This window comes from Streptomyces ureilyticus (assembly GCF_011045025.1).
Taxonomy (GTDB): Bacteria; Actinomycetota; Actinomycetes; order Streptomycetales; family Streptomycetaceae; genus Streptomyces; species Streptomyces ureilyticus.
This window is the reverse complement of record NZ_JAAKZX010000038.1, coordinates 1-56450: the sequence shown is the minus strand read 5'-3', so window position 1 is coordinate 56450 and position 56450 is coordinate 1. Positions and strand designations below refer to the sequence as shown.

Annotated in this window: 54 protein-coding genes and 2 pseudogenes (1 of these 56 running past the window's edge); 38 read left to right on the top strand and 18 right to left on the bottom strand. The window is 69.3% G+C overall.

The window, feature by feature from the left end:
• The 3 genes in view from zwf to tkt are tightly spaced (at most 34 nt apart) and all read right to left on the bottom strand, a layout consistent with a single transcriptional unit that may run on beyond the window.
• Positions 1-1006, bottom strand: the 5' portion of a protein-coding gene (gene zwf / locus G6048_RS15000; RefSeq protein WP_165340020.1) for a glucose-6-phosphate dehydrogenase. It extends 533 nt beyond the left edge of the window; only the first 1006 of its 1539 coding nucleotides appear in the window; the start codon lies at positions 1004-1006; its stop codon lies beyond the left edge, outside the window.
• A 4-nt stretch (positions 1007-1010) separates the two neighbouring features.
• On the bottom strand, positions 1011-2129 hold the full coding sequence (tal, locus tag G6048_RS14995) for a transaldolase (protein ID WP_165340019.1): 1119 nt from the start codon (positions 2127-2129) through the stop codon (positions 1011-1013).
• A gap of 34 nt (positions 2130-2163) precedes the next feature.
• Positions 2164-4251, bottom strand: coding sequence for a transketolase (gene tkt / locus G6048_RS14990; protein WP_165340018.1), 2088 nt, complete (start codon positions 4249-4251; stop codon positions 2164-2166).
• 376 nt (positions 4252-4627) lie between these two features.
• Between tkt and G6048_RS14985 the strand changes: the two genes are divergently transcribed.
• The 4 genes from G6048_RS14985 to G6048_RS14970 all read left to right on the top strand — a co-directional run bounded on the left by G6048_RS14985 (position 4628) and on the right by G6048_RS14970 (position 8089).
• Positions 4628-5581: a heme o synthase gene (locus tag G6048_RS14985; RefSeq protein ID WP_165340028.1), complete on the top strand. Its 954-nt coding sequence runs from the start codon at positions 4628-4630 to the stop codon at positions 5579-5581.
• Between the two features lie 99 nt (positions 5582-5680).
• Entirely contained in the window at positions 5681-6055 is a 375-nt protein-coding gene (locus G6048_RS14980; RefSeq protein ID WP_165340017.1) for a hypothetical protein, read from the top strand.
• 145 nt (positions 6056-6200) lie between these two features.
• Positions 6201-7307, top strand: a complete 1107-nt coding sequence (locus G6048_RS14975; RefSeq protein ID WP_165340016.1) for an amidohydrolase family protein — start codon at positions 6201-6203, stop codon at positions 7305-7307.
• 29 nt (positions 7308-7336) lie between these two features.
• Positions 7337-8089: a nucleotidyltransferase domain-containing protein gene (locus G6048_RS14970; protein WP_165340015.1), complete on the top strand. Its 753-nt coding sequence runs from the start codon at positions 7337-7339 to the stop codon at positions 8087-8089.
• Between the two features lie 58 nt (positions 8090-8147).
• On the opposite strand, the gene G6048_RS14965 is transcribed toward G6048_RS14970, so the two are convergent.
• From G6048_RS14965 to G6048_RS14955, 3 genes are all read right to left on the bottom strand, one after another.
• The gene (locus G6048_RS14965; protein WP_165340014.1) at positions 8148-9158 is read right to left on the bottom strand and encodes a COX15/CtaA family protein; all 1011 of its coding nucleotides are present in this window, start codon (positions 9156-9158) and stop codon (positions 8148-8150) included.
• 96 nt (positions 9159-9254) lie between these two features.
• Positions 9255-9971 (bottom strand): ABC transporter permease, encoded by a 717-nt coding sequence (locus G6048_RS14960; protein WP_165340027.1) that lies wholly within the window; start codon positions 9969-9971, stop codon positions 9255-9257.
• A 50-nt stretch (positions 9972-10021) separates the two neighbouring features.
• Positions 10022-10945 (bottom strand): ABC transporter ATP-binding protein, encoded by a 924-nt coding sequence (locus G6048_RS14955; RefSeq protein ID WP_165340013.1) that lies wholly within the window; start codon positions 10943-10945, stop codon positions 10022-10024.
• 507 nt (positions 10946-11452) lie between these two features.
• On the opposite strand from G6048_RS14955, the gene G6048_RS14950 reads away from it, so the two are divergent.
• Entirely contained in the window at positions 11453-12373 is a 921-nt protein-coding gene (locus G6048_RS14950; protein WP_165340012.1) for a glycoside hydrolase family 16 protein, read from the top strand.
• A gap of 30 nt (positions 12374-12403) precedes the next feature.
• Here the strand turns inward: G6048_RS14950 and G6048_RS14945 are convergent, their stop codons facing one another.
• The 5 genes from G6048_RS14945 to G6048_RS14925 are packed head-to-tail and all read right to left on the bottom strand — an operon-like array spanning position 12404 to position 17835.
• Entirely contained in the window at positions 12404-14443 is a 2040-nt protein-coding gene (locus G6048_RS14945; protein WP_165340011.1) for a HAMP domain-containing sensor histidine kinase, read from the bottom strand.
• Between the two features lie 41 nt (positions 14444-14484).
• On the bottom strand, positions 14485-15978 hold the full coding sequence (locus G6048_RS14940; RefSeq protein ID WP_206341608.1) for a glycosyltransferase family 2 protein: 1494 nt from the start codon (positions 15976-15978) through the stop codon (positions 14485-14487).
• Positions 15975-17072, bottom strand: a complete 1098-nt coding sequence (locus tag G6048_RS14935; protein WP_165340010.1) for a HEAT repeat domain-containing protein — start codon at positions 17070-17072, stop codon at positions 15975-15977. Before G6048_RS14935 ends, G6048_RS14940 begins: the two co-directional genes overlap by 4 nt.
• Positions 17069-17443, bottom strand: coding sequence for a response regulator transcription factor (locus G6048_RS14930; protein WP_165340009.1), 375 nt, complete (start codon positions 17441-17443; stop codon positions 17069-17071). The genes G6048_RS14935 and G6048_RS14930 overlap by 4 nt, the downstream gene beginning before the upstream one ends.
• Entirely contained in the window at positions 17443-17835 is a 393-nt protein-coding gene (locus tag G6048_RS14925) for a response regulator (protein ID WP_165340008.1), read from the bottom strand. Before G6048_RS14925 ends, G6048_RS14930 begins: the two co-directional genes overlap by 1 nt.
• Positions 17836-18065: 230 nt before the next feature.
• Here G6048_RS14925 and G6048_RS14920 point away from each other — a divergent pair, with 230 nt between their 5' ends.
• The 8 genes from G6048_RS14920 to G6048_RS14885 all read left to right on the top strand — a co-directional run bounded on the left by G6048_RS14920 (position 18066) and on the right by G6048_RS14885 (position 24667).
• A complete protein-coding gene (locus G6048_RS14920; protein ID WP_165340007.1) occupies positions 18066-18800 on the top strand; it encodes a helix-turn-helix transcriptional regulator in 735 nt (244 codons plus the stop codon).
• A complete protein-coding gene (gene sufB, locus G6048_RS14915; RefSeq protein WP_165340006.1) occupies positions 18797-20218 on the top strand; it encodes a Fe-S cluster assembly protein SufB in 1422 nt (473 codons plus the stop codon). Before G6048_RS14920 ends, sufB begins: the two co-directional genes overlap by 4 nt.
• A gap of 103 nt (positions 20219-20321) precedes the next feature.
• Complete coding sequence (gene sufD / locus G6048_RS14910) at positions 20322-21503, top strand: Fe-S cluster assembly protein SufD (protein ID WP_165340005.1); 1182 nt, start codon at positions 20322-20324, stop codon at positions 21501-21503.
• A gap of 5 nt (positions 21504-21508) precedes the next feature.
• Positions 21509-21826, top strand: coding sequence for a non-heme iron oxygenase ferredoxin subunit (locus tag G6048_RS14905; protein WP_165340025.1), 318 nt, complete (start codon positions 21509-21511; stop codon positions 21824-21826).
• A 7-nt stretch (positions 21827-21833) separates the two neighbouring features.
• The gene (gene sufC / locus G6048_RS14900; RefSeq protein ID WP_165340004.1) at positions 21834-22598 is read left to right on the top strand and encodes a Fe-S cluster assembly ATPase SufC; all 765 of its coding nucleotides are present in this window, start codon (positions 21834-21836) and stop codon (positions 22596-22598) included.
• Positions 22595-23851 (top strand): cysteine desulfurase, encoded by a 1257-nt coding sequence (locus tag G6048_RS14895; RefSeq protein WP_165340003.1) that lies wholly within the window; start codon positions 22595-22597, stop codon positions 23849-23851. The genes sufC and G6048_RS14895 overlap by 4 nt, the downstream gene beginning before the upstream one ends.
• A 19-nt stretch (positions 23852-23870) precedes the next feature.
• Positions 23871-24338: a Fe-S cluster assembly sulfur transfer protein SufU gene (gene sufU / locus G6048_RS14890; protein WP_165340002.1), complete on the top strand. Its 468-nt coding sequence runs from the start codon at positions 23871-23873 to the stop codon at positions 24336-24338.
• A complete protein-coding gene (locus G6048_RS14885) occupies positions 24335-24667 on the top strand; it encodes a metal-sulfur cluster assembly factor (RefSeq protein WP_033317897.1) in 333 nt (110 codons plus the stop codon). Before sufU ends, G6048_RS14885 begins: the two co-directional genes overlap by 4 nt.
• Before the next feature lie 90 nt (positions 24668-24757).
• On the opposite strand, the gene G6048_RS14880 is transcribed toward G6048_RS14885, so the two are convergent.
• On the bottom strand, positions 24758-25699 hold the full coding sequence (locus tag G6048_RS14880; RefSeq protein WP_165340001.1) for an AbfB domain-containing protein: 942 nt from the start codon (positions 25697-25699) through the stop codon (positions 24758-24760).
• 300 nt (positions 25700-25999) lie between these two features.
• Positions 26000-27754, bottom strand: coding sequence for a hypothetical protein (locus tag G6048_RS14875; protein ID WP_235989836.1), 1755 nt, complete (start codon positions 27752-27754; stop codon positions 26000-26002).
• Between the two features lie 137 nt (positions 27755-27891).
• On the opposite strand from G6048_RS14875, the gene G6048_RS14870 reads away from it, so the two are divergent.
• The 8 genes from G6048_RS14870 (at position 27892) to G6048_RS14835 (ending at position 33883) form a co-directional block, all read left to right on the top strand.
• Positions 27892-28257 carry a VOC family protein gene (locus G6048_RS14870; protein WP_165340000.1) on the top strand — a complete coding sequence of 122 codons (366 nt, stop codon included), beginning with the start codon at positions 27892-27894 and terminating at the stop codon, positions 28255-28257.
• A gap of 100 nt (positions 28258-28357) precedes the next feature.
• The gene (locus tag G6048_RS14865) at positions 28358-28678 is read left to right on the top strand and encodes a DMT family transporter (protein WP_165339999.1); all 321 of its coding nucleotides are present in this window, start codon (positions 28358-28360) and stop codon (positions 28676-28678) included.
• Between the two features lie 31 nt (positions 28679-28709).
• Positions 28710-29246: a TetR/AcrR family transcriptional regulator gene (locus G6048_RS14860; protein WP_165339998.1), complete on the top strand. Its 537-nt coding sequence runs from the start codon at positions 28710-28712 to the stop codon at positions 29244-29246.
• 97 nt (positions 29247-29343) lie between these two features.
• Positions 29344-29967 carry an RNA polymerase sigma factor gene (locus G6048_RS14855; protein WP_408056137.1) on the top strand — a complete coding sequence of 208 codons (624 nt, stop codon included), beginning with the start codon at positions 29344-29346 and terminating at the stop codon, positions 29965-29967.
• 2 nt (positions 29968-29969) lie between these two features.
• Complete coding sequence (locus G6048_RS14850) at positions 29970-30860, top strand: CU044_5270 family protein (RefSeq protein WP_165339997.1); 891 nt, start codon at positions 29970-29972, stop codon at positions 30858-30860.
• 95 nt (positions 30861-30955) lie between these two features.
• A complete protein-coding gene (gene dapD, locus G6048_RS14845) occupies positions 30956-31945 on the top strand; it encodes a 2,3,4,5-tetrahydropyridine-2,6-dicarboxylate N-succinyltransferase (protein ID WP_165339996.1) in 990 nt (329 codons plus the stop codon).
• A 160-nt stretch (positions 31946-32105) separates the two neighbouring features.
• A complete protein-coding gene (locus G6048_RS14840; protein WP_165339995.1) occupies positions 32106-32663 on the top strand; it encodes a SigE family RNA polymerase sigma factor in 558 nt (185 codons plus the stop codon).
• Positions 32660-33883 (top strand): YncE family protein, encoded by a 1224-nt coding sequence (locus G6048_RS14835; RefSeq protein ID WP_165339994.1) that lies wholly within the window; start codon positions 32660-32662, stop codon positions 33881-33883. The genes G6048_RS14840 and G6048_RS14835 overlap by 4 nt, the downstream gene beginning before the upstream one ends.
• On the opposite strand, the gene dapA is transcribed toward G6048_RS14835, so the two are convergent.
• Positions 33844-34779 carry a 4-hydroxy-tetrahydrodipicolinate synthase gene (dapA, locus tag G6048_RS14830; RefSeq protein ID WP_165339993.1) on the bottom strand — a complete coding sequence of 312 codons (936 nt, stop codon included), beginning with the start codon at positions 34777-34779 and terminating at the stop codon, positions 33844-33846. The genes G6048_RS14835 and dapA overlap by 40 nt on opposite strands.
• A 173-nt stretch (positions 34780-34952) precedes the next feature.
• Here dapA and G6048_RS50930 point away from each other — a divergent pair, with 173 nt between their 5' ends.
• From G6048_RS50930 to G6048_RS14810, 5 genes are all read left to right on the top strand, one after another.
• Positions 34953-35084 carry a hypothetical protein gene (locus G6048_RS50930; protein ID WP_268978792.1) on the top strand — a complete coding sequence of 44 codons (132 nt, stop codon included), beginning with the start codon at positions 34953-34955 and terminating at the stop codon, positions 35082-35084.
• Entirely contained in the window at positions 35081-35776 is a 696-nt protein-coding gene (locus G6048_RS14825) for a hypothetical protein (RefSeq protein ID WP_165339992.1), read from the top strand. The genes G6048_RS50930 and G6048_RS14825 overlap by 4 nt, the downstream gene beginning before the upstream one ends.
• A gap of 56 nt (positions 35777-35832) precedes the next feature.
• Entirely contained in the window at positions 35833-36246 is a 414-nt protein-coding gene (locus tag G6048_RS14820) for a phage holin family protein (protein ID WP_165339991.1), read from the top strand.
• Positions 36243-37118 carry a DUF3618 domain-containing protein gene (locus G6048_RS51815; RefSeq protein ID WP_206341605.1) on the top strand — a complete coding sequence of 292 codons (876 nt, stop codon included), beginning with the start codon at positions 36243-36245 and terminating at the stop codon, positions 37116-37118. Before G6048_RS14820 ends, G6048_RS51815 begins: the two co-directional genes overlap by 4 nt.
• A 121-nt stretch (positions 37119-37239) precedes the next feature.
• Entirely contained in the window at positions 37240-37947 is a 708-nt protein-coding gene (locus G6048_RS14810; protein ID WP_165339990.1) for an antibiotic biosynthesis monooxygenase, read from the top strand.
• A 97-nt stretch (positions 37948-38044) separates the two neighbouring features.
• On the opposite strand, the gene G6048_RS14805 is transcribed toward G6048_RS14810, so the two are convergent.
• Positions 38045-39877 (bottom strand): endonuclease/exonuclease/phosphatase family protein, encoded by a 1833-nt coding sequence (locus G6048_RS14805; protein WP_165339989.1) that lies wholly within the window; start codon positions 39875-39877, stop codon positions 38045-38047.
• 318 nt (positions 39878-40195) lie between these two features.
• Between G6048_RS14805 and G6048_RS14800 the strand changes: the two genes are divergently transcribed.
• Complete coding sequence (locus G6048_RS14800; RefSeq protein WP_165339988.1) at positions 40196-41623, top strand: hypothetical protein; 1428 nt, start codon at positions 40196-40198, stop codon at positions 41621-41623.
• Between the two features lie 40 nt (positions 41624-41663).
• Here the strand turns inward: G6048_RS14800 and G6048_RS14795 are convergent, their stop codons facing one another.
• A complete protein-coding gene (locus tag G6048_RS14795; RefSeq protein WP_235989831.1) occupies positions 41664-41951 on the bottom strand; it encodes a hypothetical protein in 288 nt (95 codons plus the stop codon).
• Positions 41952-42206: 255 nt separating this feature from the next.
• Here G6048_RS14795 and G6048_RS14790 point away from each other — a divergent pair, with 255 nt between their 5' ends.
• From G6048_RS14790 to G6048_RS14760, 7 genes and pseudogenes are all read left to right on the top strand, one after another.
• Positions 42207-43670 (top strand): alkaline phosphatase PhoX, encoded by a 1464-nt coding sequence (locus tag G6048_RS14790; protein WP_165339987.1) that lies wholly within the window; start codon positions 42207-42209, stop codon positions 43668-43670.
• Between the two features lie 75 nt (positions 43671-43745).
• On the top strand, positions 43746-44453 hold the full coding sequence (locus tag G6048_RS51810; RefSeq protein ID WP_165339986.1) for an HNH endonuclease signature motif containing protein: 708 nt from the start codon (positions 43746-43748) through the stop codon (positions 44451-44453).
• A pseudogene (locus tag G6048_RS14780) lies at positions 44426-45577 on the top strand (TROVE domain-containing protein); the annotation flags it as partial. The gene G6048_RS51810 and the pseudogene G6048_RS14780, both read left to right, overlap by 28 nt.
• A 187-nt stretch (positions 45578-45764) precedes the next feature.
• Positions 45765-46187, top strand: coding sequence for a hypothetical protein (locus tag G6048_RS14775; RefSeq protein ID WP_165339985.1), 423 nt, complete (start codon positions 45765-45767; stop codon positions 46185-46187).
• A 117-nt stretch (positions 46188-46304) separates the two neighbouring features.
• Entirely contained in the window at positions 46305-48023 is a 1719-nt protein-coding gene (locus G6048_RS14770; RefSeq protein ID WP_165339984.1) for an ISAzo13 family transposase, read from the top strand.
• Between the two features lie 43 nt (positions 48024-48066).
• Positions 48067-48286, top strand: a pseudogene (locus G6048_RS14765) (alpha-hydroxy-acid oxidizing protein); the annotation flags it as partial.
• Positions 48287-48706: 420 nt separating this feature from the next.
• Entirely contained in the window at positions 48707-50380 is a 1674-nt protein-coding gene (locus G6048_RS14760) for an FAD-binding dehydrogenase (RefSeq protein WP_165339983.1), read from the top strand.
• Positions 50381-51182: 802 nt separating this feature from the next.
• Here the strand turns inward: G6048_RS14760 and G6048_RS14755 are convergent.
• A complete protein-coding gene (locus G6048_RS14755) occupies positions 51183-52427 on the bottom strand; it encodes an MFS transporter (protein WP_328825985.1) in 1245 nt (414 codons plus the stop codon).
• A gap of 616 nt (positions 52428-53043) precedes the next feature.
• Entirely contained in the window at positions 53044-53871 is an 828-nt protein-coding gene (locus G6048_RS14750; RefSeq protein ID WP_165339981.1) for an SDR family NAD(P)-dependent oxidoreductase, read from the bottom strand.
• Between the two features lie 277 nt (positions 53872-54148).
• Here G6048_RS14750 and G6048_RS14745 point away from each other — a divergent pair, with 277 nt between their 5' ends.
• From G6048_RS14745 to G6048_RS14730, 4 genes are all read left to right on the top strand, one after another.
• Entirely contained in the window at positions 54149-55246 is a 1098-nt protein-coding gene (locus tag G6048_RS14745) for an alpha/beta hydrolase fold domain-containing protein (protein WP_165339980.1), read from the top strand.
• A gap of 394 nt (positions 55247-55640) precedes the next feature.
• Positions 55641-56027 (top strand): hypothetical protein, encoded by a 387-nt coding sequence (locus tag G6048_RS14740; RefSeq protein ID WP_165339979.1) that lies wholly within the window; start codon positions 55641-55643, stop codon positions 56025-56027.
• Positions 56024-56230: a hypothetical protein gene (locus tag G6048_RS14735; protein ID WP_165339978.1), complete on the top strand. Its 207-nt coding sequence runs from the start codon at positions 56024-56026 to the stop codon at positions 56228-56230. Before G6048_RS14740 ends, G6048_RS14735 begins: the two co-directional genes overlap by 4 nt.
• Positions 56227-56450 (top strand): beta-lactamase family protein (locus G6048_RS14730; protein WP_235989829.1); only part of this gene is annotated, 224 nt, incomplete at its 3' end. The genes G6048_RS14735 and G6048_RS14730, both read left to right, overlap by 4 nt.

The following is a 56450-nucleotide window of genomic DNA, read 5'->3' as shown; positions in this document are numbered from 1 at the left end:
ACTTGGCGTCGATGCCGTCCTCTTCGAGGTAGCCGATGACCTTCTCGCCGCCCTGCCAGCCGGCCGCGTACTGCGCGAACACCGTGTCGCGGCCGAGGTCCTTGGGCAGCTTCACGGCGCCCAGCACCTTGGTCTTCTCCGCGGCCAGCGCGTCCGCGTCGAAGGAGGCGGGCTCCTCCATCGCGGTCAGCGCGAGCAGTTGGAGCAGATGGTTCTGGATGACGTCGCGGGCGGCGCCGATTCCGTCGTAGTAGCCGGCGCGGCCACCGATGCCGATGTCCTCGGCCATCGTGATCTGTACGTGGTCGACGAACGAACGGGTCCAGATCGGCTCGAACATCTGGTTCGCGAAGCGCAGCGCCAGGATGTTCTGGACGGTCTCCTTGCCCAGGTAGTGGTCGATACGGAAGACCTGGTCCGGGGCGAAGACCTCCTCGACGGTCGCGTTGAGCTCCTCGGCGGACTTGAGGTCGTGGCCGAATGGCTTCTCGATGACCGCGCGCCGCCAGGAACCGCTCGACTGGTCGGCCAGGCCGTGCTTCTTCAGCTGCTGGATGACCACGGGGAAGGCGGACGGCGGTACGGAGAGATAGAAGGCGAAGTTGCCGCCCGTGCCCTGCGCCTTGTCCAGCTCCCCGATCGTCTCGCGCAGCCGCTCGAACGCGTCGTCGTCATCGAAGGTGCCCTGGACGAACCGCATCCCCTGGATGAGCTGCTGCCAGACCTCCTCACGGAAGGGGGTGCGGGCGTGCTCCTTGACGGCGTCGTGGACCTCCTGAGCGAAGTCCTCGTTCGCCCACTCGCGGCGGGCGAAGCCGACGAGTGAGAAACCCGGCGGCAGCAGGCCGCGGTTGGCGAGGTCGTAGACAGCGGGCATCAGCTTCTTACGGGACAAATCGCCCGTGACGCCGAAGATGACAAGACCCGACGGCCCCGCGATACGCGGGAGCCGTCGGTCTGCGGCGTCACGAAGCGGGTTCGCTCCGGTGCCGGGAGAAGGAGTCAAGATCTCAGCCTTCCGAGGGGGCGAGGCGCTTGAGCTCCGCCTCGGTCGACTTGAGCAGGTCGTTCCAGGACGCCTCGAACTTCTCGACGCCCTCGTCCTCCAGCAGCTGGACGACCTCGTCGTACGAGATGCCGATCTTCTCGAGCGCGTCGAGGTCGGCGCGGGCCTGCTCGTACGTACCCGCGATGGTGTTGCCGGTGATCTCGCCCTGCTCCTCGGTGGCGAAGAGAGTGGCCTCCGGCATGGTGTTCACCGTGTTCGGCGCGACCAGCTCGTCGACGTACAGGGTGGCCTTGTACGCCTTGTCCTTGACGCCGGTCGAGGCCCACAGCGGACGCTGCTTGTTGGCTTGCGCCTTGTCCAGCTCCTGCCAGCGAGCGGAGGAGAAGACCTCCTCGTACGCCTGGTAGGCGAGCCGGGCGTTGGCGACGCCGGCCTTGCCGCGGGCGGCCTTGGCCTCGTCGGTGCCCATGGCGTCGATCCGCTTGTCGATCTCGGTGTCCACGCGGGACACGAAGAAGGACGCCACCGAGTGGATCTTGGACAGGTCCAGGCCCTTGGCCTTGGCCTTCTCCAGACCGCTCAGGTACGCGTCCATGACCTCGCGGTAGCGCTCCAGCGAGAAGATCAGCGTGACGTTCACGCTGATGCCGTTGCCGATCGTCTCGGTGATCGCCGGGAGGCCCGCCCGGGTGGCCGGGATCTTGATGAGCGTGTTCGGGCGGTCCACCAGCCAGGCGAGCTGCTTCGCCTCGGCGACCGTCGACCGCGTGTTGTGCGCGAGGCGCGGGTCGACCTCGATCGAGACCCGGCCGTCCTGGCCGCCGGTGGCGTCGAAGACCGGGCGCATGATGTCGGCGGCGTCCCGGACGTCCGCCGTCGTGATCATGCGGACGGCCTCTTCGACGGTGACCTCACGGGCGGCGAGATCGGCTACCTGCTGCTCGTACCCGTCACCGCCCGAGATCGCCTTCTGGAAGATCGACGGATTGGTCGTGACGCCCACGACGTGCTGCTGGTCGATCAGTTCGGCGAGGTTGCCGGACGTGATCCGCTTGCGCGACAGGTCGTCCAGCCAGATCGCGACGCCTTCTTCGGAGAGGCGCTTCAGTGCGTCTGTCATGGAAAATGCATCTCCTACGTGTCGTATGTCAGCGTCAGCGCTGGGCTGCGGCGATCGATTCCCGGGCGGCGGTGGCGATGTTCTCGGCAGTGAAGCCGAACTCGCGGAAGAGGACCTTGCCGTCGGCCGAAGCACCGAAGTGCTCCAGGGAAACGATGCGTCCGGCGTCCCCCACGTACTTGTGCCAGGTCAGACCGACCCCGGCCTCGACCGCGACACGCGCCTTGACGGACGGCGGCAGAACGCTGTCCCGGTACCCCTGGTCCTGCTCCTCGAACCACTCCACGGACGGCATGGACACCACCCGCGTCGGCACCCCGGCGGCCTGCAGCTGCTCGCGCGCCTCGACGGCGACATGCACCTCGGAACCGGTCGCGATGAGGACGACCTGCGGCTCGCCACCCTCTGCGTCGAAGAGCACGTAACCGCCCTTCGCCGCACCCTCGTTGGGCTCGTACGTCGGCACGCCCTGACGGGTCAGCGCGAGCCCGTGCGGAGCGCCCTTGCCGAACTCCTTGGTGTAGCGCTTGAGGATCTCGCGCCAGGCGATGGCGGTCTCGTTGGCGTCGGCCGGGCGGACGATGTTCAGGCCCGGGATCGCGCGCAGCGAGGCGAGGTGCTCGATCGGCTGGTGCGTCGGGCCGTCCTCGCCGAGACCGATGGAGTCATGCGTCCATACGTACGTCACCGGCAGGTGCATCAGGGCCGACAGGCGCACCGCGTTGCGCATGTAGTCGGAGAACACCAGGAACGTACCGCCGTAGATACGGGTGTTGCCGTGCAGCGCGATGCCGTTCATCTCCGCGGCCATGGCGTGCTCGCGGATGCCGAAGTGGATCGTGCGGCCGTACGGATCGGCCTCCGGCAGCGGGTTGCCGGCCGGCAGGAACGAACTCGTCTTGTCGATCGTGGTGTTGTTGGAGCCCGCCAAGTCGGCGGAGCCGCCCCACAGTTCGGGGATGACCGCACCGAGCGCCTGGAGCACCTTGCCGGACGCGGCACGCGTGGCGACGCCCTTGCCCGGCTCGAAGACGGGGAGGTGCGACTCCCAGCCCTCGGGCAGCTCGCCCGCGTTGACACGGTCGAACTCGGCGGCCCGCTGCGGGTTGGCGGTACGCCAGGCGGCGAGTGACTTCTCCCACTCGGCGCGGGCCTCACGGCCGCGGTCGCCCAGTGCGCGGGTGTGCGTGATGACCTCGTCGGCGACCTCGAAGGACTGCTCCGGGTCGAAGCCGAGGACGCGCTTGGTGGCCGCGACCTCGTCGTCACCGAGCGCCGAGCCGTGCGCGGCCTCGGTGTTCTGCGCGTTCGGGGCCGGCCAGGCGATGATCGAGCGCATCGCGATGAAGGACGGCTTGTCGGTGACGGCCTTGGCCTTCTCGATCGCCTCGTACAGCGCGGCCGGGTCGAGGTCGCCGTCCTCCTTCGGCTGCACACGCTGCACATGCCAGCCGTACGCCTCGTACCTCTTGGCGGTGTCCTCGGAGACGGCCGCCTCGGTGTCGCCCTCGATCGAGATGTGGTTGTCGTCCCACAGCAGGACCAGGTTGCCCAGCTTCTGGTGGCCGGCCATCGACGACGCCTCGGCGGAAATGCCCTCCTGGAGGCAGCCGTCACCGGCGATCGCGTAGACGTAGTGGTCGAAAGGGGAGGTGCCGGGGGCGGCCTCCGGGTCGAAAAGACCGCGTTCGTAGCGGGCGGCCATCGCCATGCCCACCGCGTTGGCCACGCCCTGGCCGAGCGGGCCCGTCGTCGTCTCCACGCCCGCCGTGTGCCCGTACTCGGGGTGGCCCGGGGTCTTCGACCCCCACGTCCTGAACGCCTTCAAGTCGTCCAGCTCCAGGCCGAACCCGGCGAGGTACAGCTGGGTGTAGAGGGTCAGGGAGGAATGGCCGGCGGAGAGGACGAAACGGTCCCGTCCCGTCCAGTCGGGATCCGCCGGGTCATGCCGCATCACCTTCTGGAAGAGGGTGTACGCGGCGGGTGCCAGGCTCATCGCCGTACCCGGATGGCCGTTGCCGACCTTCTGTACGGCATCGGCGGCCAGGATGCGGGCCGTGTCGACGGCTCGCTGGTCCAGATCGGTCCACTCGAGGTCTGTGGTGGTCGGCTTGGTGCTCACCCTGAGTCAGGGCTCCTCTCCACATGTTCCACATGTCGAATGCCGGTGCACATGCGCGCCCACCGGCCGTTGTCGAGCCTACCCCCGTAAGAACACGCATTTTTTCGAGTCATTCCACTGTGCCGGGTGGGTTCCGGCACCGCCTCCCTGACCGGCGCGTTCCGCGGTCGGGCAGGGAATGAACGTGAATACGCAGCCGGTGATCCGACTGCTCAATCACGCCGAATCAAGGGCTGCCGAGCTCTTCGCGGGGCCCTCTTCAACACGACACGACCCCCGCGAAGAGCGGGGTCTGGGCAACGTCTACAGTGGCGTGGTACGCGCGGGCCTTTACCCGGAGTTCACACTCGGGGCTCGCTGGGATGTCTCTGTAGGGGTGTACGTGACGGCCGTTGAATCCCGTCCTGCGGGTGTGCTCGAGACGAGTCAGAGCACGAAGCACCGGCCGTTCGGGGCCCGCATCAAGGCGTTCATCGCGCTCACCAAGCCGCGGATCATCGAGCTGCTGCTGATCACCACCGTGCCGGTGATGTTCCTCGCCGAGCAGGGCGTGCCCGACCTTCAGCTGGTCCTCCTCACCTGCGTCGGCGGCTACCTCTCCGCGGGCGGCGCCAACGCGCTGAACATGTACATCGACCGTGACATTGACGCCCTCATGGCGCGCACCTCGCAGCGCCCGCTGGTCACCGGAATGGTCAGCCCCCGCGAGTGCCTGGTCTTCGGTATCACGCTCGCCGTCGCCTCGACCCTGCTGTTCGGCCTGACCGTCAACTGGCTGTCCGCCTGGCTCTCGCTGGGCGCACTCCTCTTCTACGTCGTCGTCTACACGATGATCCTCAAGAGGCGTACGTCGCAGAACATCGTCTGGGGCGGCATCGCAGGCTGCCTGCCCGTTCTCATCGGCTGGTCCTCCGTCACCAACTCCATGTCCTGGGCCCCGGTCATCCTCTTCCTCGTCATGTTCTTCTGGACGCCGCCGCACTACTGGCCCCTCTCGATGAGGGTGCGGGACGACTACGCGCGCGTGGGCGTGCCGATGCTGCCGGTCATCGCCTCCAACAAGGTCGTCGCACGGCAGATCGTGCTCTACAGCTGGGCGATGGTCGCCGTCTCCCTGCTGCTGACGCCGCTCGGCTACACCGGCTGGTTCTACACGGTCGTCGCCCTCGTGACCGGCGGCTTCTGGCTCTGGGAGGCACACGGGCTGCAGACCCGCGCCAAGGACGGGGCGGTGGGCGCGAAGCTCAAGGAGATGCGCCTCTTCCACTGGTCGATCACGTACGTGTCGCTGCTGTTCGTGGCGGTGGCGGTGGATCCCTTCCTCCGGTAGCCGCTGTTCGTACGACTCGTTCGGCGACGGGCGGGGCGTGGTCAAGGCCACGTACCCCGCCCGTCGCCGTTTGATCTACCCGTCGGTAGCATCCTGACCATGGCAGACACGGCAGATACGGCAGACACTCAGCAGGCCGACGAGGCCGCGGACCGCAAGCAGGCGGCCGGGGCGGAGCGTCGTGTGGCGCGCCTCACCAAGCAGATCTCGTCCTTCGCCAAGGCACACGGCGGCGCCGAGGGCCAGATCGCGTATCTGGGACAGCGCGGCGCACGCATCGTCCTCGTCGGCGAGGACGGCGAATGGGGCGACCTGGTGGCCCCGACCTACGCGATGGCCGAGCAGGCGGTCCAGAAGTCCGGCATCACCGTCCACGAGTCCTTCGACGGCGACTTCGCGGCGAAGGTGAAGACGGGCCCGTACGAGTGGACGCGGATGGCTGGGATCCAGCTGGGCGGCCCGAGCAACACCTGACGCCCCCCGTCAGGGGCACATGGAGCTGCGCGCCCACGCCATGACGGCCCGCAGTCTTCGAACTGCGCTTCCGCAGAGCAACACCCGACCACCGGCTCACCCGTTAGGACCTGCAAGAGCAGGGCCCAACCGCGGGGGAGTCCCGATGATCGAAACGCCGTCGCTGGTGGACCAGTACTGCCATGGCGTGCTGCGCACGGAGCTGGGCCTGGGCACCTTCGAGGCGCATCTCGCCGGGGGAGAGGGCAGGCCCGCGGCGGGCACGACCTTCTTCGACACCCAGACCGGGTTCGCCGTACGCCGCTGGTGTCCGCCCCTCCTCGGTCTGGAACCGCACTGTCCGCCCGCCCGCTATCTCGCGCGACGCCGTGAGCTGGGCGTACTGGAGTCGGGACGCAGGCTGTTGCGGGGCAGCGGGATCACGACCTATCTGGTCGACACCGGTCTGCCGGGCGACCTGACCGGGCCCGGCGAGATGGCCTCGGCCGGGGGCGCCGACGCCCACGAGATCGTCCGCCTGGAACTGCTCGCCGAACAGGTCGCCGACACCTCCGGAACCGTCGATTCGTTTCTCGCCAATCTCGCCGAGTCGGTGCACGCGGCGGCGGCGGACGCGGTGGCGTTCACGTCGGTGGCGGGCGTACGGCACGGTCTGGCGCTGGCGCCCGAACCGCCGGGCCCGGGGGAGGTACGGGGCGCGGCGGCCCGCTGGCTCACCGGACGCCGCGTCGGTGGCACCCTGTCCGACCCGGTGCTGCTGCGACACCTCCTGTGGATCGCCGTCGCCTCGGGCCGCCCGCTCCAACTGCACGCGGGACTCGGCGAAGGGGACCTGCGCATCGACCGCACCGACCCCGTCCTGCTCACCGACTTCGCCCGCGCCACGGCCGGCCTCGGCACCGACCTGGTCCTGCTGCACGGCTACCCGTACCACCGGCACGCGGCGCATCTCTCCGGGGTCTTCCCGCATGTGTACGCCGACCTGGGCGCCGCCCTCGTCCGTACGGGCGCCCGTGCCTCCGCCGTACTCTCCGAGATCCTCGAACTCGCCCCCTTCGGCAAGCTCCTCTTCTCCTCCGGCGCCCACGGACTGCCCGAACTCCATGTGGTCGGCGCCCGCCTCTTCCGCGAGGCGCTGGCTCGGGTGCTCGGCACCTGGGTCGCCGAAGGCGCCTGGTCGCTGGCCGACGCCCAGCGGGTGGCGGGGCTGATCGCGGCGGAAAACGCGCGGCGGGTCTACGGGCTGGAGTGAGCCCTCCACTCCGTGTGCAGACTGTGGGCATGACACGCAGCGACGCGACCGACCGGCTCCTGGACCGCTTCCTCACCGAACTGCGCGACCTTGCCCCCGTCGCCGTATGGGCGCACGGCTCCCTCGGCGGCGGTGACTACCAGGAGGGCCGCAGCGACCTGGACCTGATCGCGGTCCTGGACGACCCGATCACGGTGAGGACGGTGTGGCGAGTGGCGCGGCTGCACGCCCGCCTGCGTACTGAGCCGCTCGTGGCCAAGCTGCACTGCAGCTATCTGACGCCCGACACGGCTGACGGCGCCGAGCGGCGACACCTCACCTGGGCGTACGAGGAGCTGTTCAAGCGGCCGGTCACCCCGGTGACCCGGCGCGAGCTGCACGACTTCGGTGTCGTCTTGCAGGGGAAGCCGCCCGCGGACCTGCTTCCGCCCGTGCCGGACGGCGAGTTGAGCGCCTTCGTCGTACAGGACCAGCGGGACTTCCTGCGGCGGGAGGTCGACCGGGCGAGCAACTGGACGCAGGACAACTGGGTGGACTACGGGCTGGTCACGCACGCCCGCGCCGCCGTCACCCTGAAGGACGGGCGGCTGATCACCAAGCGGGAGGCACTGGAGCTCCTGCCCGGACTCGGCGCCCCCGTCGAGGTGGTCGAGGACATCAGACGGCGGCGGTACGGGCGCGATGGCGCGGCGCCGAGTGAGGAGTGGACCGTGCGCAGGGCCGAGCTGACCCGGGCCTATCTCGGGCCGGCGATCGACACCCTCGTACGGGCCTACGTGTGACGCACGCGCGCGTGGAGCACGTTTTCGTCTCTACGCGCGCGTAGAGACCCGTTCCGGTCTACGCGCGCGTGGCGACCGGTTCCGGCGACTGCTCCGACTCCGAAACCTCCAGGGCCTCGTGCCGTTCCCGCAGCGACAGCAGCACCCTCAGCGTCGCGATCCACACCAGGCAGGAGCCGAGCATGTGGGCGCCGACCAGGATCTCGGGGAGATCCGTGAAGTACTGGATGTAGCCGATGACGCCCTGTGCAAGGAGGACCAGGAAGAGGTCGCGGGTGCGGTGGAGAGGGCCCTTGGGGGCGTCGACGGCCCGAAGCACGAACCACAGGGCGAAGGCCAGCGTCACCACGATCCAGGCCAGGACGGCATGCAGCCGGGTGATGTTCTCCCAGTCCAGCGGGATGCGCTCGACCTCTCTCGAGTCGCCGGCGTGCGGGCCCGCACCCGTGACGACCGTGCCCACCGCGATCAGCAGAGCCGTGACGGCGACCAGGGCCCACACGAGCTGCCGCACCGCCTTGCTGACCAGCGGATGCGGCGCGGAGTCGCCCTCCCTGGTGCGCTGCCACATGACGGTGGCGACGGCGATCAGGGCGGTGGTGAGCAGGAAGTGGGCGGCGACCGTGTACGGGTTGAGGCCCACCAGGACGACGATGCCGCCGAGTACGCCGTTGCCCATGACGACCCAGAACTGCGCCCAGCCGAGGCGGGTGAGGCCGCGCCGGTACGGCTTTGCTGAGCGGGCCGCGATGATCGCCCAGCCGACCGCCGCGCTCAGGACGTACGTCAGCATCCGGTTGCCGAACTCGATGTAACCGTGGATGCCCATCTCGCTCGTGTTGGTCAGCGAGTCCTCGGAGCACTTGGGCCAGGTCGGGCAGCCGAGCCCGGAGCCGGTCAGCCGTACGGCACCGCCGGTGACCACGATGACCACGGCCATGACGAGCGCGGCGAGGGCCGCTCGCTGAACCGTCCGGGGCTTCGGGGTCCAGCGTTCGGCGATGAAGGCGAGCGGGTTGCGCACGGCCTCGACGGCGTTCGCGCGGGTCAGATTCGGCACGGGCACCATGGTAGGTGGCCGCTTGTGCACGCCTTCACGAGGGGGGAGGCGTCTGCTCCGCCCTACTCCCAGCAGGAGATCCGTACTCCAAGCGGGAGATCGGTCCTACTCCCAGCGGAAGAAACGAGCGGCGGCCGTCAGACCGACGACCCCCCACACGGCCAGGATCCCGAGGTCTCCCCACGGCATCCCGGAGCCGTGCTGGAGCACGTCCCTCAGCCCGTCCGAGAGGGCCGAGATCGGCAGCAGGCCGAGCAGGGACTGGGCCGTGTCCGGGAACTTGTCGAGCGGGACGACGACCCCGCCGCCCACGAGCAGCAGCAGGAAGACCAGGTTCGCGGCGGCCAGCGTCGCCTCCGCCTTCAGCGTGCCCGCCATCAGCAGGCCGAGGCCCGAGAAGGCGGCCGTGCCGAGGACGAGCAGGAGCAGGACTGCGAGGGGGTTGCCATGGGGCGACCAACCGAGGGCGAAGGCGATCACCGTCACCAGGATGACCTGGAGGATCTCCGTGACCAGCACGGAGAGCGTCTTCGCCGCCATCAGCCCCCAGCGGGGGAGCGGTGAGGCGGCGAGCCGCTTGAGGACGCCGTACCGCCGCTCGAAGCCGGTGGCGATGGCCTGGCCCGTGAACGCCGTCGACATGACCGCGAGCGCCAGGATGCCGGGTGCCAGGAAGTCGACCGCCTCGCCTTCGCCCGTATCGACGATGTCGACGGAGCTGAACAGCACGAGCAGCAGCGTCGGGATGACGACCGTCAGCAGCAGTTGCTCGCCGTTGCGCAGCAGCATCTTCGTCTCGAGGGCAGCCTGCGCCGCGATCATGCGGGTCAGCGGGGCCGCCCCCGGCTTCGGGGTGTACACACCGGCAGTGGTCACGAACGCAGCTCCTTGCCGGTCATCTCCAAAAACACGTCCTCCAGGGTGTGCCGTTCCACCGAGATCTTCTCCGGCATCACTCCGTGCTGGGCGCACCAGGACGTGACGGTCGCGAGCAGTTGCGGGTCGACCTTGCCGCCCACTCGGTACGCGCCCGGCGTCAGTTCGGCCGCCGTGCAGTCGGCCGGAAGGGCCTTGAGCAGGGAACCTATGTCGAGGCCGGGACGGCCGCTGAAGCGGAGCGTGTTCTCGGCGCCGCCGCGGCACAGCTCCTCGGGGGAGCCCTGGGCGATGACCCGGCCGGCGTCGATGATCGCCACGTCGTCGGCGAGTTGCTCGGCCTCGTCCATGTAGTGCGTGGTCAGGATCACCGAGACGCCGTCCGCACGCAGATCGCGTACGAGGTCCCAGGTGGCCCGGCGCGCCTGCGGATCGAGTCCGGCGGTCGGCTCGTCCAGGAAGACCAGTTCGGGCCGGCCGACGACGGCCAGCGCGAGCGCGAGCCGCTGCTGCTGGCCGCCGGACAGCCGCCGGTAGGTCGTACGGCCGCAACTGCCGAGGCCCAGGCGCTCGATCAGCGCGTCCACGTCCAGCGGATGCGCGTGCAGCCTGGCCATGTGGCGGAGCATCTCGTCGGCGCGGGCGCCCGAGTAGACGCCGCCGGACTGGAGCATCACGCCGATACGGGGACGCAGGGCCGCGGCCTCGCGCACGGGGTCGAGCCCCAGGACGCGTACTGTCCCCGAGTCCGGCTTCCGGTACCCCTCGCAGGTCTCGACCGTGGTCGTCTTGCCCGCCCCGTTGGGACCCAGTACGGCGGTGATCCCCGTCCCGGCCACCAGGTCGAGGCCGTCCACCGCGGTCTTCGTGCGGTACCGCTTCACCAGGGCCTGGACCTGGACGACGGGGTCGCTTCGCATGGCCCCGAGTCTAGGTACGCGTTCAGCGCCCGGAACGGGCGGGTTGGTGAACCGTTCCTGACTTGTTCAATCGATCCCAGACGCGCGGTTCGCGGCCGTAGCGTCGAGGGTGCCGGACGGCACGGGCTCGCCATTCCTTGCCCCCCGGGCTGGCTCCGCCCCGCACACTGGCGCCGTACCCGGCGTCCCAGATCGCACGATCACGTCAACCCGGTCGGCCCACGGTGCCGCAAGCCCGCGAGCCGACCATCACACGATCGAGCTAACTCGACCTCGTGCACACTCTCCTGCGAGCAGCTGCCAACCCCGTGAGAACCCCTGCGATCCCTTCGTCCGGGCTCTTCCGCTCGGGGTGACACGGCACCCCTGACGCCGTGCACTTTGGGCTGTTCGGGTGAATCGGTCGCAATCGTCGTATAGCGATCTTTTGGCGGTGCTTCGGTTGTCATGGTCCGCCGAGGGCGGGAGCGGACGTCTTCTCCCCTTCCGCAGAAAGGCAGTTGACACATGATCAGAAGCACCTCGTGCTCACGGCTGAGAGCCGCCGCCGGCCTCCTCGCCTTCGGGATGCTGTGCGCGGCCCTCGCCGTCCTCCCCGGCTCATCGCCCGCGAGTGCTCAGCCCGTCGTCGGCCCGGCACTGTTCGACGACTTCAACTACACCGGCTACACCGACCCGCGGATCTCCCAGCGCGGCTGGACCTTGAGGTCCGGCCAGGGCGGCCCCGGTGTGCCCGGCGCCACGTGGCAGCCGCAGAACTTCACGTTCGGCACCCAGTCCGGCAACTCGATCATGACGATGCGCTCGGGCACCAGCGGGACCGCGAGCAGCACCCAGCACACCGAGATCTACCAGCAGCGCAAGTTCCACTACGGCACCTACGCGGCGCGGGTCCGCTTCAGCGACGTACCGATCTACGGACCGGACGGCGACCGCATGGTGCAGACGTTCTTCACCATCTCGCCGCTCAACGCCCCGATGGACCCGGCCTACAGCGAACTCGACTTCGAGTACCTGCCGAACGGCGGCTGGGGCATCCCGAGCAGTACGCTGCTCGCCTCCTCCTGGGAGACATACTCGGAGGATCCTCCTTTTGAGGACCACGTGACCACCCAGGAGCGCGCCAGTTTCGCCGGGTGGCACGACCTGGTCATCACGGTCGACAGCGAGGCGGTCACCTACTACATCGACGGCCGGCTCTTCGCCAGGCACATCGAGCCGTATCTGCCCGAGTCGACGATGAGCATCCGCTTCAACCACTGGCTGATCAACCTGACGGGGATCAGCAGCCGGAAGACACGCGCGTACGAGGAAAAGGTCGACTACGTGTACTTCGCCAAGGACCAGATCCTCAGCCCGGCCCAGGTGACGGCCGCCGTCACCGACTACCGGACGCGGGGGGTGACTTTCGAGGACAGCGTTTTCTGAGGTGTTCGCGTACGGCGGGGCGGATCAGGACTAAGGGGCCGCCCCGTTCGCGTCGGCGATCGGCAGCAGAGCGGTGAAGGTGGTGCCGCGTCCCTCCTCGGAGTTCACGTGGATCTCGCCGCCGTGGTTCGTCACGATCGTGTGGACGATCGTCAGCCCGAGACCCGTGCCCGGAATGGCCGCGTCGGTCGCGTTCGAGGCACGGAAGAACCGCTGGAAGAGCTTCTTCTGCTCGTCGGTGGGGATGCCCATGCCGGTGTCGCTGACGCTCAGAACCGCCTGTCCGTCCCGGGCTTCGGCGCGGACGGTGACCTTCCCGCCCTCCGGGGTGAACTTCACGGCGTTGGACAGCAGGTTCATCAGGACCCGGTCGAGCTGGTCGCTGTCCGCCTCCAACACCAGGGGCCGGGAGGGGAGTCGCGTCTCCACGGTGACGGAGGCAGCCCCGGCGGTCGGCCGGATGGCGTCGGCCGCCGACGCCACCAAGCGGCACAGGTCGACCGGTCCCTTCTTGGAGCTGAACGCGCCCGACTCGATGCGCGAGAGGGTCAGCAGGTCCTCGATAAGCGCGCGCAGGCGGTTGGCGTTGCGGTCGACGACGTCCAGCATGTGCTGCTGCGGCTCGGTGAGCGGCCCGGTCTCCTCGTCCTTCAGCAACTCGAGGTACCCGACGATGCTGGTCAGCGGGGTGCGCAGCTCGTGGGAGACGGTGGACAGGAAGTCGCTCTTGGCTTTGTCCAGGGCGCGCAGCTTCTCCACCAGGCGCGTCTCCTGTTTGTAGAGCAGCGCGGTGTGCAGCGCGCGGCCGGCACCGGCGGCCATGGACTCGGCGATTTCGATCTCCACCGGGCCCCAGGGGTGCTCCGGCCCGGTCCGCCCGAGAAAGACGGCACCGAGCGGTTCGTCACCGACGCCGACCGGGACGACGAGCACGCCCACCAGGCCCAGCGTCTCGGCCGCCGCCCGGGCGTCCTGCGGCAGGCCGCCCTTGCCGAAGGAGCCGGGCGCCCCGGGCAGCGGTCCCTCGGCCAGCGCGGCGGGCAGATCGTTGTGGCACCAGGCCGTTCCCCGCCGGTAGTGCTCGCGTACCACCTCGAGGGGGACGGGCGGAATCGGCTGCTCCTGCGCGGGGAGCAGCCCCCTTCCCGCACTCCAGGCGCGTGCCACGCGGACCAGGGGGCTGTCCTTCTCGGTGAGGAGGACGAAGGCATGGTCGGCCTGAAGTCCCTCACCGATTCCGGCGCACACCGTGTCGAGGACCTGCTCGACGTCGAGGCGCTCCCGGATGCGGACACCGACGGCCCGTGCGGTCTTCCCCAGTCGGGCGCGCTCCTGCTCGATCGTCCGCAGCCGGTCGCTCTCCTCGGCGAGCGCGTTCACCGACCGTGCCACCGCCCTGATCTCCTCCGGTCCCTCCTCCTCCGCCCGCGCCGAATGGTCGCCCGAGGCCAGCCGGTACAGAGACGAAACGGTGCTCTGCAGCGGCCGGGTGAGGGCGCGGGTGGTGCGTACCGCCGCGTAGAGGGCCAGTGCTCCGCCTGCCGCCATCAGGGCGCCGATGCCCCGAGCACTGAGGTTGAGAATCGTGTCGGCCCGGTCCTCCCGACGCTCGATGTCGGCATTGAGCTGTTCCTCGAGCCGGTGGCTGGCGGCCTCGAAGGCCGCGAACGGCTGCGCCGCCTGCTTGGTCAGCCGGATGGCCCCCTGGCTGCCGGGCGAGGCCTTCGCCTGCTGGTCGGCGATGCGTACGTAGGCACGCAGGTGACGTTCCTGCGTCGTGAAATTCCGCCGGGCCGCATCGGTGGAATGTCGCCGGACCGTGGCAAGGGTGGCGAAGACCTCGTCACGCGACCGGAGGTAGCTGCTCCGCTCGGTCGCGTCGCCCGTGAGCAGATAGGTGCGCACGGATCGGTGCATATGGGCCGCCTGGTCGTGCAGGCCATGGTTTTCGCGTACCACCGGCGCCAGTTGATCGACGACCTCGTCGTGCAGTTCGTCCGCCATCCTGGCGGTGATCAGTGCGCCCGCCCCGACGAGCAGGAGCAGAGCGATCAGAAGTCCGAAGGTCACGGCGAGCCGGCGTGCCACACCGCGCCGCCTGGTGGTGATCCTCAATGCCGCTCACCGCCCTCCCGGACCTGCTCGGGCGCGCCGAATCCGCTGCGCTTCATCGAGCCCCACTCCTGCGGGGACCGGTGCAGCGCGTCCCAGATGCCCCGCAGCCGCCACCACGCCGTGAACTGGCGGTAGCCGATGTTCTCGACGACCACGCCGACGACGGCGCCCCACAGATCCCGCCACCGAGAGAAGCGGTGGTACGCATACTCCTCAACCGCGACCGACACCAGGCTGACGACCATCGCGTAGGCGTAGGCGGCGAGCAGGAAGCGCCACAGGAAGTCCGCGTCGACCGCGCCGATCAGCACACCCAGCGGTACGAGCACCAGACCGGCGAGTTCCACCACGGGGGCCAGCAGCTCGAAGAGCACGTAGAAGGGCAGTGCCACCAGCCCGATGCGGCGGTAGCGCGGGTTGCCGATCATGCGGCGGTGCTTGAGCAGGATCTCCGTCAGACCGCGCTGCCACCGGCGCCGCTGGCGTCCCAGGACCCGGAGCCTGGCGGGTGCCTCGCTCCAGGAGATCGGCTCGGTGACGAAGACGATGCGGTAGTCGCGGTGCCGGCGGCCCCGCTCGCGCAGCTGCCGGTGGAGGTGGACGACGAGTTCGGCGTCCTCGCCGATGCAGTCCGGGTCCATGCCGCCCACCGCGACCACCGCGTCCCGCCGGAACAGGCCGAAGGCGCCGGCGATGATCAGCAGCCCGCCGACCTTCGACCAGCCGGTACGGCCGAGGAAGAAGGCACGCAGATACTCCACGACCTGCGTGCGTCCGAGCAGGTCACCAGGGATGTGCGCCTCGACCACGCGGCCGGCCTCGACGGTGCAGCCGTTGGCGATGCCGACCACACCGCCGGTGGCCACCACCCGCAGCGGGTCGTCGCTGAACGGTTTGGCCACGGCGAGCAGGGCCTGGGAGTCGAGGATGCAGTCGGCGTCCACCATGCACAGCAGCGGGTAGCGCGCCAGGTTGATCCCGACGTTGAGGGCGTCGGCCTTGCCGCCGTTGTCCTTGCGGGCCACCACCAGGGGCACCGGACCTCCCCTGGGCAGATGCAGCGAGGTGACCCTGCCGCGCATGGGGACGTCCTCCGGCACGACATGGTCCACCTCGGCGAGGTCGAAGGCGTCCGCCAGGGCCTCCAGCGAACCGTCGGTGGAGCCGTCGTCGACCACGACGACCTCGAACACGGGATAGTGCAGCAGCAGCATCGCCCGTACGGCCTCGGTGATGCCGGCCGCTTCGTTGTACGCGGGCATGATCACCGAGATGGGAGGGGTGAACGGGCTGCCGGCGGCGTCCTCGTAGCCGGCGAAGGGGGCCCGGCGCAGCCTCCTGACGAGTTCGGCGAGGGCGAAGAGGATCAGTACGAGGTAGCCGCTGTTGATGGCGAGGAAGTAGATGATGACGGCGGTGTCGCACAACGCGACCAGCCCGTGCACCGTGCCGAGCAGCCCGTCCCACTTCTCGACGCGCGCCGCGATCACAGGGCCACCTCCACCAGGACGTCATGGCGTGCGCCGCCGACCGCCGCCTCCGCGAGTGCGGCCCTGGCCTGGGCGGCGGCCGGGCCGGGACGGCCGTCCGCGGCCTCGCGCAGCGCCGCCTCACCCGCCGGGCCCAGCCGCAGCAGTGCCCGCGCCGCGGCGCCCGCCACATGCGGGTTCCGGTCGCCGAGCAGCTCCGTCAGCGGGCCCGTCGCGGCGACGGCGCCCAGACTGCCCAGGGCGCCGGCGGCCACGATGCGCTGGGCGACCGGCCGACCTGGCCGGATGGCCGCCAGCAGCGGTGGAAGACCGTCGGGCATGCCCAGCCTGCCCAGTGCGCGCGCCGCCCGGATCCGTACCTCGATGTCGGCGTCCTCGCGCAGCGCACGGGCCACCTCGGCGGCCCGGGAAATGGCGCCGGTCATCCCGAGCGCCTCGATGGCCACCGCCCGGACGAGGGGTTCCGGGTCCCGGAGCCCCGCCGCGACGGCGGGCCAGGCGTCGCGGCCGAGGGAGGTCAGCGCCGCGGTGACCACATTGGGCGGTACGGTGCGCGCTCCGCGCAGGCTCCTCAGCAGGTGCGGCACCGCCACCGGATCTCCGGTACGGCCCAGCGCGCGGGCCGCGGCCAGCCGCACATCCCGGTCGCGGTCGTCGAGCAGCCGGCACACGGCCAGGGCCGCCGGCCGGTGCGAGAGCTGCCCGAGGACGTGAGCCGCACGCCCCCGCCGGGCCGCGCTGCGGCTGCCGAGGCGGGCGACGGCCTCATCGGCGGCTCCTCGCAGCTCGTACAGCCGGACCAGCGCCGAACGTGCTCGTCCGGAGACCTTGCCCAGCATCGCCGCCACCGTCGGATCCAGCGCGGCCCAGGTCCGCTTGTCGATCCGCGCGAGGCGGCCCAGCAGCTCGTCCTGCTCGTCCTCCGCCGCGCAGAGCAGTTCCAGCAGCAGTCCGCGCACCGGCGCCGCGATCCGCTCGCGTCTGCGCCTGCGGTACATACGGGCGCCGCGGACGGCGACGGTCAGCAGGCTCAGCATCAGTACGAAGACCAGCAGGCACAGCAGTGCCCAGGTGACGAGAGCGGTGTTGATCACCGATCGACCCGGGTGAGCATCGCGGTGACCCGGCTGGACAGCTCGCGGGGGCTGAAGGGCTTGATGATGTAGTCGTCGGCGCCTGCCGCGAAGCCCAGTTCGATGTCTCCCTCCTGGGACCGGGCGGTGATCAGGATGACGGGCAGCGACGCGGTTTCGGGTGCGGAGCGGACCTCGCGGCAGACGTCCAGTCCCGACATCCCCGGCATCCGTATGTCGAGGAGTAAGAGATCCAGCGGCTGCTCGCGCACCATGCGCAGCGCGGCCATGCCGTCCTCCACGGCTGTGACCTGGTGGCCGCTCTGGACCAGCTTGAACGCCACGAGATCCCGGATGTCGGCGTCGTCGTCGGCGATCAGGACACGAGCCATCACTCCTCCTGCGATACGGAGCTTCGGTTTCGGTAGGAGTCGACGAGCCGGGCCACGGCGGGCTGGCGGAACGGCTTGGCCAGCAACTCGTCCGTCGCGAGCTCGACCAGGTCCTCCGGGTTGAGCACGGACGAGACGACCAGGTGGCACCGCTTCGTCCGCTCGTCCGCCCGGAGTCTCCGGATGACCTCCCGTCCGTCGATGCCGGGCAGCAGCACGTCGATGATCACCATGTCCGGAGGTTCGGCGAACGCCAGCTCCAGCCCTTCCTCACCGGTGTCCGCGACGGTCACACGGCATCCGAGGCCACCGAGATGCCGCTCCAGCAGGGCACTGACATCCCGTTCGTCCTCGATCACCAGGACATGTACGAGTCCCTGCTCAGAGCCCATCGCCAGTCCGATCCAAGAGAGCGGTCAAGTGGGGCAGTTACTACCAAATTAGGTTCAACACGGATCTCTCGCCACACGAGGCCCATAGTCCCCAGAGGTGTGCGGGCCGGCGCTGATCGATCAAAGATCGTTCGCGCAGGTCAACTTAGGTACGCCTAAGTGATGTACCGCACGCCGGGCTGATCGGACGCGGGTTGTCACGCTCTCGGGAATTACGCAACAATGGTGTTGTGAAAAACGTCGGCCAGGCTCCGCAGGAGGAACTCGCAACCGGGGAGCGCTCCACGCGCAACCGGGTCGCGCGGTCCATCCTGGACCATGGCCCGTCGACCGTCGCCGACCTGGCCGGCCGCCTCGGCCTCACCCAGGCGGCCGTACGCCGGCATCTGGATGCCCTTGTCGCCGACGACGTCGTCGAGCCACGTGAGAAGCGCGTCTACGGAGCGCGTACGCGCGGCCGTCCCGCCAAGGTCTTCGCGCTGACGGACTGCGGCCGGGACGCCTTCGACCAGTCGTACGACAAGCTCGCGGCCGACGCGCTGCGCTGGATCGCCGAACGCGAGGGCGGTGACGAGGCCGTCGCCGCGTTCGCCCGCGCCAGGAGCGCCGCACTGGCCGGGGCGTACCGCAAGGCCATCGAGGCCGCCGCCCCCGACCAGCGCACCGAAGCCCTGGCCAAGGCCCTGAGTGCGGACGGGTACGCTGCTACGGCGCGCAGCGCTCCCCTTCCGCAGAAGGGCGAGCAGCTCTGCCAGCACCACTGCCCGGTCGCCCATGTCGCCGAGCAGTTCCCCCAGCTGTGCGAGGCGGAGACCGAGATCTTTTCTCAGTTGCTCGGGACGCATGTCCAGCGGCTGGCCACCATCGCCCACGGCGACGGCGTCTGCACGACGTTCATCCCCAAGGCAACCCACCAGACCACCGATAACGCATCCGCAAGCACGGCCGGGAGGAACCCCGCATGACTCTCCCCACGGAGACTGCCCACCCTGAGCTCGAGGGCCTGGGCACGTACGAATACGGCTGGGCCGACTCCGACGTAGCCGGTGCCTCTGCCAAGCGCGGCCTGAACGAGGACGTCGTACGCGACATCTCCTCGAAGAAGAACGAGCCGGAGTGGATGACCAAGCTCCGCCTCAAGGGCCTGCGCCTGTTCGAGAAGAAGCCCATGCCGAACTGGGGCTCGGACCTGTCGGGCATCGACTTCGACAACATCAAGTACTTCGTACGTTCCACGGAGAAGCAGGCGGAGTCCTGGGAGGACCTGCCCGAGGACATCAAGAACACGTACGACAAGCTCGGCATCCCGGAGGCGGAAAAGCAGCGCCTCGTCGCCGGTGTCGCGGCCCAGTACGAGTCCGAGGTCGTCTACCACCAGATCCGCGAGGACCTGGAGGAGCAGGGCGTCATCTTCCTGGACACCGACACGGCCCTGAAGGAGCACCCCGAGCTCTTCAAGGAGTACTTCGGGACGGTCATCCCGGTCGGTGACAACAAGTTCGCCTCGCTGAACTCCGCCGTGTGGTCCGGTGGCTCCTTCATCTACGTGCCGAAGGGCGTGCACGTGGAGATCCCGCTCCAGGCCTACTTCCGGATCAACACGGAGAACATGGGCCAGTTCGAGCGGACGCTGATCATCGTCGACGAGGGCGCCTACGTGCACTACGTCGAGGGCTGCACGGCGCCGATCTACAAGTCGGACTCGCTGCACTCCGCCGTGGTCGAGATCATCGTCAAGAAGAACGCCCGCTGCCGCTACACGACCATCCAGAACTGGTCGAACAACGTCTACAACCTGGTCACCAAGCGCGCCGTCGCCTACGAGGGCGCGACCATGGAGTGGATCGACGGCAACATCGGCTCCAAGGTGACGATGAAGTACCCGGCCGTCTACCTGATGGGCGAGCACGCCAAGGGCGAGACCCTGTCCATCGCCTTCGCCGGCGAGGGGCAGCACCAGGACGCCGGCTCCAAGATGGTCCACATGGCGCCGAACACGTCCTCCAACATCGTCTCCAAGTCGGTGGCGCGCGCCGGCGGCCGCACCTCGTACCGCGGCCTGGTCGAGATCGGCGAGGGCGCCCACGGCTCCAAGTCGAACGTGCTGTGTGACGCGCTGCTCGTCGACACCATCTCGCGCTCCGACACGTACCCGTACGTGGATGTCCGTGAGGACGACGTGTCCATGGGCCACGAGGCGACCGTCTCCAAGGTCTCCGAGGACCAGCTCTTCTACCTGATGAGCCGCGGTCTGAGCGAGTTCGAGGCGATGGCGATGATCGTGCGCGGCTTCGTCGAGCCGATCGCCAAGGAGCTGCCCATGGAGTACGCGCTTGAGCTCAACCGGCTGATCGAGCTGCAGATGGAGGGCGCGGTCGGCTGACCGACCTCCGGTCCGACGTCCAGGACGTCTAGGGGGGCGGAAGATCCGCCCCCCACCAGCAGCCCGAAGACTCATTACGTAGGAAGAGAGCAGACCGACAGCCATGGCTGAGGCTCAGAACATCCCCGTGGGTTCCACCACGGCCGGCCAGATCGCGGTCGCCGCCGAGTCGACCGTCGCCACGCGCATGAGCGTGCCCCCGTCCTTCGACGTGGCGGACTTCCCGGTCCCGCACGGCCGCGAGGAGGAGTGGCGGTTCACCCCGCTGGAGCGGCTGCGCGGGCTGCACGACGGCACCGCCGTCGCCACCGGCACCGGTGTGAAGGTCGACGTGCAGGCCCCCGAGGGCGTCACCGTCGAGACCGTCGGCCGTGACGACGCGCGGATCGGCAAGGCGGGCACCCCGGTGGACCGCGTCGCCGCCCAGGCGTACTCCGCGTTCGAGCAGGCCGGCGTGATCACCGTCCCCAAGGAGACGGTGCTCACCGAGCCGATCCGTGTCGCCGTGCACGGCGAGGGCGGCACCGCCTACGGCCACCAGGTCGTCGAGCTCGGCGCCTTCGCCGAGGCCGTCGTCGTCATCGACCACACCGGTGACGCGGTACTCGCGGCCAACGTCGACTACATCCTGGGTGACGGCGCCAAGCTCACCGTCATCTCTGTCCAGGACTGGGACGACAAGGCCGTGCACGTCGGCCAGCACAACGCGCTGATCGGCCGCGACGCCACCTTCAAGTCGTTCGTGGTCACCTTCGGCGGCGACCTTGTACGCCTCCACCCGCGCGTCGCCTACGCCGGTCCCGGCGGCGAGGCCGAGCTCTTCGGCCTGTACTTCACCGACGCGGGCCAGCACCAGGAGCACCGCCTCCTCGTCGACCACAACACCCCGCACTGCAAGTCGAACGTCGCCTACAAGGGCGCCCTCCAGGGCGACGACGCGCACGCGGTGTGGATCGGTGACGTGCTGATCGAGGCCAAGGCCGAGGGCACGGACACGTACGAGATGAACCGGAACCTCGTGCTGACCGACGGCGCCCGGGTCGACTCCGTACCGAACCTCGAGATCGAGACCGGCGAAATCGTCGGCGCGGGCCACGCCAGTGCCACCGGCCGCTTCGACGACGAGCAGCTCTTCTACCTGATGGCGCGCGGCATCCCCGCCGACGAGGCCCGCCGCCTCGTCGTGCGCGGCTTCTTCGCCGAGCTGGTCCAGCAGATCGGTGTCGACGACATCGAGGAGCGGCTGCTGGTGAAGATCGACGAGGAGCTGGAGGCGTCGGTCTGATGGCCATCGCGTTCGTACGCGCCTGCGGGCTGAGCGAGCTGGAGGAGGACACCCCGAAGCGGGTGGAACTCGACGGCACGCCGGTCTCCGTCGTGCAGACCGAGGGCGAGGTGTTCGCGATCCACGACATCTGCTCGCACGCGAACGTCTCGCTGTCGGAGGGCGAGGTGGACGACTGCCACATCGAGTGCTGGCTGCACGGCTCGCGTTTTGATCTGCGCTCCGGGAAACCCGACGCCCTTCCCGCGACCCGCCCCATTCCCGTATACCCCGTCAAGATCGAAGGGGACGACGTGCTCGTCTCCCTCACCCAGGAGTCCTGAGGCACCCATGGCAACGCTTGAAATCCGAGACCTGCACGTCACCGTCGAGGCCGACAACGCCACGAAGGAGATCCTCAAGGGCGTCGACCTCACCGTGAAGCAGGGCGAGACGCACGCCATCATGGGCCCGAACGGCTCCGGCAAGTCGACTCTCGCCTACTCGCTCGCGGGTCACCCCAAGTACACGATCACCGAGGGCACCGTCACCCTCGACGGCGAGGACGTCCTGGAGATGTCCGTCGACGAGCGCGCCCGCGCCGGCCTCTTCCTCGCCATGCAGTACCCGGTCGAGGTCCCCGGCGTCTCGGTCTCCAACTTCCTCCGTACGTCCGCCACCGCCATCCGCGGCGAGGCCCCCAAGCTGCGTACGTGGGTCAAGGAGGTGAAGGAGGCCATGCAGAACCTGAACATGGACCCCTCCTTCGCCGAGCGCAACGTGAACGAGGGCTTCTCCGGCGGTGAGAAGAAGCGCCACGAGATCCTTCAGCTGGAGCTGCTCAAGCCGAAGATCGCGATCCTCGACGAGACCGACTCCGGCCTCGACGTCGACGCGCTCCGGGTCGTCTCCGAGGGTGTCAACCGCGTCCGCGGGACCGGTGAGGTGGGCACGCTGCTCATCACGCACTACACGCGCATCCTGCGCTACATCAAGCCCGACTACGTTCACGTCTTCTCCGCAGGCCGCATCGCGGAGTCCGGCGGCGCCGAGCTCGCCGACAAGCTGGAGGAAGAGGGCTACGAGGCTTACACGAAGGGTGGCGTATCCGCGTGACATTGCTGCCGGGCCTCCTCGACACAGAGGCGATCCGCAAGGACTTCCCCGTCCTGGACCGACAGGTCCACGACGGCAAGAAGCTGGTGTACCTGGACAACGCGGCGACCTCGCAGAAACCGCGCCAGGTACTGGACGCCCTGAACGAGTACTACGAGCGCCACAACGCCAACGTCCACCGCGGTGTGCATGTGCTCGCCGAGGAGGCCACGGCGCTGTACGAGGGCGCGCGGGACAAGGTCGCCGAGTTCATCAACGCGCCCAGCCGCGACGAGGTGATCTTCACCAAGAACGCCTCCGAGTCCCTCAACCTCGTGGCCAACATGCTCGGTTGGGCCGATGAGCCCTACCGCGTGGACCACGAGACCGAGATCGTCATCACGGAGATGGAGCACCACTCCAACATCGTGCCGTGGCAGCTGCTGTCGCAGCGTACGGGCGCGAAGCTGAAGTGGTTCGGCCTGACCGACGACGGCCGCCTCGACCTGTCGAACATCGACGAGATCATCACCGAGAAGACGAAGATCGTGTCTTTCGTGCTGGTCTCCAACATCCTCGGCACCTTCAACCCGGTCGAGGCGATAGTCCGCCGGGCGCAGGAGGTCGGCGCCCTCGTCTGCATCGACGCCTCGCAGGCGGCGCCGCACATGCCGCTGGACGTGCAGGCTCTCCAGGCCGACTTCGTGGCCTTCACCGGCCACAAGATGTGCGCCCCGACGGGCGTAGGCATCCTGTGGGGACGCCAAGAGCTGCTGGAAGACCTGCCTCCGTTCCTCGGCGGCGGCGAGATGATCGAGACGGTGTCGATGCACTCGTCGACGTACGCACCGGCGCCGCACAAGTTCGAGGCCGGTACGCCGCCGATCGCGCAGGCGGTCGGTCTCGGCGCGGCGATCGACTACCTGAACTCCATCGGCATGGAGAAGATCGCGGCCCACGAGCACGCGCTGACCGAGTACGCGGTCAAGCGCCTGTCGGAGGTCCCCGACCTGCGGATCATCGGCCCCACCACGGCCGAGGAGCGCGGCGCGGCGATCTCCTTCACGCTCGGCGACATCCACCCCCACGACGTGGGCCAGGTCCTCGACGAACAGGGGATTGCGGTCCGGGTCGGCCACCACTGCGCCCGGCCCGTCTGCCTCCGGTACGGAATTCCTGCGACCACGCGAGCGTCGTTCTATCTGTACTCCACGCCGGGTGAGATCGACGCACTCGTGGAAGGCCTGGATTACGTACGGAACTTCTTCGGCTGAGGGATTGGCGAGCGATCGCATGAAGCTGGATTCGATGTACCAAGAAGTCATCCTGGACCACTACAAGCACCCGCACGGGCGCGGTCTGCGGGATGGCGACGCCGAGGTGCACCACGTCAACCCGACGTGCGGCGACGAGATCACGCTGCGCGTGAAGTACGAGGGCTCGCAGATCGCGGACGTGAGCTACGAAGGCCAGGGCTGCTCGATCAGCCAGGCCTCCGCCTCCGTACTGAACGAACTGCTCGTCGGCAAGCAGCTCGCCGAGGCGCAGAAGATCCAGGAGACCTTCCTGGAGCTGATGCAGTCCAAGGGCCGCATCGAGCCGGACGACGCGATGGAGGAGGTCCTGGAGGACGCGGTGGCGTTCGCCGGGGTCTCCAAGTACCCCGCCCGTGTGAAGTGTGCCCTGCTGAGCTGGATGGCCTGGAAGGATGCGACGGCCCAGGCCCTGGGCGAGGCCGACGCCGAAAGGAAGACGGCATGAGCGAGACCATTGAGATGAAACCGGCCTCGGAGGAAGAGGTCCGCGAGGCGCTGTACGACGTGGTCGACCCCGAGTTGGGCATCGACGTCGTCAACCTCGGTCTGATCTACGGCATCCACATCGACGACGCGAACATCGCGACGCTCGACATGACGCTGACGTCGGCGGCCTGTCCGCTGACGGACGTCATCGAGGACCAGGCCAAGTCCGCCACGGACGGCCTCGTGAGCGAGCTGCGGATCAACTGGGTCTGGATGCCGCCGTGGGGCCCCGACAAGATCACGGACGACGGACGTGAGCAGCTGCGGGCGCTCGGGTTCAACGTCTGAGTTCGCATATACGTGTGTGGGGGCCCCGGCAACTGCCGGGGCCCCCACACGTTTGCGGTCAGGTCACGCCTCACCGCCGAGTTCGACGGCTCAGCTCAAGCCCTTGACCAGCCGGAACGCGGAGTCGGCCCGATAGAGACCGCTGTGCTCGTACCGTTCCAGCCGGAGCTGGAAGTTGCGGTGACGCACGAAGCTGCCGGGGAAGTTGACCGCCTCCAGCATCACGGCGCCGGAGTACGAGGACGGGCGCGGGCAGAAGGTGGCGTCCTTCTTGAAGAGCTCCGAGCCGTCGTGACGGTCCGTACGGAGCTGGAAGTTGCGGTGGCGGACATAGCCGCCGTCGCCGGTGGAGAAGGACACGCAGCCGGAGTCGGCGAGGCCGGGCACAAGCGTGAAGGAGGAGTTCTGCCGGGTCTCGGCGGAGCTGCCCGAGCTCACCTGGTCGAGACGGCCGGTGCCATCGCTGAAGTGCCAGTAGCGATCGGGGTAGTTGACCGCCTGGACCGACTTCAGCGAGGTGGAGGCCGGCGGCTTGGGGGCCTTGCTGGAGGCGGGAGGCTTCGGCGGTGCCTTGATGGGCTCGGAGCCCCGCTGCCGCTCCTCGGAGGAGTCGTCCTTGCTGTCCGAGGCAGCGTCCTCGGGGCTCGGCTGCGGTGAGGCAAGTCCGCTCTTTCCGCTGGGCTCCGTGGTGGGGCCCTCGGGGGTGAGGTCGGGGACGACCGGCTGCGCGGCGGAGGTGGTCTGCGGCTCCTGCGACTCCTTGTCCTCGGTCTGGTCGAGGATCGCGATCGCGGTCACCGTGGAGGCCAGCACCGCCGCGGCCAGTACGCCGGCCAGATAGAGGCGGCGCGTCCCGGGTATGCGGCCTCCGTCGAGGTCTTCGCCGGTCTCCCACACCTTCGGGGGCGCTTCCGCGGGGGCGGGGAGTTGGGGATCGGCCGTGTGGGCAGCGGCACGTGGGGGACGGCCCTGCGCGCCCTTCGGCTCGGGCGCGGGCTGGTCCGGACCGGGTCCGGGCTTGCTGTCTGGCATGCGCTGTTCCTCCAGCGTTGCCTTGAGGCGAACGCGGATTGGTCATGTGTCCTCGCCATGAGCGGAACACGAGAGGAAGCGGAGGTCGCGGCGCCCGGAGCGAACGGCTGTGGCCGGGTGACTCCGGTGCGCGACGTGGAAACAGTAGTGGACCCGGCGCGTTCTGAGCAGACGTTTCAGAGAGCGGTTTCAAACCGGAGGAAACAATTTCATAACCTGAAGCAAATTGCCCTGACTTGGCCGCCGACCTGCACCGTCCCGTGCGCTCCCCGCAGGCAGCGCACGGGACATGACGTGACGTCAGCGGGCGAATGCCGACAGGTCGGTGGCGATCCGCTCCCGCCTTCCGTCGTTCTGAACCGGCGCCGCCGTGAGTACGTCCAGGTGCTGGTAGCCCGGCAGGACCACGGGGTTCTCGTCCTGCGGAATGTGGTCCGCCAGGATGCCGTCGCCCGCGACAAACGTGACCTTGGGGTTCGCGGTGAGGCCCTTCTTGTGCACCAACTTGCCCGCGAGCTGCGGATCGTCGATCAGCTGGATGTCCGTGACCAGCCTGGTCGGGAAGTAGTCCTCCGTGAAGTCCAGCGGCTGTTCGGAGAGGCTGCGGGCCAACTCCCCGATGTCCGTGACCTCCTTGCCGGCGGCGGTGAACGGGGCGCCACTGGCCGAGCGGTACACCGGGTCGTCCGCCGCGCCCACCCGGTCGTAGTTGCGCCAGGTGTAGAGAGGGCCGCCCGGCTCATCCGGGATCGCCTTCAACTCCGTACCGAAGAGGGCTGGTTGGGCCGGGTCATTGTTCGAGGCGGGGAAGTTCTTGTCCACGATCCGGCCGCCGGTGCCGTCGGCGCCGCCCGTGCTGTCGAAGAAGCCCACGCTCGTCTGGATGAAGGCGAGCGGTGCCGAGTGGTCGTCCATGAAGGCGCCCAGCACGGCCTCGTTGGTGAGCCGGAAGTCGCGGATGGTCGGGCTGCCCTTGAGGAAGACCTCGGAGTTCTTGGAGAACAGCATGCGGCCCGTCGTGTCGATGTTGGTGTTCGACGGGACCGAGTCGAGCAGCGCGGACTCGGCGTCGGGCGCTTCGCGGGCCGCCAGACCGCCCAGCGCGAGCAAGTTCATCGTCTCGGGGTTGAGCACTGCGGGCAGCGCGAGGAAACGGGGCAGAACTCCGGTGCGCAGCCCGGCCTGTACGGCGGCGTAACCGATGCCCGTGTCCGGGATCAGCCCCGGCAGCAGGGAGCCGCCGGGTCCGGACGGCGTGCCGTTCAGGTCGTCCAGCGAGGTGGAGATCGTGGTGTCCAGGGCGAAGTAGCCCGCGCACTGGTTGAAGCCGGCGTCCGCCTTCGTCGCGGGGTTCCCGTCGAAGTCCCAGGTGGCGAAGACACCGGTGAGGACGCCACCCAGCGAGTGCCCGCCGCACAGCACCTTCTCCTTGCGCAGCTTCTGGCCGGGCAGTTCGGCGGACAGCAGGTCGTACTGGTCGCGTACGGTCTGCTCCAGGCCGACGTCGGCGAGCCAGCCCGTCTGATCGCTCGTCAGAAAGCCGTCGAACTTGCGCCCGTCGACCTGCTTGCCGCCGTAATAGTAGTCAACGGCCTTCGTGGCACTGCCCGTTGCGATCCCGGCGTTGTCCTCAAGGCAGTTGGAGCGCCGGTCCAGCGCCCAGAACTCGATGTGCCGGCCCTGCTCGGCCGCCGCCTTCATCGTGTTCCGGGCCACGCTGTCGAAGGCGCCCGCGCCCTCCAGAATGCCCGGTTGGGCAACCAGAATCCGGTCCGCGTCGGCGGACTTCGACGGCCCCTCCGAGGACCGGTAGCGCAGATACGACAGCCAGTCGCAGCGCGCCGGGTGACTGCCGACCGAGGCCGGCAACGGGATCCGTACCGACACCTCGGTCTCGATGACGTCGGTGACCGGCGACGTGGACTCCACGGCGGTCTCCGTACGACCGGTTGTCCCGTCCGCCGACGGTGCCACGGTCAGCGCCGCCGCGGCGAGCGCTCCGGCGGCCAGTGCACGCGTCCAGGGCCTGTTGCGATGTGTGGCTCCTTTGCTCATGGCCGCACCGTAACCAGTGGTAACTCATCAGCTCTACAACGGAATACGCGCAAGCGACGACGTGCCTTGCGCGGATCCGCACAAGACCGTCGTCCCTCTGGTGGCGAGGGCCGTGCGGCCGGGGGAGACTGCGTCGTATGGCTGTCCGCTGGTATCAAGTCGCCGTACAGGCACACGATCTGCTGTCACTGGCCCGCTTCTGGTGTCAAGTCCTGGACTGGCGCGTGGTGTTCGAGTCAGAGGAGGAGGTCGTCATCGCGTCCGCCCCCGACGCGCTGCCGGGGATCTGCTTCGTGCCGGTCAGCGAACGCAAGACGGCCCAGAACCGGCTGCACATCGACCTCACGCCGGATGACCAGACTGCTGAGGTGCGGCGTCTGCTCGCGCTCGGGGCGAGCCGGGTCGACGTCGGCCAGGGTGAAGACGTGACCTGGACCGTTCTCGCGGATCCCGAGGGCAACGAGTTCTGCGTACTGCGACCGAAGAAGACGCTTCTCGACTGACTCGACTGACTCGACTGACTCGGCTGACTCGGCTGAGCAGTCTTTTCCGGCCCTCCCTCCTTATGTACGGGCGTACGCATCGATGTGTACGCTCGTACGCATGGGATACGCACTGCTTATGGCCGCCATCGCGGCCGAGGTCGCCGCCACGACCTCCATGAAGTACAGCGACGGCTTCAGCAAGCTGTGGCCCACCGTGGGGACCTGGGTCGGTTACGTCATCTCGTTCGTGCTGCTCGCGCAGACGCTGAAGACCCTGTCGGTCGGTACGGCGTACGCGATCTGGGCCGGAGTCGGCACGGCCGCCATCGCGGCGATCGGGATGGTGTTCCTGGGGGAGGGGCTGAACGCGGCGAAGGCGGCCGGGATCGCGTTGATCATCGTCGGGGTCGTGGTGCTGCACCTGGGCGGGGGACACTGATGGGCCGCTCTGCCATGAGGGGGTTGCGCTGATGGTCCGGCGTTACGACCCCGACCGGCGCCGGCGGATCATCGACGCGGCCATCCGGGTCGTGGGTGCCAAGGGCCTGGGCGGGCTGAGTCATCGCTCCGTCGCGGCCGAGGCCGATGTTCCGCTGGGCTCCACCACGTACCACTTCAAGACCCTCGACGAGCTGATGGTCGCCGCACTGCGCCAGGCGAACGAGGGCTTCGCCAAGCTGGTCGTCGCGCGCGGCGCCCTGGAGGACCCGGGGAGCGATGTGGCCGCCGAACTCGCCGGCCTGGTGGGCGAGTGGCTGGCGGGCGACCGTACGGGAGTGGAGCTCGAGTACGAGCTCTACCTCGCCGCCCTCCGTCGCCCCGCCCTGCGCCCCGTAGCCGCCGAATGGTGCCAGGACCTCGCCGACCGCATCGCCCTCCGCACCGACCCGGTCACCGCCCGCGCCCTGGCCGCACTGCTGGACGGCATCTGCCTCCAGGTGCTGCTGACGGGAGTGGAGTACGACGAGGAGTACGCCCGTGACGTGCTGGCCCGCGTGATCCCCTGAGCCTTCCCTGTGCGGGGCGTGTGAGCCGTGAACCTTCCTCGGTCCACCGGGGAACAGGGGGTGACAAGCTCGGCACGACACAGCACGGGGAGGCCTTGTGACGGGACCACCACCGCCACCTGAGGCGCAGGACGAACGGGCGCAGGGCGAACGGGTGCGAGGTGACGACGCGGAGGTCGTCGCCCAGTCGCTGGAGCACCCGGAGCTGTTCGCCCGCCTCTACGACCAGTACGCGCCGGACATCCACCGGTATGTGACCCGGCGTCTCGGGGAAGGCCCCGCCGACGACATCACCGCCGACACCTTCCTCACGGCCTTCCGCATCCGCGCCCGCTACGACCTGACGCGCCCCAACGCGCGCCCCTGGCTGTACGGCATCGCGGGCAACCTCATCGGCAAGCAGCGCCGCGCCGAAGTGCGGGCCCTCAAGGCGCTGGCCCGTACCGGACACGACCCCGTCGCCGCCTCCTGGGTCGAGGACACCGACCGCCGGGTGGCGGCCCAAGCTCCGCTCGCCGGGGCGTTGGCCTCGCTGTCCGCCGGCGACCGACACGTACTGCTGCTCGTGGCCTGGGCGGAGTTGACGTACGCCGAGGTCTCCGAGGCCCTCGGCATCCCTGTCGGCACCGTCCGGTCACGTCTCAACCGCGCCCGCCGCAAGGTCCGTTCGACACTCGGCGCCGATCCCGCGTTCACGCTCGACGCCACGGAGGTGGTCTGACCATGGACGAGATGACAGCGGTCCGTGAACTGCGGGCGGACGCCCCCGCCCCGTCCCGTGCCCGGCTCGCCGAAGGACGCGACCGGCTGCTGCGCGAGGCACGACGCGGTGCTCGCGGCCGCAGGATGCGCGCCGACTGGCGGCTCGCCACGGTCGGGGCCGCGGCGGCGATCACGGCGGCCGCGCTGATCGGCACGCAGGTGGTGGGCGACGACGGACGTACGCAACCGGGCTCCCAGCCGGGCTACACGCTGGAACTCGGCAGCGCGAAGCACCTGCTGAACGAGGCGGCGGACGTGATCGCGGCGCGTCGCCCCGCCACCCCGCGCGATGGCCAGTGGGTCTATCTCAAGTCCGTCGAGACGAACACGACGGACGACGAGCAGCCGGGGCCCCACACGAGCGAGGACTGGATCAAGTACGCCGATCCGTCCATGGAAGACGGGAAGGCGGGCGACGACCACTCGCCCCGCGAGCAGTACGCGTTCCTCAAGAGCCTGCCCGACGATCCGCAGCGGGTACGCGCCGAGGCACGCGCCTTCTTCAACGCCACCGACCCGCAGGAGACCCGTACGCAGCACGAGTACCGGGCACTCAGCGCGCTCATCAGCCGGGCGTATGTGATCGACCCCGAAGGGCTCGCCAAGGTGTACCGGGCCATGGCCACGATCCCCGGTGTACGGGCCGCCCAGGTTCAGGACGTGGAGGGACGCAACGCGATCGCGCTCTATCTGAAGGGCGGCGGTATGGACGGAGGCCGCAACGAGACGCTGCTCGACCCGACGACGTACCTCGCCAGCGGCTACCGCTTCCTCGAGGGCGAGGACCAGGTCATCATCAGCGGCGCGCGGCTCGCCATGGGGCTGGTCGACAAGAAGGGCGAGCGCCCTTGACCGGCGGCTGAGGGGAGCGGAGCGGTGCGCCCGGCACGTGAGATGCCGGGCGCACCGGTTCGACCCTGGTGGCCCCGGCCGGTTAGGTTTCCCTCATGACCGACACGACTGCTTCTCGCACCACCGGCGCTGTCGCCGCCGGCCTCGCCACGGTCGCCGCCGACGGCACCGTTCTCGACACCTGGTTCCCCGCGCCGGAGCTCGTCGCCGACCCCGGCCCGTCCGGTACGGAGCGGCTGTCCGCCGAGAGGGCCGCCGAGCTGCTCGGCGGAGGCGCGACCGCGGCGGTCGGCCCGGACGCCCGCCGGGGCGTCGAGGTGGTCGCGGTCCGTACGGTCATCGCCTCGCTCGACGAGAAGCCCCTCGACGCGCATGACGTGTACCTGCGCCTCCACCTGCTCTCGCACCGCCTGGTGCAGCCGCACGGCCAGAGCCTGGACGGCATCTTCGGGCACCTCGCCAACGTCGCCTGGACCTCGCTCGGCCCGGTCGCCGTCGACGACCTCGAGAAGGTCCGGCTGAACGCCCGCGCTGAGGGCCTCCACCTTGGGGTGACGTCGGTCGACAAGTTCCCGCGCATGACGGACTACGTGGCTCCCAAGGGCGTACGCATCGCCGACGCCGACCGGGTCCGGCTCGGCGCGCACCTCGCCGAGGGCACCACGGTCATGCACGAGGGCTTCGTGAACTTCAACGCCGGCACGCTCGGCACGTCGATGGTCGAGGGCCGCATCTCCGCCGGTGTCGTGGTCGGCAACGGTTCGGACATCGGCGGCGGCGCCTCCACCATGGGCACCCTCTCCGGCGGCGGCAATGTCCGCATCACGATCGGCGAGCGCTGCCTCGTCGGCGCCGAGGCGGGCGTCGGGATCGCGCTGGGCGACGAGTGCGTGGTCGAGGCGGGCCTGTACGTCACCGCCGGCACCCGCGTCACGATGCCCGACGGCCAGATCGTCAAGGCCCGCGAACTCTCCGGCGCCTCGAACATCCTCTTCCGCCGCAACTCGGTCAGCGGCACGGTGGAGGCGCGGCCGAACAATGCGGCGTGGGGCGGGCTGAACGACATCCTGCACAGCCACAACTGACGTACGTATGCGTGCCGAGCGCCCTCCCGCCGACCGCGGGAGGGCGCTCGGCTGTGCGGAGGCGGGAACTTTCCTTGTAGCGCAGGCATAGCGGGAGCAGGCCGCGCGCGTCACAAGGAATGCAAAGCGGGGGAGGCCCGCCGGGGAAGAGAAGGTGACGATGGATGCCCAAGGGCAGGAGCGCTTCCGGGAGTTCGTGGAGAACCGGTCGTCGGCGTTGCTGAAGACCGCCGTCCTGCTCAGCGGCGGAGACCGGCACGCCGCCGAGGATCTCCTGCAGAACGCGCTGATCAAGGCCGCGGGCCGGTGGCAGCGGATCGACGAGCCGGAGGCATACGTACGGCGGATCCTGTACCGGCAGCAGGTGAGCCGGTGGCGGCTGAAGTGGCGAAGACGGGAGCTGACGGTCGCCGAGCCGCCCGAGGGTACGGGCGGCGGTGACGCCGCCTCCGCCGCCGAGCTGCGCATCGTCATGCGCGGGGCACTGGCACGGCTGACCCCGCGGCAGCGGACCGTGCTCGTGCTGCGGTACTTCGAGGATCTGCCGGAGGCCGACGTGGCCCGCATCCTCGGCTGCTCCGTCGGGACCGTGCGCTCCACCACGCACCGCTCGCTTGCCCGGCTGCGCGCCCTCGCGCCCGAACTGGCCGCACTCGGCCTCGCCGACGCCGAGCAGCCCCCCTCCCGTGACTACTCCCCCGTGGAGGTACGCCCATGAATGTCGACGACCTGGTGCGTGAATCCCTGCGGGAACAGGCCACCGAACAGCCGCCTCTGGGCCCGGGCTTCGCAGACCGCGTCCTGACCGTCCGGCGCCGCCGCACCCGTACGCTCGCGTCCGTCGCGGCGGCCACCGCCGCCGCGGTCGCCGTCGCGGTGGCCGTGCCTCTGGCGACTGGGGGCGAGGAGGACGTACGGCCCGCGAGCCAGATGAACAAGAGCGACATCATCGGCCACCCCAACCAGTCGCCGCCGCGCGATCTGATCGCAGCCGGGGACACGGTGCTGTCCGCCTTCTGGGTCTACAAGAACGTCAAGCAGCCCAACGGCGACACCATCTTCACCCGTACTTACGGTCTGCTGGACCAGAAGACCGGCAAGTACGTGAAGACCAAGAAGTGGGCCTTCCTGGACATCGCACCGGGCTCACGGACGGCCGCCGTGCTGGAAGGCGAGCTGCCCGCCCGGCGTATCGGGCTGCTCGATCTGATCAGCGGCAAGGTGGAGCGCTGGATTCCGGTGGACCGCGGTGTCGGTGGTGTCGCCTTCTCTCCGGACGGCGAGAAGCTGGTCGCGACGACCTACAGCAGGAACCCCGACCGTAACTCCGCCGACCACCCCCAGAACGTGGACGGCAAGGAGGTTCCGGGACCCGTGCAGAGCCGGACCGGATTCGCCGTCGTGGATGTGGACTCGGGCACGTCGGAATGGCACAAGGCGCCGGACAAGCCGGACGAGTTCGGCTGGTTCGGGAACCCCCGCGAGGACTTCGACTGGAGCCATGACGGCAAGCTCGTCTACGCGCACAGGGCGATGGAGCCGTACCGTGAGTACTACGACCTGAACGGCGACGAGGCGGACTGGCCGGCGAACGAGAAGTCCCTCGGCTACGCCGAGGCGGGCCTCTCGCCGGACGGCAAGCTCGCGGCGGGGGAGTTCGCCGGCCGGGGACCGAAGGAGATCGCCTCCGCGATCAACGACGCGAAGACCGGCAAGCGGGTCACTACGGTGCCGGTCCAGCAACTCCTCGCCTGGGCCGACAACAAGCGGCTCATCGCCTGGGGCTGCGATCCCGAGAAGTGCAGCGGCACGGGGGAGTTCCGCAACCAGCTGCTGTTGGTGACCGTCGGCACGAACAAGGTCGTCCCGCTGAGCGACTTCCGCAAGGCGAGCGCCGACTACCCGGGCCGGTGGGACCCGTTGTTCAGCTCGCGCTGACCAGCGCTGATCAGTTCCTCGTACGCCGCCAGCAGCCCGTCGACCGTCTCGCGGTCGGCGGGCCGCAGCGGTCCGCGTACCGGACCGGCGGGCAGGCCGAGTGCGCCGAGCAGGGCCTTCGCCGTGACCGTGCCGGGGAGGCCGGACGCCATCATCAGCTCGATGAGGGGGATGGCCCGGCGCTGTAGGCGGGCGGCCTCCCCGGACTCTCCGGCGTCGAACGCGTCCAGGATTGCCCGGAGTTGGCGGGGTGCGGCGTTGGCGACGGTGCTGATGTAGCCGGTGCCGCCCACCGCGTACAGAGGGAGGATGAACTCCTCGCAGCCCGTGTAGTACGCGAGGTCCGTGGCGGCCAGTACCTTCTGGGTGCCGAGGAGGTCGTACGCGCAGTCCTTGACCGCCACGATCCGTGGATGTGCGGCGAGGCGCAGCATGGTCTCCGGTTCGATGCGGGTGGCCGTGCGGCCTGGGATGTCGTACAGCGCGAGCGGCAGTCCGGACGCGTCCGCGATCTCCCGGAAGTGGGCATCGAGGGCGTCCTGGGGCGGCTTGCTGTAGTAGGGCGAGACCACCAACAGGCCGTCCGCGCCCGCCTTTTCGGCCTCCTGGGCCAGCTCGATCGTGTGCCGTGTGTCGGAGGTCCCGACGCCCGCCACCACGGCGGCGCGCCCGCCGACCGCCTCGGCCACGGCCCGTACGAGCGCGGACTTCTCGGTGTCCGTCGTGGTCGGCGACTCCCCGGTCGTCCCCGACAGCACAAGACCCTCGCACCCGTCCGCGACCAGCCGCTCGGCCAGCGCCTGTGCACCGTCCAGATCGAGGAGCCCTTCCTCGGTGAAGGGCGTGATCATCGCGCACAGGGCGCGGCCGAAGGGCGGTGCGGAGGGTGTGGTCATGTCCGTAGTGTCGGCACACCGACGTTGAAGCTCCACTTAATTCTGCTACGAGATATCCGTAAGGAATGCTGCGCCGTGGCCGAACTCGAGCGGGCGGGCGTGGTCTAGGAACTCGGCGGTGTTTGGGTCACCATGGCGAGGACGGCAGTTGGTGATCGGTCACGGGAGGCGTTATGAGGCTGGGTAAGGCGCTCGCCACCGGAGTCGCGGAGGAGCAGCCGCGCGTGGACGAGGACGAGCTTCAACTCGTTGAGGAGATCGCGGAGTTGGAGCCCGCCGTCGAAGAGGTTCCGGTCGCGCGATGAAGTGGCGGCTCCCCGAGGAACGTCCGGCGGAGCCGCCCACCGGATTCAAGATCGCCCACCCGATGCTGTCGCAGGACGGCAGCCGGGCCGGGTTCACCGGTGTGTCGCTGGGCGGCGCGCTGCCGTACGAGGTGCTCGACGAGGCCCATTGCGTCTACGGGCTGCGGCACCGGGCACCGCATCGCCGCTGCGACTGCGGCTTCCACTGCGTGCACGACCGCACGGCGGCTGAGGCCATGCTGTGCACCGCCGAGCACCGGACCGCCGTACTCCTCGAGGTGTCGGTCCTCGGCGCGTACCTCCGCTTCGAGCTCGGGTTCCGTTACGCGCGGCAGCGGGTGCGTACCGCCACGGTCGGCCCCTGTAGCTGCGGCTCCGTGGCCGTGGCGCTGGCCGACGCCGGATGGGGCAGGCCCGGCTGGCGGGCCCTCGCGGCGAGCTGCGCCGGATGCGTACGCGGCCGTCCGTCCGTATCCCTCGCGACCTTCGCGCGGCTGGGCGGCGAAGGGCTGCGGGTACGGGCCGTACGGGCCGGCGGAGGTGCCGCACCGTCCGGCGGCGACCTGCCCGAGGGGCTGGGCGTGTCCGAGCTGGTCGCCGAGGCCGCGCTGCTGCAGGCGCGCCTCGACTGGTTCCAGACCCAGCTGGCGCGGCTGGGAGAACCAGGCGAGCGCGGAACTGGGCAGGGGTAGCGGCGGCCCGTCGGGGTACTCGGGCGGCGTCCCGAGACGAGAGGAGGCGGGGCGCCGTGACCGAGACCCTGCAGCGGCGGCCGGAGGAACACCACTCGGTGGGTGACCTCGTCGGACAGGCCACCGAACAGCTCTCCGCACTCGTACGGCAGGAAGTACAGCTCGCGAAAGAGGAGTTGACGCAGAAGGGCAAGCGCGCGGGACGTGGCGGCGGGCTCCTCGGCGCGGCGGGCGCCATCGCGTACGTCGGCCTGATCGCGCTGGCCGGCACGGGCACCGCCGCACTGGCCCTGGAACTGCCCGTGTGGGCGTCGGCGCTCATCATCACGGCCGTGCTCTTCACGATCGCGGCCGTCCTGGGCCTCATCGGCCGCGCACAACTGCGCCGCGCCACGCCGCCCCTGCCCGCGGAGACCCTTGAAAGCGTCCGGGCCGACGTCGACGAAATCAAGGAAAGGGCTCAGCGATGAAGGAGAGGAAGAACAAGAACGGCTCCGAGGCCGCCGAAGCCGCTGGGGCGGCCGGGGCCGCTGCGGTCGGCGCAACCGGGGCCACCGGTGCCGCCGGGGCCGGGGAGTCCACGGAGTCCGCCGCGCCCGAAGGTGCCGAGAAGGCGGGCCGTGGGGCCAAGGGCCCGGACGAGCTGCGACAGCAGATCGCTCAGACCCGTGCGCAACTGGGCGACACCGTAGAGGAGTTGGCCGCCAAGGCGGATGTGCGCGGGCGCGCGCGTGCGGGAGGCGCCAAGCTCAGGAGCAAGGCCTCCGGCGCGGGGCATGCCGTGCAGGACAAGGCGGCCCACGCCGGGCACGCCGTACAGGACAAGGCGGCCCACGCCGGGCATGCCGTACAGGCGAACGTGCCGCAGCCCGTACGCGACGCCGCCACAGCGGTCGGCCAGGCCGGGCGGCGACACCCCAGGTCGCTGCTGATCGGCGGAGCGGGAGCTGCGATCGTGGCGGCGCTTCTGCGGCGTCAGTCCCACGGCCACCGCTACATCACCGGCCACCGCTATGTCGTGGGCAGCCGCCGGATGCCCGGCTTCGGCCGCATCGGCTTCGTCGGCCGTTACAGGGGCCTGGGCCGCATGGGCTTCCAGCGCACGAGGGGGCTCGGCGGTCTGCGCCGGACGAGGGGCCTCGGCGGTATCCGTCTCCGCGGCACCAGGGGGTTCCGCCGCACCGGCTTCCGCGGCACGACGGGCCTCGACCGCTTGGGCCTCCGTCGCACCACGGGGCTTCGCCGCGTCGGTCTCCGCCGCACGAGCGGCCTCCGCTTCCGCCGCGCGTCCGGCCTCGGTCGTGCCACTGACGACCTCCGCCACGCTGTAGGCCGTCACTGACCCCGGAGCCGCTACAACAGCACAGTCACCGTGTCGCCGCCCTCTGGCCTTGACCTGAACTTTGGTTGAGGTCAGAGGGTGGGTGGTGCTCGCACCAAAGCACCGAACACTGGAGGCTGTGATGACGCGCCGTACCGACGCGCACCCCGACCTGACCCGCCCCGAGGTGGAAGCCCCGTTCTTCAGCACCTGGCGGGTGGGGACGCCCGAGCGCCAGAAGGAGACGGTCGAAGCGATCGCCGCCACCTGGGAGAGCAGGCCCTGGCCGACCCAGGGCCTGCTCGGCTATTACGTCTACACCGGGCACAACGGCACGACCCTGCTGCACCACTCGCAGTGGGCTGACGAGCAGGCGTACGAGGCGTTCACGAAGGTGCACCGGCAAGAGCGCGTCGACGAGATCGACACCGCAGTGCCCGGCATCGAGCGGGTGGCCCTCGGACGGTACCGGCACTACCGCAGCCTCACCCGTCCCGAGGCGGAGCCGCGGGTGCCGGGCTGCATCGTGATCGTCGACGTCGAGTTCGACGGGCCCGATCCGGCGCGGCAGCGTGCCTGGGTGGACGCCGTGTTCGAGGCCCTGGAGAGCGAGCCGAACCAGCACCCCGGCGGGATCTCCGCCCACTTCCACCTGAGCACCGACGGCACGAGGGTCCTCAACTACGCGGAGTGGGAGAGCGCGCAGGCCCATATCGATGCCCTGGCCGCCCCCGGCGAGGGCATCGGCTCGGCCACCGAGCTGTGGAAGCGCGTACAGACCTGGCCGGGGCTGACGGAGAACGGCGGCGTGAACCGCTACGAGTACGCCCTGGGACTCGTCCCGGAGTGACCCGTACACGCGAGACACACGAGGCCGAATTCCGGCGCGTATAGCGGACGGGCCCGGCCCCCCGGACGACGGGGCCGGGCTCGTCCGCGCACAGGGACTACGGCCTGAACCGGAGCACCTGCGGGTCGTGGTCGCTGATCTGGTCGGCGAACTCCGCGTTGATGTGCACGCTGTCGTAGCCGAAGTCGCGGTACTTACGGATCGACGGGCTGATCAGGATCTGGTCGAGGACCTGGCTGTTGCCCTGGAAGTCGTAGCTGTAACGCTCGCTCTTCGGCAGGGACTTGATGGCCGAGTAGAGGGCGCCGTTGTCCTCAAGGAGCTTCGTCGTCTGCGAGAACTCGAAGTCGTTGATGTCGCCGAGCGTGACGACGTTGGCGTTCCTCTGCTTCGCCAGGATGTCCTTGACGAAGGCGTTCACCGACTTCGCCTGGAGGTGGCGCTGGGTCTCAGAGGAGCGGACCGGCGGCTGGAACTGGGAGTGCAGTGCCTGGTCACCGCCCTTCGACGCGAAGTGGTTCGCGATCACGAACACGGTCTTGCCGCGGAAGACGAACTCGCCCGCGAGCGGCTTGCGGCTGTCCTCCCACGCCTCGCCGGCCGGATCGATGCGCCCCGGGGACACGGTCAGCTGCGCCTTGCCATACGCCTTCGTGACGCCCACGGCCGTCGTCGCGTCGCCGCCCGCACGGTCGGTGAAGGAGACGCGCGCCGGATTGAAGAGGAACACGTTGCGTATGTTGCCGCCCGGCTGGCCGCCGTCCGCGAGATCGACCGGGTCGATGGACCGCCAGTCGTACGCAGGGCCGCCCGCGGCCTTGATCGCGTCGATGAGCTTGCGCATCGTCTCGTCGGCGGCGACCGTGCCGTCGTTCTTCGCGCCGTTGTTGTCCTGGATCTCCTCCAGGGACACGATGTCGGGCGACTGCAGGTTCTTCACGATCGCGGCGGCGTGGTCGGCGAAGGAGTCGTCCGTCGGGTCGAGGTTCTCGACGTTGTACGTCGCCACCGCCAGCTCGCTCCGCGACTGCTTACGGGTCGTTTCGCGCTCAAGGCCGCCCTCGGCGACCGTGCCCAGGGTGCGGGCGGTCAGCGTGTAGCCGCCGAACTGGGTGTAGTCGAGCGGGCCCTCGGTGGCGCCCTTCAGGGTGTCGCCGACGTTCGCCGTCGGGAACGGCTGTGTGGCGGTCGGGATCAGCGACTGGATCTGCAGCCGGCCGGTGTTCTGCGCGTCGTACGAGCCGTAGACGGTGCCGCCGCGGCGAGTCGGGTTCTCCCACGGCTTCACCGTCACCCACAGCTCGGAGAACGGGTCGGTGGCGGTGACCACGCGCGACGAGCCGATCTTGACGTTCATGCCCTCCAGCGACTCGTAGAAGTCGAGGGCGTACTTTCGCGGCTGGAGCGCCAGTCCGTTGACCGAACCGTTCGCGCCCTTGTCGCCGGTCGGCGCGTACGCGCGCGGTACCGAATGACCGCTGATGGTCGTGGCCGCCGGAAGTGCGTTGCCGCTCGACTCCACGGTCACCGTCGGCCTGGTGATCTGCGTGAGCGACTGGTTGCCCGAGGACGCACCGCCCGGCACGAACTCCGTGACGGTGCCCGAGACCTTCACCGAGTCCCCGACGGCGACCTTCGGCGTGGAGCTGGTGAAGACGAAGATGCCTTCGCTGGTGGCCGGGTTCTTGTCCGCGGACGGGTCCTGGATCCAGAAGCCACGGGACGAACCGTAGGTCCGTACGCCCGTCACGATGCCGGTCACCTCCGTGACCTGCTGACCCGCGAGCGGGGAGGTCCGGGTGCTGCCCTGGATGTCGTGGACGGCTACGGCCTCCGCCTGGGCGGAGCCGGTGAACACCACGGCGGAGACGGTGGAACAGACGGCGGCGACGGTGAGCGCGGCTATGCGCGCGGAAGTCTTGCTCGGCAACGGAATCCCTCCGGGGACTTACATGAGCGCCGGGACGAGGGTGGTGCAAGGGACTGGACGCGGGTGGTGCAAGGGACTGGTGGAACCAGTGGAGTCTGTGGAGCCCTTGAGCTCTACGCGCGTCAATCTCGTGTGTGGCAAGGTGACTTGTCAAGGTTTCAGCCATGTACGGGTTCTGACAGGTTCATGAACTAGGCCGAGTGGGTTGAAATCCGTCTAGGCTGCGGTCAAGGGGCGGCGGTCGGCGTACGACGTCCGGACGGCCGCCCGACCCCACGCATGTGTGCACGTCTGTACGTCCGAGGAGAGAACCAGCCGATGTCAGACAGCTCCACCCTGCCGCCGGTGCGGCTGACGTCCGAAGCGGAGCTCGCGCGGGACGCGCTCGCCACCCCGCTGCTCTCCCGTGCCGTCCGCCTCGCCCGCTGGGCCGGCCCGGACATCCGGGTCGGAGCCGGCGGCGAACTCGTCGAGGAGCAACTGCCGGACGCCGCCGCGGAACTCGGCCTCGAGGGCGAGGACGCCGCCGCTCTCGCGAGCGAAGCCTGGCGGGTCGCCGTGGACACCGGGCTCGTCGCCGTGATGGACGAGGAGGAGGGGACGGTCGACAAGGGCGCCGAACTGGAACTGGTCACCTCCGGTGCGCCGGCCGACGTACTGGCCCTGTGGCTCGGAGCCCTGGACACGGTGCTCGCCGACGCCAGCGTGCCCGACCTCGACGACATCATGACCGCCGTGGACGAGGACGGCGAGATCGACTTCTCCGCCCTGGACTGGGACCCGGACGCGGAGGCCGACTTCCTCGACGGAGTGCTCGGCAACCTCTACCTGCTGACCGTCAGCGAGGACGGACCCGGCGACAGCCCCGTGCCGCTGCCCGCGCTCGCCGCCTCGGCGATCGTGCCGGATGACATGGCGGAGCCCACGAACGACGTCCTGGAGCAGGTGTCGGACGTGATGATGCGGCTCGACGACCAGTTCCGGCTCCTGGAGCCGGCCGGTCTCGTCGATTTTCAGCCCGTCGACGAGGCCCTGATGACCGACCCCGAGGAGGAGCCCGCGGCGCCGTCGGACGAGACGGACATCTCGCGGTACGGAATGGTGCGGCTCACCCCGCTTGGCCTCTACGGCATCCGCACCCGGCTCCAGGAGGGCGGTCTCTCCGCCCCGGCGGTCGGCGACCTCGCGGACAAGGGGGCGGACGCCCTGCTCGAGGGCACCGCCGCGTTCCCGCCCGCGGCGGCACAGGCCGAGACCGAGCAGTGGCTGGCCCGGCGTGAACCCCTCGCCGCGGCACGGGAGTTGCTGACCGCGGCCCGCGGCTCCGACCCGGGCGCACCGCTGCGCAGGCTGCTCTGCCAGCAGGCCCTGTCGCTCGTCGGGTCGGAGGCCGCGCAGGCCCTGCGCGAAGTGCTCGACGACCCCGAACTGGGCGGCCTCGCCCGGGTGTGGCTCACCGAACGCGGCGCCCCCGACGTGCCCGCACCCTCCGAAGAGATGGTCTTCTGGCTGACCGTCGACACGATCGCCGCACAGCTGGCGGCGGAGGGCAACTCCGAGGAACTCCAGGCCCTGGTGCAGGGGCTCGCGGCCCAGCACAGCAGCTTCTTCGCCGCCGCCTGGCGCGTCGACCACCCGGCCACGCCGGACGTCCTGGAGGCCATGGGACGGCTCCACCCGGACAAGAAGGTCGCCAAGGAGGCCCGTAAGGCGGCGTTCAAGGCGCGGTCGCAGCAAGGGGGTTGAGCGCTGAGCGCTGTAGGGGGCTGAGTTCGGGGACGCGGGCTTACGGGCCCTTGTGTGACTGTTCCTGCTCCGTCTCGCCCTTTGCCTCGTTTTCCGGCTGGTCCTGCGTCTCGCCATCGCCCATCGGCAGCACGCGTACGGGTACGCCCTCCAGCTCGTCCGGAATCACGTCCTCCGGCCGGAGGTGGTCGCGGGGCACCTCGTGGGTGACAAAGACGACGATCACGTCCTCGCCCGAGTCCTCGTCCTGTCCGATGCCGACCCCGGTCACATGAGCCAGCCTCATCAGCCGGTCCTCATGGAGGCGGCGCGCCTGACGTGCGTCCACTCCGGCTCGCCTCCCATGGGTGCGTACGGATGGTTGCTGTTGGGTCGTGCGGACGGTTGCTGTCTATTTTACGAAGATTCTTCCGATCATTCGTTCGCACGCCGGAATTAGTGGGCCGTATGGGTGGGTCCTTGGCCCTTCGGTTGTCGGTCCCCGTTCAGCCAGTGTTCAGGCGCAGGCGGAACGGTATGGCCAAAGGTCGACAATCGGCCACCCTCCACGGTCCCACTCCACCGTCACAGGAGAACAGACAGCATGTCGCTCACCCGTAGGGACTTCGCCAGACGATCCGCGATCACCGGTGCCGGTGTCGCCCTGGTCGGCAGCGTCGGCGCCTTCGCCACCGCGCCCGGCGCCCTCGCGACCCAGGACACCGAGACCATGGGGGACGACGCGGAATCCGCGGACGACGCGGAACGCCGAGGCGGCGGCGTCGGCTACGGCCCGCTCCTCCCCGACCCCAAGGGCATCCTCGCGCTGCCCGCCGGATTCTCGTACCGCGTCCTCACCCACAGCGGCAAGACCAAGCTGGAGTCCGGCGAGACCACCCCGTCCAACCACGACGGCACGGCCGCCTTCCGCGGCCCGCGCGGCACGACCCTCCTCGTCAACAACCACGAGCTCAAGGGCCCGCGCGCCAACTGGGACCACCCCGTGCCCCTCACCAAGGGTCTCGTCTACGACCCGGCCGCGTCCGGCGGCTGCACGGTCGTCGAGGTGCGCCCCGACGGCCAGGTCGCCGAGTGGGTCGGCATCGCCGGCACCTCCACCAACTGCGCGGGCGGCAGCACCCCTTGGGGCACCTGGCTCACCTGCGAGGAGAACTCCGACCGCGCCGGCGAGAACGGCATGACCAAGGACCACGGGTACGTCTTCGAGGTCGACCCCGCCGACCGCCGTGCCAACCGCGACCCCAAGCCCTTGAAGTTCTTCGGCCGTTACGACCACGAGGCCGTCGTCATCGACCCCAAGCGCGGCCACGCCTACCTCACCGAGGACGACGACGAGCCCAACGGCCTCTTCTTCCGCTGGGTCCCGCCGAAGGGATTCACCTACGGCCGCGGCAAGTTCCGCACCCTCGCCGACGACGCCGGCGTCCTGCAGGCCCCCAAGTGCTATGACTCCGGCGGCCGTTACGTGGACGACCTGTCCCGCGCCACGAAGATCGGCACCGTGTACGGGGTCGACTGGGTGGACGTACCCGACCGCGACGCCAAGACGGTCGCGGTGCGCAAGCAGTTCGACGAGGGCGAGGTCACCCGCGCCCGCAAGCTCGAAGGCATGTGGTGGGGCGACGGCGGCGCGTACATCGTCTCCTCGTACGCCCGTGACGAGAGCCCCGTCCAGCACGACGGCCAGGTCTGGTTCTACGACCCCAGGCGCCGCACGCTCACCCTCAAGGTCCTCCTCGGCGTGAACCCCGACCCCTCCAAGGACGGCGCCTTCGACGGCCCCGACAACATCACCGTCTCCCCCTACGGCGGCATCATCCTCGCCGAGGACGGCGAGGGCGTCTCGCACCTCTTCGGCGCGACGGACAGCGGCCGTACGTACCCCATCGCCCGCAACGACCTCAACGTAGGCACCGAAGAGGAGCCGGAATACAGCGAGTTCGCCGGCGTCACCTTCTCGCCCGACGGAAAGACCCTTTACGCCAACATCCAGGACCCGGGCATTCTGCTCGCGATCACGGGGCCCTGGAAGCGTCAGAAGCGATAGAACGCAAGGTCACTCGTATGGGTGGGTCTGTCCGATTCGGCGGACGGTTGACGGCGCGGGACATAGCGTTCCGGCATGTCCAAGTTGTGCGAACAGTGCGGCACTCCGGTGAAGGAAAAACGCAGGCGCTACTGCAGCAACCGCTGCAGTCTCCAGGGGACGGCGCGACAGCGCGCTGAGTCACACCGGAAGCCCAAGCCGCCATGTCCTCAGTGTGGCAAGCCCATCCTGACCCGCGGCGCGGTCCACTGCAGCCGGGACTGCGCCAACGTGACCCGTCGGCACGAGGCGGAGGCACGTCGTGGGGAGCCCCCGCCGTGCCTCCGTTGCGGGACAACAGAGCGGCGCCCCCGCTGTGTCGGCCCGTACTGCTCGTGGGAGTGCTTCAACGATGACCGCTACGAGCGCACAGGCACGTTCGCGCGATGGTTCGCTGCGTGGCAAGCGGGCGAGGTCAGCGGCACGAGGGATAACGGCCAGCCGGACTGGAGGGTGCGCCAAGGGCTCGTCCTCCTCAGGGGGCAGCGCTGTGAGAAGTGCGGGTGGGCCGAAGTCAACCCTGTCTCAGGGCGGATTCCTCTGCACGTCGACCACATTGACGGCGACCGTACGAAGAATCGTCCGGAAGACCTACGCCTACTGTGCCCGAACTGCCATGCGCTGACGCCTAATTACCAGCACCTGAACAACCCCCGTGTCCAGCCGGTGCGCCAGAAGCAGAGCCGCCGCTACCAAGAGGTCTGGCTCGGCCAGCGTACGGCCGAGCCATCCCGAAGCCCGTGAAGCGCGGCGTCGCCGACGCCGTACGCCGCCTCTACAGCGCCAAGTCGCTCCTGAAGTACGACACGGCGTCCAAGGGCTACCGCTTCGGCGACATCCTGAACCTGGTGCACGCCGCGCCGGACCCTCAGAAGCCGTGGCAGGGCGACCTGTTCCAGTACGCCCTCGACCGCCGGCACCACCCGGAGACGGCAGTGGTGCCCAAGTCGCTGCCCGTACTGGCGGCCCACCGTGACCTGATGGCACTGCGGCCCGCCAAGCGGCGCAGGGTCGTGACCGGTGCGGGCGGCGCGCAGCGTCTCGCGGACGCGGGCATCACGTGGGAGGCGCTGGCCGGCTGGCTCCAGGGTCCGATGGACAAGGCGGCCTGGGAGGCCGTGATCCCGTCCATGGGCGCGATGGCGCTGGTCCGCAACCTGCGGAACTTCGACGAGGCCGGGGTCTCGGACGAGGTGGCGGCCCAGGTCGCCGCCAAGATCAGCGACCCGGCGGAGGTGGCGCGCTCGCGGCAGTTCCCGTTCCGCTACCTCGCCGCGTACCAGCACGCGCCGTCGCTGCGCTGGTCGTACCCGCTGGAGCAGGCGCTCGGTCACTCGCTGGCCAACGTGCCCGCCCTGCCGGGCCGCACGCTGGTGCTCGTCGACCGCTCGGGCTCGATGTTCTGGTCGCGGCTGTCCGACCGCTCGGAGCTGAACCGGGCGGACGCCGCGGCGATCTTCGGCACGGCGCTCGCGCTGCGGGCGGCGGACGCGGATCTCGTCGAGTTCGGCACGAGCAGCAACCGGGTGCGGTTCCGTAAGGGCGAGTCCGTGCTGAAGGTGCTCGACCGCTTCGGCGACCTCGGCGGCACCAACACCACCGAGGCCGTGCGCAAGCACTACAAGAAGCACGACCGCGTACTGATCGTCACGGACGAGCAGGCCGCGTACAGCAACCACGGCGACCCGACCGAGCAGGTACCGGCGAAGATCCCGGTCTACACCTGGAACCTGGCCGGCTACCAGGCGGGCCACGGCCCGTCCGGAAAGGGCAACCGCCACGTGTTCGGCGGCCTGTCGGACGCGGCGTTCCGGATGGTGCCGCTGCTCGAGTCGGCGCGGGATGCTGACTGGCCTTGGATGGCCTGAGCGGCGGTAGGGGTGTGGCCCGCACTTCGGTGCGGGCCACACGCTTGTGCGGGGCTGCGTGTGCCGCCTCACACGGGCATCGAAAGTTCGGCAAAGCAACTTCTGGCCAAGTACGTCAAGCAGCCTGGCGGCGGGCGCTCGGCGTCTTCCCTGGCAGGTCAACAGCAGGAAGGGACGTGAGAGACGCATGAGCGAGCACGGATTCGATCTGCCGCCAAAAGCCCAGCCGGATGTCATCGCCCGGCGCAACGCACTGGCCGATCATGTCTGCCACGTACTGGCCCAGGCTGGGATTCCCGTTCACCGGATCGTCCTTGGCGGCGAGTCCGAAGACAGGCCTGGGGCGGAGGTTCATGTGGACCCTCTGGCCGACGGCGGGGTGCTGGTGGAATGGAACACGGGGCCAGAGCTGACAGCTGCCGCTCTGAACATTCCGCCGGGGGAACTTGATCCTTCGAATCTGCCCTACGCGATTCGCCATTACGAAACCGTCCATACCTGTATGCGGGCCGCCCTTCTGGGAATCCTCGCCTCGGCGCGGTTCCACGTCGAAGAAGCAGATGGGCACACCTACGGGACTGCGGTTCACGTATGGGGCTTCCGGCCCTGATCCCACCCGGTCAGGCCTCGTCGGCGCCGAGCCCTACAGCGTCGACGAGGCCTGCGCACCTAAGGGCCCGTAAAGAATCAACACGTTGCTTCCCGGTCTTGCTGTCGTTGGTGTGGTATGCCCATATCGAACGAGGTTCGTGACCAACTTGCCCTGAAACTCGGGGTGTTGTTGCCTCATCTGAATGAGCGGCAGCAGCGGCTGGCGCTGGCCGCCGAGGCCCGGCTGCTGGGGCACGGCGGGGTTCGGGCCGTCGCCCATGCCGCAGGGGTGAGCGAAACGACGGTGCGCAAGGGGGTCTTCGAGCTGGAGGGCGGTGAGGACCCATTGCCCGATGGCCGGGTGCGCCGGGCCGGCGGCGGTCGCAAGAGCGCCGAGGAGCTTGACCCGCTGCTCGTTCCGGCGTTGCTGGCGCTGGTCGAGCCGGATGAGCGGGGCGATCCGATGTCGCCGCTGCGGTGGACGACCAGGTCGCTGCGGTCTCTGGCCGGGGAGCTGACGAGGCAGGGCCGTACCGCCTCGGCGCCGACCGTGGGCAGGCTGCTGCGGGAGAACGGTTTCAGTCTGCAGGCCAATGCCAAGACCCTTGAAGGCGTTCAACACGCCGACCGCGACGCGCAGTTTCAGTACATCAACGGCCAGGTCAAGGACCATCAGGCGGACGGCGAGCCGGTGGTCAGCGTGGACACGAAAAAGAAGGAAATCGTCGGGGAGTTCAAGAACGCGGGACGTCAATGGCGGCCGGCCGGTGAGCCCGTGCGGGTTGATGTCCATGACTTCCCCGGTGATGCACTGGGCAAGGCCCTGCCCTACGGCATCTACGACCTGGCGGCGAACACCGGCTGGGTGAACGTCGGTACGGATCACGACACCGCAGCCTTCGCGGTCGAATCGATCCGCCGTTGGTGGAACGGGCAAGGAAGCCTCGATTATCCGCAGGCCAGACGTCTACTGATCACTGCCGATGCCGGCGGCTCCAACGGCTATCGCACCCGGGCCTTCAAGACCGAGCTGGCCGCGTTCGCCGCCCGGACCGGCCTGGCCGTCACGGTCTGCCACATGCCGCCGGGCACATCGAAGTGGAACAAGGTGGAGCATCGGCTGTTCTCCGCGATCACCATGACCTGGCGCGGCAGACCGCTGAACAGCCACGAAGTCGTCGTGCAATCCATCGCCGCGACCACCACCCGCACCGGCCTCACCGTCCACGCGGAACTCGACACCGGCGCCTATCCCATCGGTGTGAAGGTCAGCGATGCCGAGCTGAACGCAGTGCCGGTCACCGGACATGCCTTTCACGGCGAATGGAACTACACCGTGCACCCGCACCCCGCCAGCCCGGCAGGCCCCACCGGACCAACACCCGGGCCGACGGCAGTCTTCGACCGCAGAGCTCTGTCACATCCCGCGCTGACCGGTATGACCTGCGCTGCACTGACCGAGCTGACCGAGCTGACCGAGCTGACCGAGCTGACCGAGACCCTGACCGCCGACTGGCAGACGCTGCAGAGACAGGACCCCGCCGCCCGACGCGACGGCGGCGAGCGACGCCGGGCTCCGGGCGGCGGCCGCAAAGCCAAACTCGACCTGGCCGACCGCGTCCTGGCCACCGTGCTGCAACACAACCTCGCCCTGCCGCCTACCGTGCTGGCCCACCTCTTCGCCGTCAGCAAGGACACCATCCGCCACACCACCAGCGAGATCCGGCGACTGATGGACCAGCACTCACACACACCCCGACCCCCAGCAGCACACCTCAACACCGTGGCCGGACTCCTCGTCCACGCCGCCGCACACGGCGTGACCCTCACGACAGAGACCGCAGCAACGTGTTGATTCTTTACGGGCCCTAACTACCCGGCCTTGGGGGAGGCCCCCACTGCCCGCTGTCGTCGAGGCCGCTGACGGGTTGCCGGTCCTGTTCGACTCCGGCGTCCGCAGCGGAGCCGACATCGTCAAAGGCCATCGCCCTCGGCGACACCGACGGCATCGTTCACTTGCTGCGCTCACTGCTCGCCGAAGCCGACCTGATCATGGCCGTCGACGGCTATCCCACCCTCGGTCACCTCACTCCGGAACCCCTCCAGCACGTCATGTGAGACGCCACAACACGTTCGCCTTGAGGAACCGGGGCGCACTCACTCTGGCTCGCCACTCCACCGGTGTCAACAGTGGTGATAACGACGGTGTCAGCAAAGATGTCACCGGTGTTGACATGGCTTTGGGTGAGTGGTCATGATGACGGCGGTGTCGTTGGACCCCCCTCCGGCACTCCAGGAAGGGCAGCCATGACAGCCATCCAAGAAGAGCTGTGCTGCAGGCCCGCCTCGGACGGACGCACGGTGAAGGCGCTCGCGGATCACAGGAACGGTGACCGATGAACGGCACTGAACTGCCCAGGACGTCGACAGCGCCCGCGTCTGGCTCAAACAGCTGCTCAACGCGCTGCTGACCGACGTCAGCGGCACCCCGCAATGAGTTCCCCAACGAGCCCTCCAACAAGAAAGGGATCGGTCGCCATGGATGCGGACGCCATCGTCGTCGGAGCGGGCCTCGCGGGCCTGGTCGCCGCGTACGAGCTCACCAGCCGGGGCCGCAGGGTCGCGCTGGTCGACCAGGAGAACGCCGCCAACCTCGGCGGTCAGGCGTTCTGGTCCTTCGGCGGACTCTTCCTGGTCGACTCCCCGGAGCAGCGGCGCCTGGGCATCAAGGACTCCTTCGACCTGGCCTGGAACGACTGGCAGGGCAGCGCGCAGTTCGACCGGGTCGACGACGAGGACTCCTGGGCGGTGCGCTGGGCGCGCGCGTACGTGGAGTTCGCGGCGGGGGCGAAGCGGTCCTGGCTGGACGGGCACGGCATCAAGCTGCTGCCGACGGTGGGCTGGGCCGAGCGGGGTGACCTGCGGGCGGACGGGCACGGCAACTCCGTGCCCCGCTTCCATGTCCCCTGGGGCACCGGCACCGGCGTCGTGGAGCCGTTCGTCGACCACGCCAAGCAGGCCGCCCGCGATGGGCTGCTCACCTTCTACCACCGCCACCAGGTCGACCAGCTGGTGATCGAGGAAGGCTCCGCGCGCGGGGTGCGCGGCACGGTGCTCGCCGAAGACCGTTCGCCCCGGGGCGTCTCCTCCAACCGCGACCGCATCGGCGACTTCGAACTCACCGCCCAAGCCGTCATCGTCACCACCGGCGGCATCGGCGCCAACCACGACATGGTCCGCCGCTACTGGCCCGAGCGCCTCGGCACCCCGCCCACGAACATGGTCACCGGCGTTCCCGCATACGTCGACGGCCGCATGCTCGACATCAGCGCCGAGGCGGGCGTCCGCCTGGTCAACCGCGACCGCATGTGGCACTACACCGAGGGCATCCAGAACTGGGACCCGATCTGGCCCGGCCACGCCATACGCATCCTGCCCGGTCCGTCCTCCCTCTGGTTCGACGCCCTCGGCCGCCGCCTGCCCGACCCCTGCCTGCCGGGCTACGACACGCTCAGCACCCTCAAGTGCCTACGCACCACCGGGGACGTCGCCGGGTACGACCACTCCTGGTTCATCCTCACCCAGAAGATCATCGAGAAGGAGTTCGCGCTGTCGGGCTCCGAGCAGAATCCCGACATCACCGCCAAGGACAAGGGTGCCGTCCTGCGCGACCGCCTGCTGGGCAAAGGTGCCCCCGGCCCGGTAGATGCGTTCCTGCGCAAGGGCGCCGACTTCGTGACCGCGCCCACCCTGGAGCAACTCGTCACCAGGATGAACGAGTTGACGGACAAGCCACTGCTCGACGCGGAGGAGCTGCGCCGCCAGATCGAGGCCCGCGACATGCAGATCGCCAACCCCTACAGCAAGGACTCCCAGATCCAGGGCATCCGCAACGCCCGCCGTTACATCGGCGACCGCCTCGGCCGCGTCGCGACCCCGCACCGCATCCTCGACCCCGCGGCCGGCCCGCTCATCGGCGTCAAGCTCCACGTCCTCACCCGCAAGACCCTCGGCGGCATCCAGACCGACCTCGACTCCCGCGCCCTGGGCGTCGACGGCACCCCGATCGACGGTCTCTACGCGGCGGGCGAGGTCGCCGGCTTCGGAGGCGGAGGCGTTCACGGCTACAACGCCCTGGAGGGCACCTTCCTCGGCGGCTGCCTCTTCTCCGGGCGAGCGGCGGGACGGGCGGCGGCGAAGCAGGCCGCCTGATCGACGAACGTGCGGCAGGGGCGGTCGGGGAACCTGACCGACCGCCCCTGCGGCGCGCACTGGGCTACAAGGCTCCTGCCCGTGGGTGGTGGGCGGGTCCCACCGGCGCCAAGCAGAGCGTGCAGTTGTCCTTCCTGCCCGACACATGCGCCGACGGAGCGCGCATCGTTACGCGGACAAGACCGGGATGCGTTCCAGTGGCGCGGGAACGTCGAGCGTGATGCCCCCTTGTGGAGTTCACAGTGGCGGTGTCGGTCCAGCGTGTGCCGGCCAGGACGTAGACGCTGCGGGCTGCGACTTCGGCGACCGGCGCGACGACGATGTCAGGACTGGACGCGAGCACGAAGACGCCGGGCCGCAAGCGCGGACTGGCCGCCTGGCCGCCTCCGCCCATGACAACACCGCCGGCACCGCCCTGCTCGACACGGCGGCCAAACGGTGCGGGATGCGCCTGGAGTAGGCCCTGGTGGACCAGGGCTTCAAGGACGAAGTCTGTGGGCTGCCGGACCTGGCCCGAGCTGCGCAGCGAATCGTTCTGGCAGTCAGTACCGGGCGGATGCCCGTCGGAAGGTCGCGTCACCACCGACCCGACTTGTGCAACGGTTCGGAGTGGTCGCCGCCGTCCGAGCCGCAGCCCTGTTGACGGCGTGCTCCCTGACGGGCATGACCGCCGCCCCGAGCTGGCCGCTCGCCGTTCTCGCGACCGGGCGGTGGGTCAGTCCCGGCTCCGCTGTATCCCGCCTGGCGTTGAAGCACACCGGTCAGGATTCAGCCGCCGTCGACGCACCGTGGGGCGGGTGTTTCATTCCGCTGGTGCGGCTGGTTTCTCGGTGGCCGTCCTCGCGATGGGCGTGGCCTGCGGGTGGGGTGTGACGGATGCGGTGTCTGTTGCCGCGTCGCTGGACGCGGTCATCTTGAGGAGGGGGAGTGTGGCGATGAGTGTTCCGGCGGTGAGGAGGATGCTCAGGACGCCGACGCCCATGTTGTCCATGATCGCGCCGACGGCCAGGGGGCCGATGCCTGCGCCGAGTGCTCCGGCGCCGCTGAGGGCGGCCACCCACCGTCCGGTGGAGTCGATGACCGAGGCGGCGGCGAGTATCTGTACCAGGACGGCCAGCCAGCACGTCTGCCAGATGACGGCGGTGGCGATGAACAGGGTGGGGCTGTGGGTGACGATGAGCAGCCCCGTGCTGAACGCTTCGACGACGACGAACCCGGTCATCGAGCGCAGGCGGCCGAAGCGCTTCACGGCGAGCGGTCCGGCTACGGCTCCGGCGAGTGCGACGACGCTGGAGACGGCCAGGACGGCGGAGAGCACAGAGGCAGACATGCCGGTGTGGCCGCGCCCCAGGACGGAGGCGTAGGACCAGACTCCCTGCGTGACGGCCATCAGGAGGCCCGCGCCGGCCAGCAGCACGGCGGAGGGACGGGCCGGCCGGGAGGCTGTGTTGGGGGCGGTCGTGGAAGGACTGCTCGCCGGGTCGGGGCCGTCGGGGAGGTGGCCCACCAGGAACCAGCCGGGCAGGCAGCACACGGCCAGCAGGAAGAAGCCGGTTCCTCCGCCCGCGGACTCGTTGACGGCCGGGAAGGCGAGGAGCAGCAGGGCACTCGCGAACAGCGCGCCGATGATGGCGATCGAGGAGGTCTTGTCGGCGTCGTCGCCGGCGCCGGGCAGGGCGGCGGTGGAGGCGGCGTAGACGGCTCCGAGTCCGGCGCCGAGCAGCAGGCCGGCCATGATCAGCGTCAGGATGTCGAAAGCGATGGCGGCGCCGATGAATCCCACGGCGGCCAGGGCCAGCCCGCCTCGGGCCATCCGGACGCGTCCGGGGCGGGCGGCGCGGTTGGCGAGCAGGAGGGTGGTGATCGCGACCGCCGTCAGCTGGCTGGCGGCGACGAGTCCGGCGCTGGTGCTGGACAGGTCGAAGCGGTCGGCGAAGTCGTCCACGAAGACGGGCATCACGTTACTGCCGCTGCTGCCCAGCGTGACTCCGGCGATCAGGGCAGCGGCGACGGTGAACGTCAGCGCGGTGTCGCTGTTCGTTTTCACTGAATGCCCCTTGCACGGAGGGCCGCCTGGCAGGCGGGCGCGGGAGCGGGAGGGAGGAGGAGCATCGTCAGAAACCTCGGAACCGGTAGGCGGTCGGGTGCCGTGTCCAGCACTGGAGTGGCGAAGGGAGCCTCCGGGCATAGAGGGCAGACTCGGCCCGGACGCGTTCGGGGGCGCGGGCCGGCGGCTGGCGGTCAGCCGACCCAGACGTCTTCGACGTGGTGCTCGGGGCGTGTGGGGTGCTCTGGCGGGCGCTGCGGCAGGTGAGGGAACCGGCCGGGGCTCGGGAGCGGGCAGGTGCTGAGGGGTGTTCTGAAAGGCCCGTGCGGTGCCCGCGGTGTTCGGTGGGTGCCCTCGGCGTGCCGGACGAAGGCCCTTGATGGGGGTCCCCCCGCTCGAGCGAAGCCGAGAGTGAGGGAGGAGCTGCTTGGGTCTTCGGCCGGTGCGGCGAGGGTGCGTACCGGGCGCCGCGCGTGCTGTGCGGGACCTTCAGAACACCCCCTGGGTGGCACCAGGGCCGGGTGTGCGGTGTGCGCCGAAGGCTTGGCCCGGCTCGACGGTCACCGGGTGATGGCGGCTCGGCACCGGCGCGTCAGTGGTCCCCGGGCCTGGGTGGTCAGGCATGGACCTTCCGCAGCAGGCGGGTCGGGAGCCGGGCCAGCAGGTATTCGACGACGGTCCAGGGCACTCGGGGCACTGTCGCGTGGACGGCGCCGGCCTCGACGCGGTCCATGATCTTGCGGGCGCCCGTGCGGGTGTCGATGAGGAACGGTCGTTTGTCGCCCAGGGATTCGTTGATCGGGGTGTCGATGTAGCCGGGGGCGACCGTGGTCACGGTGATGCCGGTGTTCCACAGCTCGCCTCGCAGCGACTGAAGGTACCTCGTGACCCCTGCCTTGGAGGCGCAGTACGGCGCCCCGCCCGGCAGGCCCGCCCCGGCCACGACGGAGGAGAAACCCACCACCTGCCCGCCGCCCTGGCTGCGGAAGTGTGCGACGGCCGCGTCGATGGTCGCCATCGCACCCAGCAGATTGACGTCGACCACCACGCGGTGCGCCTCGAAGCGGCCCTCCCCGATGTTGCCCCCTGCGTCGACCCCCGCGTTGGCGATGACCATTCCGAGTCCGCCGAATTGCCGGGCCGCGTCGTCGATCGTCCGCGCCACGGCCTCGTACTCGGTCACGTCGAGGGCGGCCACGGTCACCGAACGCTGCGGGAAGGCGGCGGTGAGCTGTGCCCGCAGGTCTTCCAGGAGCTCGATTCTGCGCGCGGTGAGGTACACGTCGTAGCCGCGGGCGCACAGCTCGGCTGCCAGCGCCTTGCCGATGCCCGAGCTGGCACCGGTCAGGAACGCGCATCTCGCGGGCAGCGGGGGCCGGCCCGGGTCGACGAAGGGCAGCTTCCCGAGCAGGCGGCGCGCGGTGGACAGTTCAGTGCCGTTCATCGGTCACCGTCACTGTGATCCGCGAGCGCTTTCACCGTGCGTCCGTCCGGGGCGGGCCTGCGGTACAGCTCTTCCTGGATGACTGTCATGCGCTGTCCTTCGTGGAGTGTCGGAGAGGGGGTTCAGCGACCCCGTCGTCATCATGACCACCCATCCAAAGCATGTCAACGATGGTGACACTCACGCTGACACCAGAGCTAGCACCATTGTTGACACCGATGGATCAGAAAGTCAGAGTGATGGCGCCGACAGACGGCGAGAGAGCAAAGGCGTGATAATGAATGCGGACAGCACAACGGCGATCGAACGGCCCGGACGCCTGGGCGACCACACCCGAAACCTGCGTACCGACCCACGCACCGATCCACGGGTCGTCGAGGCACTGACACCCTTCGGCCTGGACGACAACATCGAGCCTGCCCCGTTCGGTCCCGACGCCCCGCGGGAGCAGCTACTCGAGTTCGTCATGGCCGCCGAGGCCGAGACCGAGGGACTCCTCGCCGCGCTCGTCGACGGCCTGGAGCCGATAGCGGGGCTCGACCACCGCACCGAGACGATCACCGGCCCGGCCGGCAACGACATCCAGCTGTACGTGACACGGCCCGCGGACTCCTCTGCCCCGCCGTTGCCCGGGATCCTGTATCTGCACGGTGGCGGCATGGTGATGTGCAAGGGCTCGGGGCCGATCTACGCACGGTCCCAGGATGAGCTGGCCGCCACCGGACTCGTCGTCATCGGCGTCGAGTTCCGCAACGGTGGTGGCGAACTCGGTGCGCACCCGTTCCCGGCCGGCCTCGACGACTGCGCAGCAGCGCTCGACTGGGTGCACGAGCACCGCACGGCGCTGGGGATCTCCACACTCACCGTCGCGGGCGAGTCGGGTGGGGGCAACCTTGCGCTCGCCACCGCGATCCGTGCCAAGCGCGAGGGCAGGCTCGCGGCCGTCGACGGTGTCTACGCTCTGGCGCCGTACATCTCGGGCCTCTACGGCGGCAGCGCCGAGGAGCGTGAAGCGGCATTGCCGTCGCTCGTCGAGAACGACGGGTACTTCATGGCGTGTGACGGGTCCGCGATCTTCGCTGAGGTCTACGACCCCGGTGCTGAGCACGCCACCGATCCCCTCTGTTGGCCCTGCCACGCGACGGTCGAGGACCTGTCCGGACTGCCGCCGCACGCCATCTCCGTCAACGAGCTCGACCCGCTGCGTGACGAGGGGCTGGTCTACCACCGCCGTCTCGTCGAGGCCGGGGTAGAGGCCACGTCACGGACAGTGGCCGGGACGTGCCACGGAGGCGATCTGATGCTCCGGGCCGCCACCCCGGACATGTACGACGCGACCGTCGAGAGCGTGCATCATTTCGCTGCCGGCCTCTGAATGTGACGTCACCGGTGAAACAGGAGGAACGTAGTACATGTCTGCCGCCCTACCGTCCAACTGATCGTTTCGGAATGAAATGCCTTGTGTGACTTGGCAGTTGGGTGTCGTGTCGGCAGGATCTGTTGGGTGCCTGTCGATCTTGCGCCTGATGACCTGTGGGAACGTGTGGCTCCCCTGTTGCCGGCTCGTCCGCCCAGACATCATCGGCGAGCTCCAGTGCGGCGCGGCAGCCGATCCCGGTTCGATCATCGCTGGGACGGCTGTGACGCCTGTTGCCTAGTGCTGCTCTGCGTTAGTTCGTGGAGGTGTCATGCGGCTTGGGTGCGGCTCTTTCTCAGTGAGCCGGTGATGCCGTGCGCCGTTGCCGTGCGTGCGCGGACGGCGGATCGTCGTGTCCCAGGACGTGGTCTTGGAAGCGGCGATGGTGTCGTGGCTGGAGGAGATCGAGCGGCGGGAGGCGGCTGCCCGGGCCGAGATCAGTGAACTTCGCTCGCGGATGGAGGAGTTGGCTGGTCGTCTTGCCGAGCGAGAGGCTGTGCTGTCCCGGCTGGAGATCACACGGGAGACGATGACGGAGATCCTGTCCGGCGAGGGGGCGGTGACGGTGTCCGTGGACGAGGCTGCCGAGGAAGTCCCGCTGCCGGTGGACCGGAGCGGGGCGGGATCGCCGGTCGGGGTGCGGCTGGTGCCGCAGTGGGAGCCGGGGGTTGAGGCGGATGTGCTGCCGCGCTCGTACCGGGACGTCGTCGAGGTGTTGCAGATGCGGTGCATCCGATGAGGGCGCATCATCTGTGCGCCGCGCTGGGGTTGCCGACGGACAAGAACAAGGTGGAGGGGTTCCGTTCGAAGCTGAAACGGCTGGTGGAGCGGGGCTGGCTGGCCGAGGACGAGCCGGGCCTGTTCGCGTGGGGTGGTGCGCATCATGCGCTGTCCTTCGTGGAGTGTCCGGGGTCGACGTTCGGTTCCAGATGTTCTCGATGACCAAGTCGGTGACGTCGATGCTGATCGGGATCGCCCTCGACGAGGGGGCGATCAAGGATGTGACCGAGTCGGTGACGGTGTACTGCCGGGGGCTGGTGGGCTCCGCCTTCGACGGGGTGACCATCGAGCATCTGCTCGACATGAGCAGCGGGGTGGGTGACCTGGTGGAGGACTACACCGTTCGGGACAGTCTGATCAACCGGTTCGCCAAGGCCGCTAC

What these genes read in the sequence shown, in the direction of transcription:
- tal (WP_165340019.1), bottom strand. Translation starts at nt 2,129, where the DNA reads ATGACAGACGCACTGAAGCGCCTCTCCGAAGAAGGCGTCGCGATCTGG.
- G6048_RS14980 (WP_165340017.1), top strand. Translation starts at nt 5,681, where the DNA reads ATGGCAGACACGGCAGATACGGCAGACACTCAGCAGGCCGACGAGGCC.
- G6048_RS14975 (WP_165340016.1), top strand. Translation starts at nt 6,201, where the DNA reads ATGATCGAAACGCCGTCGCTGGTGGACCAGTACTGCCATGGCGTGCTG.
- G6048_RS14970 (WP_165340015.1), top strand. Translation starts at nt 7,337, where the DNA reads ATGACACGCAGCGACGCGACCGACCGGCTCCTGGACCGCTTCCTCACC.
- G6048_RS14965 (WP_165340014.1), bottom strand. Translation starts at nt 9,158, where the DNA reads ATGGTGCCCGTGCCGAATCTGACCCGCGCGAACGCCGTCGAGGCCGTG.
- G6048_RS14960 (WP_165340027.1), bottom strand. Translation starts at nt 9,971, where the DNA reads ATGATCGCGGCGCAGGCTGCCCTCGAGACGAAGATGCTGCTGCGCAAC.
- G6048_RS14955 (WP_165340013.1), bottom strand. Translation starts at nt 10,945, where the DNA reads ATGCGAAGCGACCCCGTCGTCCAGGTCCAGGCCCTGGTGAAGCGGTAC.
- G6048_RS14950 (WP_165340012.1), top strand. Translation starts at nt 11,453, where the DNA reads ATGATCAGAAGCACCTCGTGCTCACGGCTGAGAGCCGCCGCCGGCCTC.
- G6048_RS14930 (WP_165340009.1), bottom strand. Translation starts at nt 17,443, where the DNA reads ATGGCTCGTGTCCTGATCGCCGACGACGACGCCGACATCCGGGATCTC.
- G6048_RS14925 (WP_165340008.1), bottom strand. Translation starts at nt 17,835, where the DNA reads ATGGGCTCTGAGCAGGGACTCGTACATGTCCTGGTGATCGAGGACGAA.
- sufB (WP_165340006.1), top strand. Translation starts at nt 18,797, where the DNA reads ATGACTCTCCCCACGGAGACTGCCCACCCTGAGCTCGAGGGCCTGGGC.
- sufD (WP_165340005.1), top strand. Translation starts at nt 20,322, where the DNA reads ATGGCTGAGGCTCAGAACATCCCCGTGGGTTCCACCACGGCCGGCCAG.
- sufC (WP_165340004.1), top strand. Translation starts at nt 21,834, where the DNA reads ATGGCAACGCTTGAAATCCGAGACCTGCACGTCACCGTCGAGGCCGAC.
- sufU (WP_165340002.1), top strand. Translation starts at nt 23,871, where the DNA reads ATGAAGCTGGATTCGATGTACCAAGAAGTCATCCTGGACCACTACAAG.
- G6048_RS14885 (WP_033317897.1), top strand. Translation starts at nt 24,335, where the DNA reads ATGAGCGAGACCATTGAGATGAAACCGGCCTCGGAGGAAGAGGTCCGC.
- G6048_RS14880 (WP_165340001.1), bottom strand. Translation starts at nt 25,699, where the DNA reads ATGCCAGACAGCAAGCCCGGACCCGGTCCGGACCAGCCCGCGCCCGAG.
- G6048_RS14875 (WP_235989836.1), bottom strand. Translation starts at nt 27,754, where the DNA reads ATGAGCAAAGGAGCCACACATCGCAACAGGCCCTGGACGCGTGCACTG.
- G6048_RS14870 (WP_165340000.1), top strand. Translation starts at nt 27,892, where the DNA reads ATGGCTGTCCGCTGGTATCAAGTCGCCGTACAGGCACACGATCTGCTG.
- G6048_RS14865 (WP_165339999.1), top strand. Translation starts at nt 28,358, where the DNA reads ATGGGATACGCACTGCTTATGGCCGCCATCGCGGCCGAGGTCGCCGCC.
- G6048_RS14860 (WP_165339998.1), top strand. Translation starts at nt 28,710, where the DNA reads ATGGTCCGGCGTTACGACCCCGACCGGCGCCGGCGGATCATCGACGCG.
- G6048_RS14850 (WP_165339997.1), top strand. Translation starts at nt 29,970, where the DNA reads ATGGACGAGATGACAGCGGTCCGTGAACTGCGGGCGGACGCCCCCGCC.
- dapD (WP_165339996.1), top strand. Translation starts at nt 30,956, where the DNA reads ATGACCGACACGACTGCTTCTCGCACCACCGGCGCTGTCGCCGCCGGC.
- G6048_RS14840 (WP_165339995.1), top strand. Translation starts at nt 32,106, where the DNA reads ATGGATGCCCAAGGGCAGGAGCGCTTCCGGGAGTTCGTGGAGAACCGG.
- G6048_RS14835 (WP_165339994.1), top strand. Translation starts at nt 32,660, where the DNA reads ATGAATGTCGACGACCTGGTGCGTGAATCCCTGCGGGAACAGGCCACC.
- dapA (WP_165339993.1), bottom strand. Translation starts at nt 34,779, where the DNA reads ATGACCACACCCTCCGCACCGCCCTTCGGCCGCGCCCTGTGCGCGATG.
- G6048_RS50930 (WP_268978792.1), top strand. Translation starts at nt 34,953, where the DNA reads ATGAGGCTGGGTAAGGCGCTCGCCACCGGAGTCGCGGAGGAGCAGCCG.
- G6048_RS14825 (WP_165339992.1), top strand. Translation starts at nt 35,081, where the DNA reads ATGAAGTGGCGGCTCCCCGAGGAACGTCCGGCGGAGCCGCCCACCGGA.
- G6048_RS51815 (WP_206341605.1), top strand. Translation starts at nt 36,243, where the DNA reads ATGAAGGAGAGGAAGAACAAGAACGGCTCCGAGGCCGCCGAAGCCGCT.
- G6048_RS14810 (WP_165339990.1), top strand. Translation starts at nt 37,240, where the DNA reads ATGACGCGCCGTACCGACGCGCACCCCGACCTGACCCGCCCCGAGGTG.
- G6048_RS14800 (WP_165339988.1), top strand. Translation starts at nt 40,196, where the DNA reads ATGTCAGACAGCTCCACCCTGCCGCCGGTGCGGCTGACGTCCGAAGCG.
- G6048_RS14790 (WP_165339987.1), top strand. Translation starts at nt 42,207, where the DNA reads ATGTCGCTCACCCGTAGGGACTTCGCCAGACGATCCGCGATCACCGGT.
- G6048_RS51810 (WP_165339986.1), top strand. Translation starts at nt 43,746, where the DNA reads ATGTCCAAGTTGTGCGAACAGTGCGGCACTCCGGTGAAGGAAAAACGC.
- G6048_RS14775 (WP_165339985.1), top strand. Translation starts at nt 45,765, where the DNA reads ATGAGCGAGCACGGATTCGATCTGCCGCCAAAAGCCCAGCCGGATGTC.
- G6048_RS14770 (WP_165339984.1), top strand. Translation starts at nt 46,305, where the DNA reads ATGCCCATATCGAACGAGGTTCGTGACCAACTTGCCCTGAAACTCGGG.
- G6048_RS14760 (WP_165339983.1), top strand. Translation starts at nt 48,707, where the DNA reads ATGGATGCGGACGCCATCGTCGTCGGAGCGGGCCTCGCGGGCCTGGTC.
- G6048_RS14750 (WP_165339981.1), bottom strand. Translation starts at nt 53,871, where the DNA reads ATGAACGGCACTGAACTGTCCACCGCGCGCCGCCTGCTCGGGAAGCTG.
- G6048_RS14745 (WP_165339980.1), top strand. Translation starts at nt 54,149, where the DNA reads ATGAATGCGGACAGCACAACGGCGATCGAACGGCCCGGACGCCTGGGC.
- G6048_RS14735 (WP_165339978.1), top strand. Translation starts at nt 56,024, where the DNA reads ATGAGGGCGCATCATCTGTGCGCCGCGCTGGGGTTGCCGACGGACAAG.